This is a genomic window from Rhizobium sp. A37_96, assembly GCF_053521765.1.
The window spans coordinates 1,003,982-1,059,031 of record NZ_JBNWDS010000002.1 but is presented as its reverse complement, the minus strand read 5'-3'; the positions used below and the strand labels follow the sequence as shown (position 1 = coordinate 1,059,031).

Below are 55,050 nucleotides of genomic sequence, written 5' to 3'. Positions count from 1 at the left end.
TGATATTGCGCTCGGCGACCTCGTTTTCGATTTGCCGGCGGACGCCATCTGCTTGTGCTTCGTCGCGGACTTTGGTCGATCGTCTGACCTCAAGTGAATGAGATTGCCCATCTCGCCAGATTGTGACGGTACCGGTGACATAGAAAATTCCGGACTTTTCATCTCGTTTGAGCTTGAGGGGCATTCAACCATCTTCTCAGAAAGCAGACGCAGCTGATCAGGGCGCAACTTAACCGTTCGTCCGCAGCGCACAAAGGGAATTTCGTGGCGGCGAATCAATTCGCGCACTACGCGGGCGGGGTTGCCGACATCGGTGATGCCGAGCATGCCGGCCGCCTCTTCAAGTGGAATGGGTTGTGGAAGGAACATCAAAGCACCTCCTGGCATAAGAAGGCAGCGCGCGCCCGATCCCGGCGGCGCTGGTTTTCCTTGTGGGTGACAAGCTCAAGATGCGCGGGATTGACGCAACGGCGGTTGCGGCATTTGTGGTCGACCTGCTTCCGACCGGGCACATAGCCATGCTCGTTGGTGAACATGACGATGTGAACGGCAACGGTCTGGCCGCTCAAGCTCATGCGAGGGTAATCCTTGCCGCGACCCTTGCTGCCGCTGTCCGGGCCTGTCCATGTCCAGCAGCCGGTATGAGGATCGATCGACGCGCGGGCCATGACCTTTTCGCGGATTTCGTCGCGGCGGCTGACCGGGTTCTGTTTTTCCCAAGCGGCGTTGTGCAGCTTGATCGCCCACGGAATGCTGCTGCCGCAAGGGCCTAGATAAAAACAATCGTCGCATTCGACATGGCGGCCGCCGTTATCGTAGGTGTAGACGCTGAGCCCGTTCGCCGTCCTGCATTCCGGGCAAGGCTTCATCTTCGGGAGGCTCATGGCTCGTCACCCTTCGGGCCGATACCGCACTGCTGCGAGTTGTGGATGAACAGACGCCCGTTCTCGTCGCAGACGATGTAACGCACCGGGCCACCAACACCCTTTGGGAATGAGCAGAGAAGTTGACCTCTATACCGGTAGTCGCCTCCGGTGACTGTGATCGGCTGGTCGATCCAGCTGAACCCACGCGGCGCGATGTTGAGGAATGTGCACTCAACGCAGTCGACGAGATCCCGATAGGATTTCCAGCCGGGGAAGATGGATTCGATCTGCGCGATGATGGCGGTCGCGGCCTTCGCTTCCGTTATCGCCTGGCGATGGCATGCAAGTGATTCTTCAAGCCTGTTGTACAGGTCGCCGACAATCTCGGCCGGGTCATCGGCTGGCGACCAGCCCTCAATGATGCTTGGTTCTTTCGTGTAGGTCTCGATGGCATTCATCAGAGACCGACCGACATTTGCCATGTCGATAAGGTCTTCCTCACTCTCGCAGCCGGTCATTTCCAGCGCGTTCTTGAGGTTGTCGGCTTCAGTCATTTCTTATTCCTCCAAAGGCGAACGATGATGGGCATCAGCACGAAGAGGATCGCGAGCGCTGCCCAGGTGAAGGATGCGATGATGACGTGGGTCCAGATCTCATCCATGGCGTTTCCATGCTTCGAATGATCCCCTGAACTCGATCCAGCGCTGAGCGGCGGCGGGATCGGTGTTGAGGTCGCCGCGCGACTTGATGCGCAGGATGTTGCGGACGGACACGGCAATGCGCTCGGCGTCGGCGACGTCTGGCACATTGTGACGCTCGACGAGGAAGCGGCGGAACATGCGATCGCCGCACTTCATGGCGCATTCGGCCGCATAATCCTTCTTCCGCTCGGCATGCCCCCCGCCGCGCTGCTGGCGTCCATCCTGAGGCTCAAGCCTGCGTATCCGGTCGAAGGCCGCTTCCATGATGACGAGAAGCGCGCGCACCAGCTCGGGCGCCTTGAGCAGAAGGCGGCGGTCATCGTAGGAGCAGTCGGCCGTCAGCAGCGCAATCGGCTCAACCTCGCCCGTCAGACGGTCGACGACGCAGATCTCCGCCTTGTTGGTCGCGGTATTGTAGGACTCGACGAACTGTTCGCTGGCGAGGCCCGCCAGGTCCCGAGCTTCGGGCAGAAGGGTGCGGGCTTGATCGAGGTTCATCACTCGGCACCTCGCGCGACCATCGGCGAGATCACATAAAGCTCGTCAGCGCCGACCGATGGCCGGAATACGGCGTTCGGCAGGGAGCCGCCGAAACGGATGATGGCGTCCTGCGTGTCGATGGTGCCGAGAATGCCGCGCAGGGCCTCGTTGTTGAGGCCGATGGAAAAGCCGGTCTCGCCTTCGTACTGGATCGGCACGTAGTCGACTGCCGATTCGCCCTCCTTGCTGCTCAGCTCGACGCGCATGGCATCGCGCTCAAGGGTGAGCTTGATGCCGTCCTTGTCGACTTCCGTGGCGACAAGGCAGACTCGAGCGACGGCCGCTTTCAGCGATGCGACGGTGACGAAGACTTCGCGCTCGTAGTTCTCGGGGGCCGCCGTGAGATAGTGTTCGGGGAACTTCCCCTCGATCAGCACGGACAGAAGCGTCACGCCGTTGCACCGGATGCGGATGAGGTTTTCTGCAACCTCGATCTGCGCCGGCTCCTTCACCTCGTCGAACAGCTTGCGAATGACCTGCGCCGTCTTGAGGGGAATGATGATGCCGGGAAAATCCAGAAGCCGTTCCGTGCGGATCTGCACGGCGGCAAGGCCAATGCCATCGAGCGCGGCAAAGCCGATGCGCTCATCCTGCATCGGGTGCATGTGAATGCCGGTCATCCACGGCCGGCCGATATCCTTGGTCTGGACGGCATGGGCGACCTTGCCGAATGCGGCCGTTACCTCCGGCATGGCAATCTCGAATGTCTTGCCCTTGATCTTTGTCGCCATCGACGGGAAGTCGCTGGCGGGCAGCGTGAAAATCGAGAAGCTGGATTTGCCGGATCGGATCCGCACCTGGCCGTTATAGGTACCGGGCAGGAATTCGATTTCCGCCGACTCTGGCAGGTTGCGCACGATGTCGCGCAGGTCCGTGCCCTTGATGGTGGTCGGCTCGGCATCGTCGGCCACGTCAAGCAGCTCGCAGCCCGCCTCGATCTCGATATCCATATCCGTCGCGCGCAGCAGGAGCGTATCGGCTTCGGGCTGCAGCAGGATATTGCCGAGTTGCGGGATCTTGGCGCGCCTGTCGACCGCCTCGAAAACCGCGTCGAGCGCCGGCAGCAGCTGGCTGCGATGGATGCGGAAAAGCGCCTGCTGCTTAGCCATGGGCACGCGCTCCCGGCTGGCAGCGGTCGGCAAGGCGCATCTCGTCGACGGGGGCGCGCAGCCCATAATCCCTGCCGAACAGATCGTGCATCATCTGCAAGATCTCGCGGCGAGGCTCGCCGTCTGCCACGGCACGATAAAGCTTCTCCATGTCGTGTCTCGATACGTCACGCATCGTCAGCCTCCTTCAGCCGAAGACGTAGAGGGCCGCCGCGGCGGCCAGCAGGTCGTTGATGACGATGACCAGGAAGAGGCCGGCGAAGCCGTTGCGCTTTGCCTGCTGCACCTTGTCGATTGCCGGAGTGAAGTAATTCATGGGTTGCCTCTCGCATCCGATTGGGAAACCGCCGACGCCAGGGGTGAGACGTGGCGGTCGCCAAACCGGATCTGGTCAGGCAGCCATGCGATTGAGCGACTGCGCGTAGAGAACGGCCGCATCATGGGAATGCCGAGTGATCTGCTCTTCGGTAAAACCGAGACGGAGATATTCGTCCCTGGTCAGGCCCTCGCCGCGCTCGCGGGCGAAGTCGGCCATTTCCTGCGCGATGTTGCGGGCGCGGACGGGATTGTAGGCTGCTGTCTGCATGGTGCTTTCCTCTCAAAACCTCCTGAGACCATGCCGCCGTCGCTCGGGAGGAGAAGGAGCGACGGCGGTCTCTGGTATCCGGGATGGGAGGAGGAGATCACCGGACGCAAAAATAGGTACACTTTGCACCTATCTCACGCAAGCGGAAAATGGGTCTAAATTGCACCTATATCGATATTGGTCCAGCATAAGCGATGGCTATAGGTGCAGATTGCATCAATAAATCAAGGTGATTCGCTGTTGATTGAATGCGATACATCACGCTAACTTACCGCCGGAAAACGTGAGGGGGCGAGCGATGAACAGGCTGGGTGTGGTGACTTTCGGGGCATTTTTAGGCTTTGCAGCGTCCGCGCACGCAGACCAGGCGGCCTGCAAGATCTACGCGCCCGCTCTCGATCCCTTGGGACCCGCCATGAGGGATGTCGCGACGGGCCTCGAAGCGCAGGACACCACAAAGATCAGCGAGAATTTTGATGGCGAGCAGCGCGTGGCGCTGGAGAAAATGGAAGCACTACGCAAGCAACTCTTGCCACTTCTGAAAGCCTACGCCGATCAAATTGAGGATACGGCATATCTCATGAAGAAGTGCGCCCGCGAGTAGGCGCTCCTTCTTGATCGCTACATTTCGATAACGGACCTCTTGACGCGACCTATAACCGTCACCGCTCCCTGAAAATCCGGCGGCTCGATTTCCTTGTAAGAGGCCGGCTGAAAAGGCGGGTTGTCGTTTGGTCGATAACGCTTGTACGTAGCCTTTCCGGCCTCGTCTGCGACAATGTAGCAAGCATTTGGAGCCAATCGGCGATCACTGCGGTCAACAAAAACGACGGAGCCGGGAGGTGAGATCTTGTTCATGGAGTCTCCCTCGACTCGCAATGCGATCCAATCGCCGTCCGGCAGGTTCAGAGCCGGGATCGTCGGGAAATCCGCCAGGTCGGTAATGCCTTCATGCTCGCTTAGAGCGCCTGCGCTGATCCACGATATAAGCGGAACGTCGGTTGCCTTTATCGGCTCCTCGTCAAGATCGCCCGGCTCCCCTGCACCCATGAACAGCCAGTTTAGGGAGACTTTGAACGCCTTGGCATATTTTCGCGCATCGGCGATGCCGAAGCTTCCCCGCAGCTCATGGCCCTTATAGGTGTTTTCGTTCCAACCAAACCGGCTTGCGAGCTTGCGATAGCCGCCATATCCAGCCTGAATGCGCGCTTCAGTAAGCCGCTTGGCGCGCTCTTCCTTTTCAAATTGTTCTATTCTGTCGGTCATGGTGCAAATTGTACCTACGGTTTGAGGTGCAAATCACATCCATCGTCACTTGACATGCGTAGGTGTGTAATGCACCTATAGCGCATGTTTCACGCTCTGCTTATCGACCTATGGCCCTCATTATCTGCGTTCGCCGATGACCTAGGGGTGCCCTATGAAACCGCGAAGGCCATGCGCCGTCGCGGATCAATCCCTGCTGGCTACTGGAAACGCATGGTTGAGGCCGGTGCTGAGCGAGAAATTTGCAGCGTGACGCTGGAGCGCTTAGCGGAACTGGCAGCCGACGCCAGAGAGGCCGCCGAATGACGCCCCTCCTTCCATCCGGTGGCTTTGGCCGCATTGTGGGCCACCGGCCAGCCGCGCCGGTTTTAGCCTTTTCCCGGTGCGGTCAGTTCCCTCCGAGCCGTTTCCTTCATCGCAGCTCCAACTCCCGCCAGAGCACGTCCCCGCGCTCTGGCGGTCTTTTCCCTCATGGAAGGATGACGACATGTTTTCGAAGCTGCTCGACAGGCTGCTTGACCGCATCGCGCTCAACTTCGCTGCGCGCGTTTCCCGCCGCTCTGCGCCCGTCAACGTCGGGCTGCATATCGACGACGAGGGCAAGCTGCGCTCATTCGTCGACGGTCGCATTACGGAGTTTTCAAACCATGCCTTGCGGCATCGGATGCGTGATATCGCTAGGAATCCGGCAGAAAAAAGAAGGTAAGAGCCTCTTTGCCGGCCATCACGAGGACGGATTCGCTCGGGAGATCTTTTTCCCATTGTCCGACGAGGGCGCGCGCGTCCTGCTCGACCTCCGTTGCGCGAGGCGAGTCCTTCAGCAGCGCCGCCAACATGTGTCTGTAAATAGCCACTTGAGCGGAGAGGTAATCCAATCTGCCCAAAACGGTGTCTTCGTCGTCCGTCATGGTTGTGACTCCTTTGTCGTTGAGCAACGCAAACCGAGCACGATCGTGGCGGGAAGTCCAGCAGCGCGGCGTCGGCGGCGTCGTGCTGCTGGATGTTATCGGCTGAAATACGCATGCGGGCCTCCGTGATGTCCTGACCGCATGACTAAGGCGCATCGCCGCGCCGCACATGGAATCCTTTCAGCTTTTTGTTTCCTTGACCACGATCGGGGGTGTCTTCGTGCGTCGTTTTTCCGAGATCGAATATTCGTCGCTCAAGCGCGTTCTTGACGTTGCCTATGAACTGGCCGGCGGCGTCACCGTGTTTCAGTACGTGACGCGCGTCGTCACCTCGCAGCTGTCGAAATACGCATCGACCGATGTGGAGAACGAAAGGAAGTTCATCCCCGTCGATATCGCGCTCGATCTGGATCGCGCCGCCAAGAGGCCGGTCGTCACCGCCCGGATGGCGGAACTGCTGGGCTATCGGCTTGAGCCGCTGCTTCAGCGCATCGTGGTCGACGAGCCGCTTTCGGAATCCGACGCGCTTCTGATCATGGATGAGGCCACCGCCCTCTGGCGCATGGTGCGGCAGGCCTTCGCCGATGGGCGCATAGACGCCCTTGAGCGCAAGCAGCTGCGCCTCAAGCTGCACGAGCTGATCCGCGCCGCCTCGATCATCACCCGCAAACTCGACGATATGGAGATCGTGCCATGAGCGCGCGCCGCGTCCCCTATGCCGGCAAGGTGCCGGCGCCGAATTACCAGACCGTGGCGAACGGCGCGGCCATGGGGCCGCGCGGCATCGCCTTCCTGCGCCGTGTGGCCGGCTCGCCGCAGCCCTACCGCATGCGTCTGAACGCCGACCGTGAGGCTGTCGGCCGCGCCGTGCTTGCCGGCCATGTGCGCCGCGACATTCGCGACGACGAGTGTGTGTGGCTGGTCCGCAAGGGCCGGGAATTCCTCGACCGGCTGATGAGGTGCGAGTGATGGATCGCACCAGGCCGTCACCGGTCGAGGCCATGCGGGTCTTCGACACGCTTCCCAAGCCGCTCCGGCAAGCCATCGCCGGGGCGGCCTTCGTCTATGACCCGAAGGAGATCGCCGCGCGCATCCGGAACGGCAGAAAGCCGGACACGATCCTGCGCGGGATTATCCGCTACGAGCGGAGGGCGGCGCGATGAACACGGCCGTCACCGCACGCGAGCGCGCCGCCGCCGTCATGGACACTGCAATCCGGTCGGGCCATGTGCGCAGCGAGGATCACAATCAGCGCCGGACCTGCATCAAGCTCAACGTCAAGGGCATGTTACGCCGCGACAGCAAGGACGCGGACCTCTGGTATCCGACCGAGATCGCCAAGAAAAAGCATGCGCCGGCAGCACCGCCCGTCGCGGCCGACGCTATGCCGGGCGACGGTCGCATGGCGGTCTGGCGCGACATCGCCAGCATCGACATCGGCACGCGATTGCGCCTCGCCGATCAGGCGAAGGTCGACGCACTCAAGCCTTCCTTCCTTGAAATCGGCCAGAAGACGCCGATTACGGTGCAGGGACAGGAAGGCGACGAGCGCGTCAATCTCTCGGCGGGACTGCACAGGCTGGAAACGGCGCGGCAGCTCGGCTGGGGCAAGGTGCTGTGCTTCCACGAAGCCTTCGACGATCTCGACCGCGAGCTGTGGGAGATCGACGAGAATCTTTGCCGCGCCGAGCTGACGGCGGCGGATCGGGCGCTGTTCATCGCGCGGCGCAAGGAAATCTATCTCGAAAAGCATCCGGAGACGGCGAAGGGGGCCGCACAAGGCAACGGGGAGCGTCGTCGTCACCAACCTGACGGACAAGTTGTCCGTGAGGTGACGCCGTCTTTCGATCAGGCCACGGCGGCAGCCACAGGGGTTGACGCCCGCACTGTTCGCCGTGACGCATCGCGCGGCGAAAAAATCCTCGACATGGCGCTGCATCGCCTTCGCGGCTCGCGTCTCGATAACGGCTCGTTTCTCGACCGCCTGAAACAGGTTCCGCAGGACAAGCAGGTTCTCTACGTCGAGGCCGCGCTCGCGGAAGAGAAGCGGAAGGCGGCGGACGCCAAGGAAAACCGCACGAAGCGGCTGCAGCATTCCCGCATGATCCGCACGGCCGTCATCAACCACATCGCCGAGCAGGGCAAGCGGGTGGCGGGCGAGATGCCGCGGGCCGCCTTCGCTGTGGGGTATTGCGACGTCCCGTGGCAGCAGGAGGCATGGAGCGACGAGACCGGGCAGGACAAGGGCCTGCCCTACCCTTCGATGACGGTCGACGAGTTGATGGCGCTTTGCGCTGGCGACCGAAGCCCCTTCACGCAGGACGCCATCCTCTATTTCTGGACGACGACGAACCGGCTCGACGACGCGCTGCGCATCATAAAGGCGTGGGGTTTCGCTTACGTCAGCATGATCACATGGGACAAGGTGAATATCGGCATGGGCCGCTGGGTGCGCGACCGCACCGAACATCTGCTGATCTGCAAGCGCGGCAATTTCCCAGGCATCGACCTCTACACGGCCAAGCCGGAAAGCCTCTACAGCGAGGTCAAGACCGAGCATAGCCGCAAGCCCGTCTGGTTCGCCGAAGAGATCGAGCGGCTTTACCCCGACATGCGCAAGCTGGAGCTTTTCCAGCGCAAGGAGAGCCTGCAGCCGGGAGATATCCGGCTCAACGGCAAGTGGGAATTCTGGGGCAACCAGGCGGGTTCGCCGGAAGGAGGTGACTCGTGAAAAGGTGGTTCGACCTTGATCGCGTCATTCCGGATCTGCAACTGCCGCAGCAGTTCAATAGCTCGCGGCAATACGTTCAGTGGACAAAGCGCGCGCGGGATATCTTGGTGAAGTACCATAGATATCCTGCCGAACACTTCATCCGCGTTGGGAAAAGCGAGCCGACATTGGGCGGCGGTCCCATGTATCCGGCGCATTGGCATTCCAGCTATTGTCGGAAACATAACCTCGTTTTCGTCAATCATCTGCCGCGCAACGCCATCGTCTATTGGCCGCCCGGCACAGACATATGCGGGGACGGATACGACCCGCAAGACCCATGCTGCCTGCTTGCGGAAGTCCAATATTGGATGAAGTTCAGGTATCCGGACGACGATCAGGAGGTGGCAGAATGACCGCCTTCCTTCTGGATATCGAACAACTTGAAGACGCCGAGACCGACCGGCAGCGGGCGCGCTGGCTGCTCCGCACGTCGTTGGCGCAGCTGCTGCGCGATGAAAGTCAGATCCGCCGCTGCCTGCAGCTCGCGCACTTCCATACCGGCGTCAGCTATCTCGACGCCGAACTTTCCTTCCTTCGCAACTCGCGCCGCGACGACGGCGGTCCCGCCGATCTTCTCGGGATCGTCGTCGCGCGCGGTCGCATGGACAGAATCGCTTGCGGCCTGCCGCCGCGCAACATGGGGGCATGAATGTACATCATAAATCACGAAAACACGGCCATTGCACTCCATGCGGCCAACCATCCCGACGCAGCGCAGGGGGTAGGCATCCCGGCCGCGACCGATGTGATCCGAGCGCTTAGCGACCTGCACGCGCTGCGTCTGCTCTTCGTATCGCCGCCTTGCGAGCACTACGCGAGGCCTGCGCGCTGCAAAGCCATCTCCACTAAAGCGGAGGTCTGAATGTACGCGGGGACACTTTTCGGGGAAACGACCACTTCGCAGATCTTTGCCGCCATGCAGGGCGACAGCGGGCGCTTTCCCCCGATGATCATCGACAGTTTCGCCGGCGGCGGCGGCGCATCGACCGGTATCGAGATGGCCTTGGGACGGTCTCCCGATATCGCCATCAACCACAATGCCGATGCGCTGGCGCTGCATGCCGCCAATCACCCCGATACGCTTCATCTGTCGGAGAACGTCTACAAGGTCGATCCGCTCGACTATCTCAGTGGCCGGCATATCGGGCTGGCGTGGTTCAGTCCGGATTGCAAACACTTCTCGAAAGCCAAGGGCGGCAAGCCTGTCGAGCGCAATATCCGCGATCTGTGCTGGGTCATCCCTGCATGGGTCGAGCGCATCCAGAAGAGCGGCGGCAAGGTCGACGTGATCATCATGGAGAACGTCGAGGAGTTCAAGGATTATGGCCCGCTCGTGCAGACCGATCGCGGCCTGATGCCGGATCCGGAGCGCAGGGGCGAGACATTCCGGAAGTGGTGCAAGGCGATCCGCAGGCGTGGCGGCCACATAGAACATCGCGAGCTGCGCGCCTGCGATTATGGCGCTCCGACGATCCGCAAGCGCCTGTTCGTCATCATCCGGTTCGATGGCCGACCCGTCGTCTGGCCGAAGCCGACGCACGCTGCGCCCGACGATCGCGATGTTGTCGCCGGCCGGAAACTGCCGTGGCGCACGGCGGCGGAGATCATCGACTGGTCGCTGCCTTGCCCGTCGATTTTCGACTCGAGCAGCGAGATCATGGAGCAGCACGGCCTCAAGGCCGTGCGGCCGCTTGCGGACAATACCATGGCCCGCGTGGCGCGCGGGATGAAGCGCTATGTTCTCGATGCGGAGCGGCCGTTCATCGTCAATCTCACGCACGGCGGGCGCTGCGAGGATCTGGCACAGCCGTCCAACACGATCACCGGGGCGCATCGCGGTGAGAAGGCTGTCGTGTCGCCATCGGTGATCCGCTTCAATACAGGCGCGACCGGTCAGGATCTGCGCGAGCCTTTATCGACCATTACCGCGAACGGCTACATCAAGCGGCCTGGTGGCTGCGCGCCGCTTGGCATCGTAGCCCCGCATCTGATGACGATGCGTAATTCCGGAAAGCCGTTCAACGCGGCTGACGAGCCGACCCACACGATCACCGCAGGAGGCGCGGGCCTGACCGTGGTCGCGCCGACTTTGGTTGGTTGTGGCGGCCGCGCTGGGCAGAGTAGGCCGCGAGGTGGCGATGAGCCGACAGCCACGATCACGGCGAAGGCCGATGTCTGCGTTTCCACCGCCTTCCTCGCGCAGCATAACAACGACAGTCGGCGCATCGGAGGCGTTAATCCGGGTAGACCCGTAGACGAGCCTGTATCGACCGTAACGGCCAGCGGCGCACAACAGGGTGTCGTTTCCGCCTTCATCTCGCGTCAGTTCGGAACATCGACGGGGCACGAGGCGGAAAAGCCGCTCGCCACGACCACCGCCGATGGCGGAGGCAAATCGCTGCTGGTTGCCCCATATCTTCAGGCCTACTACGGGACCGGCGATGGTGGCGAGGAAGATCGTCCCTGCCGCACGATCACGACCAAAGATCGCCACGGCCACGTCGAGACCTCAATCAGTGCGCCGCCGTTCACAGAGGCCCAGGTGGCGCGGGCACGGCAGGTTGCTGATTTCCTGCGGTCTCATGGCTTCTGGGACGAACGGGAGTTCGTGACGATCGTCATCGATGGCGAGACTTTCGTCATTGTCGATATCGGCATGCGCATGCTGACGCCGCGCGAGCTGTACAACGCGCAGGGCTTTCCGCCGCTGTACATCATCGACGGCGTCTGGATCGCACCGGAGGCAGGCGACGAGCCTGTCTGGCATGCGTTTCCAAAATCGGTGCAGGTCAGCTGCGTCGGCAACTCCGTGTCGCCCGTCGTGGCGGCCGCGCTCGCCGCCGCCAATGCGGACCATTGCCGCGTCGAGAGGCTGGCGGCATGAGCAGCGAGGCGACCATTCGGCGCGGCGTGCGCAATGCACGCTATGCGGCCATTCCAAACCATGTCTTTGAGGACAGCCGGCTTTCCATGGAGGCGCGTTGGCTGCTGAGCTACCTGCTGTCCAAGCCGGATAACTGGACCGTGGTCATCGGCGATATCATCAAAAAGGGAAATTGCGGGCGTGACAAGGCACGGAAGATGATCGCCGAGCTTGTCGAGTTCGGCTATGCGGAGCGCGAACAGGTGCGCGAAGATGGCAAATTCGGGTCGTCAGTTCTGGTCATTTTCGACGAGCCGCTTTCGGAAAGCGCCCCAGAAGACACCGCCGTTGGCGAAAGTGTTGCATTTTTACCGCAGACGGATTTGCCGGCGACGGCAATGCCGTCGCCGGTTTCGCCGTCGCCGGTAAAATCGGCACCTAGTAATAACTTAGAACTAGCAAATACTGACTCCTACCAAGCGAGCGCTGGCGCGGAAGAGGGTTTGAAACGGTCTGATCGGAAAAGGATCGAAACGGAATTCACGCTCTGGTACGCCACTTGGAAACGAGGCGACATCGATTATGCCCGCAACGCCTGGTTCGCGCTGAGCGACGAGGAGCGGGCAGAATGCATCGAGCGGACGCCGGCCTATCTGCGATGGGCCAAGCCTGAAGACGTCAGGGCGGCGGCTGTCTACCTCAAGAACCGGATGTGGCGCGAGATGCCGGAGGAAGCGACGGCGGCTCCAACCAGGGGCATCGCCAAGGTCTGCGGCAAGCTCTGGATAGGTACGCGTCTTGTGGCGCTGTCGAAGGAGCCGACCGGGCGCTTCGTCTTCACCACGTTCGACGAGGATCAGATTGCTGCCGGCACGAAGACAAGGGAAGCGCTGCTGCGCAGCAAACGACTTGAGCATGGCTGGCCGCTTGTAACCGTCATGCGCGATCTGGCACGCCGCAAGGAGCCGTTCGTCACGTCGTTGGCGCTGCTCCCAGCGGTCGCGGGCTTCCGTCAGGTGAAGAGCGATAGCGCCTTGTTCGCGGCATGGGCCGACCTGCACGAACGCCACGGATGGCCCTTCATCGAACATCCCAACGAGTATGTCTGGTTCCCGCCCGTCGACGAAAACGCCGACGACCTGAACCAGGCCGTCGAGGATGCATTGGCAACTTTCCTTTCCACGATCAGCGAGGCGGGCAATGACGATGCAGCATAAGCGGGATGGCATTTCCGGAAAGCCGATCGAGATCCGAAAGTTTGCCGATGACAAGCAGGACACGGCGATCAGCCTGTATCGCATGCGCATTCGCGAGATCGTCGCAGCGAGTAAACGCGTGGCGGATGAGAACCCGGATCTGGCGGGATGGTACTGCCTGCATGTGCTTACCAGTAGGGAATCATCTGTGGAAAAAGCCCTGACTGATGAGCGGGTAGAATGCCTGGTGCTCCGTGAACCGGAGCGCAAAGTCGTGCGCCGTAAGAGGGAATGGACACTGCCTGGTAAACTCTGGCTACCCGGCTTTGTGCTTGTTCGCTGCGTTCCTTCCAATGAGGCATTTCGCGGCCTCCTAGGTATTCAGCACGTCACCGATATCGTCGGCGGATGGATGCGACCCTATCGAGTGTCAGATGAATCGATCAGCCAATTCAACGTGGTCATGCAGGAGAAAGAGGAAGAGCGTGAACGCCAACGTATGGAACAAGAAGCCAAGAACGCGAGCATAAAGGCAGGCGATAGGGTGCTTATCAAGCTGGGCCCATTCACCGGATTTGAGGCGCGAGTGGTGAAGATGCTGAAAGGTAAGGATAGGCGGTGCAACGTCGAATATAAGCTCATGGGCCGTGCAGGGCAGCTCAATATCCCTCTTGCGAATCTCGAAAAGCTGTGAGTACAAATCACGTCAACGGGATGATCTGCGATCTCAGTGCACCCTTGGGCGATAGCCCTGAATGTCTCGGCAGGACGCGAGGCAAAGAGAGGAAACTCTCAGGTCGGTAGCCGGGCAGACCCCGCCTTGAACGTCTCGGACGGAGACACCGATTCAAGGCCAGTGCGCAAGCTATGACTTACAGATAGGCGGCCGATGGGTCGCCTTTTTCGTATAATGGTTATGGGCAACTATGCCCTGTTCACCAAACATCTAGATATCTGGAGAGTGCCATGACGACGACTGTTGTTGTGAAGGCTAATCATGGTTGGCCGGTTGACGTAGAAGGTCGCGACCCGAAGACCGGCGAGAAGGTACAATCTTATGGCGGCCGTGTGGCTGCTGGCGAGACGCGCGAATTCTACTGCACGTCGTCGATGGATCTCGCCATCCACGAGGTGCAGCCTGACGAGATCGAGCAGACTGCAACGGATACTGCCGAATAATGGCCTCTAAGCCGAAGTCGTTCCGCCTTCGTGGCGCGGCTTCGGCTGAGCAGCGCGAGCGCGAGTATGATCGCGAGCGCGATCAGCGGCCTGGTCGTCAGTGGTATAAGACAGGCCGTTGGCAGCGCGAGCGCGCGGCCTTCCTTGCTCAGCCTGAGAACCAGTTCTGCAGACGATGCGAGCAGGCTGGTCTGCTCAATGCCGGCCACCTGACGATGCACGGCGAGCTACAGACAAACCCACGGCGCATGCATCTGGTCGTCGACCACATCAAGCGCCACCACGGCGACGAACGCCTCTTCTGGGATTGGTCGAACTGGCAGCCCCTATGCCCTGACCACCACGACGTCGTGAAGCAGGCCGAAGAGCGAGCCGCCGGCCCCGACAGGTAGGGGGGGGTCAAAAGTCCAGCACCCTGAGGGGCTAGACCGGTGGGTGTGCACGCGCACGTCGCCGCGAAATTACCGAAATATTTTTTTCTCTCGCCAAGATAGGAGGGCGAACGATGGCACGCGGTCGCAAGCCCGATACGGCAGAGCAACAGGCTGCGAAAGGTGCGCCGGGAAAGCGCATGACTTTGCAGGAAGCGCAGAAGGCTCGCGAGCCGAAGGCAGTCGCGCCCGTCGTCGTCGGCAAGATCCGGCCGCCGAAGTGGCTGAAGCGCAGCCGCAAGGCGACCGAGATCTGGAATGACCTCGCGCCGAAGCTTGAGCGCCTGAACCTTCTGAACGATCTCGATGCAACTCCGCTCGCGCGCTATTGCCGTTACATCGTCGAGTGGATCGCGGCGGACATCACCGTCCAGAAGGAAGGGACGTGGTTCGACGCCATCGACACGAACGGAAACGCCACCAAAAAGCGGCATCCGGCATGGCAAGCCTGCCAGGACATCGAAAAAATGCTGCGTGACCTTGAGGCGACCTTCGGCATGCGTCCGGACGCTCGCTACAAGATCATGCGTGACCAGGCGGCGGCCCACGGTCTCGGCAACTTGCCGCTTTGGGGCGACCAGTCAGCACCGACCGGTGAAAAATCGCCGGCAGCAGAGCCGGCAGCGCAGCAGCAGGACATCATGGGCATCCTCAAATCCTTCGATTCCGCGCCGCCGAACCGCCCGAATTGACCGATGGACGGCGTATCGACGGCCGCAATCGAGGCATCTGCCGGCGCGCAGATCTGGCCGGAACCGGAATGGATCAGGGATGCGGCCGACAATCGCGGCTGGGAATGGGCGCGCATCGCCTGGCGGCGTTGCTGCACGGTTGTCGGCGCCTGGTTCGATTACGCCAAGGCTGACGCTGCGGTAAAGCTGTTTCCGACGATCTTCCGTCTCACGGAGGATCGTTTCGCCGGCAAGCCATTCAGGCTCGGACTTTGGCAGGAAATCATCGTCCGTCTGCTGGTCGGCTGGAAGGCGCCGAACGAGATTATCGACGAGCAGACCGATGAACCGATCATCGTGCATGTGCGGATCTTCCGCCGCCTCATGCTCTGGGTCCCCAGAAAAAACGGGAAATCGGAGTTCCTGGCCGCCCTGTCGCTGCTCTTCTTCATCCTTGACGGTGTTGTCGGCGGTCAGGGATTCGTGTTTGCCCGCACCGAAAAGCAGGCCCGCATCATCTTCAACAAGATGAAGGCCATGATCAGCATGTCGCCATCGCTCGTCGATGCGCAGATGTTCAAGAAGTCGATCTATCTGCCGAAGATTCGAGCGCTCTTCGAGCTGCTGTCGGGAAAGGCGGAAGGCAAGCACGGTCAATCGCCGACTGTCATCACAGGCGACGAGATGCATGAGTGGGAAACGCCTGACCTGGCGAATTTCCTGCGACAGGGCACGGGCGCGCGGCTTGAGCCGATCGAGCTGTATGCATCGACGGCGGGTGTGAAGTCGAACAAGACGGGCTATGCGCTCTGGGAGGAAAGCCAGTCGATCCTCGAAGGACGCACCGACGATCCGACGACCCTTGTCGTCATCTTTGCCCTTGCGGAGGATGACGATTGGGAAACTGAGGCGAACTGGCCGAAGGCAAACCCCTCACTCGGGATTTCGCCGACCCTCCAGTTCCTTCGGCGCGAGGCATCTCTCGCCAAGGACAATCCGCGCGCCGAAGCGCATTTCCGCTGCTACCACGCCAATCAGTGGATTGACGCGGTTGTCCGGTGGCTGAACCTCAAGAAGTGGGATGCCTGCGCAGCTGATGCCACGATGTGGACGAAATGGCGCGACGGCGAAGGGCTTGAGGGCCGGAAGTGCCTGAGCGCCTTCGACGTGTCGGCAAATCAGGATATCACGGCGCGCATTCTCGCGTTTCCGCCAGAAAAGCCGACCGATAAGTGGATTCTCTCGGCGAAATTCTGGGTGCCGGAAGCAATCGCGCCGCTGCGCACCAAGCGCGACCGCATCTCCTACGACCAGTGGGTGAAAATGGGCGCGATCGAGACCACGCCTGGCGACTATGTCGACCAGAGCTTTGTTCAGCATCAGCTGGAAGATGATCTTGAGCGATATGATGTCGAGCTGATGGGCTACGACCCTTGGAATGCCGTCAAGCTTTACACCGATATGGTGAAAGGTGGCGTCGACGAAGAGCGCTTCCTCAAGATGCGGCAGGGCATTCCGACGCTCGGCGAACCGACGAAGTTTTTCGAGCGTCTTGTGATGGCTGGAAAGCTCGACCACGGCGGCCACCCTGTCTTGCGGTGGATGGCGGGCAATGTCGCCGTCAAGTTCGACGATAACCTCAACTACGCGCCGACGAAGAAGAAATCGGCCGAAAAGATCGACGGCATTGTTGCTGCTGTCATGGCGGTTGGTCTTTCCATGGCCGATTCCGACGACGGCGCGGATATTGGCGACTTCCTCAAGAACGCGGTGACGGCATAATGGTATTCTGGGATCGATGGAAGCGTAAGGGGCTGACAGCCAGAGATCCAGATCTCTATACACTTATGGGTGGATCTGAGACTTGGGCCGGCGAGCGCGTCAGCACTGAAGGCGCTTTGAACCTGTCAGCTTTTTGGGCTGCCTCAAGAATTACGGCGCAAACCGTTGCCAGCCTTTCCTTTGATGTGATGGAAAAGGGCGCCGATGGCGTGAAGGTCAGAGCGCCAGACCATTGGCTGCAGCCTATTATTGATAGCAGTCCCAACGCCGATCAGACCGCGATCGAGTTTTGGGAAGGCCGCGTGCTTGGCCTGTGCACGTCAGGAAATGCTTTCGCCGAAAAGGCCTTTCTTGGCAGCAAGCTAACGGCGCTAAATCGCATGCCCGCTGACACCGACGTGTCGCGAAACAGTGATGGAGCGCTGCAATACCGTTTTTCCGATCGCGGCAAAGACGTTGTCCTGCCGGAAGAGAAGGTCTTTCACGTCAGGGCCTTTGGCGATGGGGATGTAGGCTTGTCGCCTGTGGCATATGCGCGGCAGACGCTCAGCCTCACCACGGCGACGGAAAAGGCTGCGGGACACGCATATTCGAAGGGCCTGCGGTCCAAGGGCTTCTTCATAATGCCAGCTGGGGCCAAGCCCCTAAATGACGAGCAGCGGAAAGATGCGAAAAAGTCCCTCGTTGATGCCAACTCAGGCTCGAATGCGCCTTGGGCCGGGATTCTAGAGGGCGGCGTCGACTTCAAAACCGTCAGTTTGTCGATGCGCGATGCTGAGATGATCCTCAATCGGCGGTTCAATGTCGAAGAGGTCTGCCGCTGGCTTGGTGTCCCGCCGATCATCATCGGACATTCTTCTGATGGCCAGACGATGTGGGGAACCGGCGTTGCCTCGATCATGCAGGCCTGGCTGACGTTCGGCTTGCGCTCGTACATCAAGCGTATCGAGCAGGCCATTGAAAAGCGCCTGCTGACGCCGGTCGATCGCCTGCGCTACTCGATCAAGATCAATTACGAGGATTTGCTGCGTGGCGACAGCGCGGCCCGCGCTACCTTCTACAAGATTCTGCTCGATGCCGGCGTGATGACCATCAACGAGGTCCGCAAGATTGAGGGACTTCCTCCCGTTCCTGGCGGCGACATCCCGCGCATCCAGACCCAGAATCAGCCGATTTCCGACGCCACAGGCCACAACGGCGGCCCACCGATTGGAGCAAACGAATGACATTGAGACATCTTCCGGCGCTGGAAAGCCCCGCCAAATCGAATTGCTCTTTCGTCCTGTCTGATCGCGCCGTAAAATCATGGACCAGGATCGAAGCGCCCACAGCGGCGGCGGCTGACGGATCTGAGACAATCAGCATTCTCGATGTCATCGGTTGCGATTGGTGGTCGGATGGCGGCGTGACGGCAAAGGCTGTCGGCGCCACCTTGCGCAATATCGGCCCGAAGCCCGTCACCGTGCAGATCAACTCTCCCGGCGGCGACTTCTTCGAAGGCGTCACGATTTACAACATGCTGCGCGCCCATCCCGCGAAAGTGACCGTGCAGATTCTTGGTATTGCCGCGTCTGCGGCCTCTGTCATCGCCATGGCTGGTGACGAGATCCAGATTGCCAAGCTTGGCTTCATGATGATTCACAATACCCAGTGGATCGCGGCCGGCGACCGTCACGTCATGCAGGAAACGCACGACATCATGGCCGTATTTGATGCGGCGGTCGCGGATATGTTCGCGGAGCGGACCGGCGTCGACGCCGACGCGGTAGCAGGGATGCTCGACGCGGAAACCTGGATGGCAGGGCAAGCGGTCGTCGACAAGGGTTTTGCAGACGTGGCGACCGAATTCCAGACCAGCGAAGCATCTGGCGCGCAAAATGCCGCGCCGGCTCTGTATCGACTGGAAGCCGCATTGACCTCTGGCCGTCCCGTTCCGCGCTCGGAACGTCGGCGGCTGCTCAAGGAACTTTCCGAAGGCATGCCGGGCGCTGCTTCGGAAGACGCCAAGCCGGGCGCTGGCGACGATGCTGCCGACGACGGCAGTGCATACCTTGGCCTCGCCCTGGCGCGGCTGAAGCTCGCAAGAGCCTAACCCTCTCAAAATCAGGAGCCTAAAATGGCAGACGATACGAAGGACCTGCTCAAGCAGGTTTCGAGCGAACTCGTGCGCGTCAGCGACGAATTCACCAAAAAGGCCGAAGAGGCCATGCGCGAAGTCCGCAACGCCGGCAAGCTGTCCGACGAGACAAAGGCGATTGTCGACGAACTGGCCGTCAAGCAGACGGGCCTGAATGGTACCGTCGAAGAGCTGAAAGCGCGCCTTGGCGAGGTCGAGCAGAAGTCTGTTCGCCGCAGCGGCGGCGACGAGACTGCAGCGCGCTCGGTCGGTCAGCAGCTTGTCGCCGACGCCAAGCTGAAGGATTTCGCCAAGAGCGTGCAGGCTGGCCAGCGCATCAGCGTTCCGGTCAAGAACGCGACGACCAGCCCCGATATCGCCCCTGGTGTTGTCGAGCCGCAGCGCCTGCCCGGTATTGACGTCATGCCGAAACAGCGCCTGTTCATCCGTGACCTGATTTCGCCAGGCACGACAACGTCGCCCGCAATCTTCTGGGTTCAGCAGACCGGTTTCGTCAATAACGCCGCTGCGGTCGCCGAAAATACGAAGAAGCCGGAATCGTCGATCAGCTTCGACACGAAGATCACGCCAGTCGCCACGATCGCGCACCTGTTCAAGGCCTCCAAGCAGATCCTCGACGACTTCGCGCAGCTGGCCTCGACCGTCGACGCCGAGCTGCGTTATGGCCTGAAGTATGCGGAAGAGCGCGAATTGCTGTTCGGCTCCGGCGTCGGTGTCCATCTTGAGGGCATCGTGCCGCAGGCGCAGGCCTACGCACCGGCCTTTACGGTCGACATGCAGACGCCCATCGACGATCTGCGTCTTGCCATGCTGCAGACACAGCTTGCTCGCCTGCCGGCGTCCGGCTTCGTCCTTCACTTCATCGACTGGGCCAAGATCGAGCTGACGAAGGATGCAAACGGTCAGTACATCCTTGCCAATCCGCTGCGCCTTGCTTCGCCGACGCTTTGGGGACTGCCGGTTGTCGCGACCGACGTTCCGGAATTCCAGGGTGAATTCCTGACCGGCGCCTTCCAGGCCGGTGCGCAGCTCTTCGACCGTGAAGATGCCAACGTGGTCATCTCCACTGAAAACAACGATGACTTCGAAAAGAACATGGTCACCGTTCGTTGCGAAGAGCGTCTTGCTCTCGCGCTCAAGCGTCCGGAAGCCTTTGTGACCGGGCCTTTCAGCTACTGACCACAACCTCAAGCCAGCCAGCCGCGCCGAGTGCTGCGGCTGGCTTTGGGAGAACACCATGCGCATCCGTACCCTCAAAAACTTTCTCCATGATCGCAACTATCGCCGTGGCGAAGAACTCGACGTGACAGGCACGCTCGCGCGTCAGCTCACTCAAAAAGGTCTGGCTGTTGTCCTGGCTGACGAGATGCCGGACGCCACGGACGCCACGGACGCCACGGACGCCACGGACGCCACGGACGCCACGGACGCCACGGACGCCACGGACGCCACGGACGCCACGGACGAAGGCAAATCCGACGACGATTCAAAGTCCAGCGAAAAGGGGCCTGCCGAAGGCGAGAAACCGGGCAAGCCCGAAAAGACCAAGTAGCCAAACCCGCGCGGAAGCGCTTCCAAAGGAGAGTTCAATGAGACGCATCAAGCTTGTTGTCACGACGGCGGCCGATGGCACCGCGACCGCCTTCATGACGCGCACGTCAGGCAAGATCTGCAGTATCCACTATATCAAGGATGCCCAGACCGCCTTTGCCGATGGTGTCGACTTTACCGTGACGGCCGAAGAGACCGGCGAAACGATCTGGAATGAGGCCAATGTGAATGCGTCGGCCGCCAGATATCCGCGTATCCCGGTGCAGACGCCGCAGGGCGCCGCCGTTCTCTACGCGGCAGGTGGCGCGCCTGTCACAGACAAGATCGCCATTTCCAATGATCGTCTGAAATTCGTCATCGCTCAGGGCGGAAATGCCAAGAGCGGCACCTTTTACGCGGTCGTGGAATAAAGATCACATGAGCACGCGCGTCCTGTCTCCGCCGGAACCCATCCTGTTGCCATCTGACATCCCCGGCAGTCATGCCGAAGATGACCAGATGGTCGCGGCCATGATCGCGGCCGTTACGGCGGAGATAGACGGCCCCGAAGGATGGCTTGGCCGCTGCATTGGCCCGCAAACCATCGAATGGCGACTGTCTTGCTGGGCAGATCTTTGCGCAGGCATTCCATATCCTCCGCTGATCGGTGTCGACAGCATTTCCTATGACGACGAAACCGGCGCTGACGTCGAAGTTGATCAGGATCTTTGGGGCGTAAGTGGCAAATTTGTCTGGTTCAGGTCTGGCTGGTCGTTTCCATGTCTCGCCCACGTTCCCGAGCCGGTGAAAATCGTATTCCGCGCTGGCTATAACGATCAGCCTCCCACGGAAGATGGCGGAACCGGTTTCGTCCCGCCGCAAGTCAAGCAAGCTGTCATCCTCTCCGTTCAGTACCTGAAGACGCTCGGAAAGGATGACCTCTTTATGCGCGTTGATGAGGTCGAAGGCGTCGGCCGTAAGGAATTCACGGTCTCCGAGCAGGCCGGCAACATTATTCGCTCGACGACGGATCGCCTTCTTGCGGGATTGAGGAAATTCGCATGACACCCGCCGCCGCCATCGCCGCCCTCGATAGTCAGCTCGCCGAACACGGCGCGCGCGTCAGCGTCTATCGCTATACCGCCGCCAGCGGCACCCCTCGCCCGAAAGACGAGGTCGCGAATGTCCCGGCCTTCGTCCGCGCGGTCAGCGCCGATCAGCTTGCCGGCAATATTGACCAGACGGCGGTCAACGTCGTGCTTAGCCCTACCCTTCTGGCGTCCCTGCTGCCGCTGAAGAAGGGCGATAAGCTGCTGATCGACGGCCGCGAGCGCAATATCGAACTGGTGAAGCCGATCAGCATGCAGACGACGCTGGTCCGCATCAATCTCGTGGTGCTCGGCTGATGGCCGGTTTCGAAGCCTTCGACCGCGAGATCCGGCTTGCCACGGCGGGACTCGAGGCGAAACAGATCAGCACGGCGCTTGCCGCCTTCGCCCGCCAGCAATTGGCCGATGCGATTTCGGCCGGCGCAAGCCCGGTCTATGATCTCTATGTCAACGGCCGCCCGGCCGGTTCCGAAAACGAGGTCGTGGCGCCCGGTCCGATCGTCTATGAGTTCGCGCTCTGGGAACCGGTCATCACCTTCGCGCTCGACGAGCTGCGCAGCAGGTCGCCGTCAAGGTCCGGCCGCTTCCGCGGTTCGTTCATCGTCATCGCGCAGCAGCGCGTCGTCGAGGATTACGATGCCATCCCGGCCCGCGCCGAAGTGATCATCACGAATTTCCAGCCCTATATCCGCAAGATCGAGGGCGGCTTGGGAAATGAGAAGGGCAAGCGCTACCAGGTCTTTGACGGCACCAAGCGCGCGCTCGCCCGCCGTTTCGGCAATGAGGGCCGCAACACGCAGGCCGCCTTCAGCTTCGAAACGAAGTGGCTGTCCATATCCGGCGGCGTCCATCCCGGCATTCCGTACATCCTCAAGGGTCATCAGCGTCTTGGCGCTGGCGCGAAAGCCTATGGCCGCCGCAAGGATCGCGAGGCCGGCCAGCCGATCACCTATCCCGCCGTTGTCATGAACATGGTGTTCTGATGTCTTCGCCATCCGGCTTCGATGAATTTCACGATTATCTGGTCGCCTCGTGGGCCGAAACCGCTCTCGTTTTCGAGAACGAGGATTACGAGCTGCCCGACGTGCCGACAGAGTTCGTCTATGTCGAGTATGTCAGCGACGGCAGCTCGCAGGACACCTTTGGCGATCCCGGCAACAATGAATGGCTTGAGGGCTTCGGCATCTATCTTCACGTCATGACGCCGAACGGAACCGGCAGTCAGCAGGCCCGCCAGATCGGCGGCCGCCTCGCCATGTTGTTCCGCGAGCAGCCGCTTGGCGCCATGTGGTTTCGCTCGATCTCGATCGGCGCTGGCGAGCCGGGCCGCACGTTCGGCAATTACTTTGCGATGACGGTGTCGATATCGGGCGACCGACGCGACCGAACCTCGCAGCTCAATCCGTAACTGCCTCCCCAATCAACATAGCCCTTAGCGGGCCAAAACTGGAGAAAAGCTATGTCAACAGCTGATAGCTCGCTGACCCGCCTTGCCTATGTCATGGAAGAAGTGCCGGGTGTGATCCCCGATACGCCGGCTTGGAAGACGCTGAATTATGTCAGCGAAACGCTCGACGTTCAAAAGCAGACCGATACGCCGGAGGAAATCAACGGCACCCGCGACGTCACTGATATCGTCGATCTCGGACGTTCTGTCACTGGCGGCGTCAACACCCTGCTTCGATACGCTGCCTATGACGACCTTTTTTCGGCTCTCTTCTGCGCCGATTGGGCCGGAAACGTGCTGAAGAACGGCCGGCTGGTCAAGAGCCTGGCATTCGAGAAGACCTTCGATTTTGGCGGGTCGTCTGGCTACACCCGTTATTATGGCTGCCGGATGAACACTCTCGATCTGCAGCTGAACAGCCGCACCTTTGCGCAGGCCAATTGGGGTGTCATGGGCTTGGGTGCGCCCGATCCTGATGATGATATCATCACTGATGCCACCTATGCCGCCGCCTCTACAGCGCCCGTTCTGAATACCGGGCTGAACATCGGCTCCCTGGTTGTCGGCGGTGTCACGGCGCCGCCGAAGATCCAGCAGGCCAGCCTGAACATCACCAACAATATCTATGCCAACGATGTTCTCGGCAAATACGAGCCTGATAGCCATGGCCTTGGCACCTTCACGGTAACGGGCAGCCTGACGGCGCTTTTTGACAGCATTGAGCTGTATCAGAAGGTTCTGCAGCATGCGGATCTGTCGCTGTCCCTCAAGATCGGCGCTGCTGCGAACTCGAATTATGTGCTCTCGCTCGGCAAGATCAAGGCCAGCGGCGGCCCGCAGGTCGGCGGCAACAATCGCGCCGTCGTCATGCAGATGAGCATTTCCGCCAAGATCGACCCTGCCATCTCGGGCACGATGTCGTTGACCAGAGCCGTCGCCTGACGGCGGCGAACCCAGATCCGCACCCGACGCGGTCAATCTTCAGTGCACTGAACGGCCCGGCATTGTCGGGTGCCGGGCCACCCCTTCCGACAAAGGATTTCCATCATGGCAACCAAGACTGCAGAACTCGAAAACTCCACCAAGGTCGTGTCGCTCGCATCGCTGAAGCGGGACCAGGTGCGCGAGGAAAAGGGCGACTGGATCGAATCCGATAGCATCCCCGGCGTCTCCTACAATGTGTCGTCACTGAACAAGACGGCGTTCGCCAATGCCCGCGACCTCATGTATCAGCGCCTCAACAAGGTCTACCGCAGAAAGCCTATTCCTCAGGATGTGCTGCGGGTGGAGCTTGGCAAACTCTATCACCTCCACATCCTGCACGACTGGAAGGGCCTTGACGTTGCCTACACGCCGGAACTTGGCCTGACGGTCCTGACCGATCCCGCCTATCGAACCGTTCTCGCGGACGTCGAAAGCGCGGCGGCGCGTGTCGCCGACATCGATATCGAATTCGTCGAAAGCGCATTGGGAAACTGATCAAGGCCTTTCGTGCGCGCGAGCAGCGACATGGAACGGCCGCGACAGACGAATGGGTCGCGGAGGTCGCAGCCGAATATCCCGACGAGGACTGGATTGAAACCGCCCTCGACGAGCCGGATGATGAGGTAGAGCCGGAACCTTGGCACGACCTTTACTATCGCGCCTGGGACAGCCTCCGCCATGATCGCTCTTACGGCGCGTTCGGCGGCGAAAGCCCGATCTCTTATTCGGCTCTTAGCCAATATGCCCGCGATCACGATATCGCGGGCAGCGATCACGATATCTTTGTGACCTTCATGTCGGCGATCGACGCCGAATATCTCTCCATTGCTGCGGAACGTCAGAGACAACGGTCGCAAGGCCGCTGAGCGCTCCGCAGCGCCCTCCCCTGAAATCAGGATCATCCCATGGCTGTCGAGCTTCGTAGTCTTCGTATCTCTGCCGATTTCGATGCTGCCGCCTATGTGCGCGGTGCGCAGCAGAAGGTGGCGGCCGACAAAAGCATGGTGGAATCGAGCAACGAGGCCGCCGCAGCGGCGGTTAGGGTTTCGACCTCCAATGATGCCGTCAATATCAAGGTGTCCTCGACCGTCAGCGCTCTGGAGCGCTTGAGCCGTCAATATGTCGACGGTTATGGCGCGGCGCAAAAGTTCAATTCGGAACTGCTGCGGCTTGCCAAGGCGTCCGATACCGGCGTGGTGTCCGCCGAGCAGCTGCAGCGCATCTATACCGGCGTGTCGCAGCGCTTCGGGCTGACGGCCAACGGCGCCGACCTTGCCGCAAGAGGCTTCACCGGCCTTGCCGCCGCCATCGATACGGTCAACGCCAGCCTGCGCGAGCAGCAACAGGCCGCAGCGACGGCATCCCGCATTGCCGAGCTGACGGCGAAATTCGATCCCGCCTCCGCATCGGTGTCTCGTCTCAATGCCGAGTTGTCCGATCTGGCCGAAGCCGAACGTCTCGGCGTCCAGATAGCCGGCGGATATGAATCCGCCCTCGATCAGCTGATCAGCAAGTTTGACGCCGGCTCGGCGGCGATCCGCCGTCAGTCGGAGGAATATGCCGCGCTCGCCAGGGCGGCCCGTCAGGCGGAAGCCGCCGACCGGGTGCAGGGCAGATACAACCAGGTTCTGAGCGTTCGCGATCCCAACGAGTTCAGCGGCTCGGCCCGCCAGTCCGCATCCGTGTTCAGCGAACAGCTCGACCTGGCCGATGAGCAGGCGCGCGTCAATGCCGCCGCCATGCGGCTCGCCGAACAGGAAGCGGAGCGTTACGCCAAGGCCGCAAACGATCTGCGCGGCGAGCTGGATCCGCTTTGGGCGGCACAGCAAAAGCTCAATGATGAGCTGGAGCTTTACAATACGCTTGCGGCCAAGGGGCTGATCAGCGCCGAAGAACTGGCGAAGGCGCAGGAACGCGCGCAGGCTCGCATTGCCGCGAACCAGAACCAGCCCGGCAATGCGCGACCGGTGAACCATTATCAGCCCGTCAATGTCGCATACCAGGCGCAAGATACCATCACGCAGGCCATCGGAGGCAGTGCTCCCGGCACAATCGCATTTCAGCAGGGACCGCAGCTCGCCATGGCTCTTGCCGAAGGCGGGGCCGGTGGCGCAGGTGCCTTGCGCACGTTGGGCGCTGGCCTCGCATCGCTGCTGAGCGTCACCAATCTCGCATCCATTGCGTTCGTTGGCCTTGGCGCGATGGGTATTCAGGCTCTCCTGAAAATCCGTGGCGAGACGAAAAGTCTCAGCGATGCCATGAAAGATCAGGAGGATGTGCTCAAGAGGATCGCCGCGTCCTATGGTGATGTCGCCGAACAGGCCGCTAGGGCGGGAACGGAGAATAGAAACTTCCTGTCTGCTCTTGCGACGAAGAGCAGTTCCGCTCTTTCCGTCGCTGCTCAATCCGAAGCAAAAGACTACTTCGGAAACCCTAAGGTGGGCGGCACCCGCTCCGGCGGCCGCTTTGGCGGACAGGTTCTCGGATATCAGGCGACCGTCCCTGAGTTTCAGGAACCGCTTGCTAAGCTGCGCGCCGATCTCAAGGCTGGCAAGGATGGCTTTGACGAGTTTTACGATGCGATCGCAAAAAAGGTTGAGGTGAATCCTGCTCTCGCCAAGGCTGGCACTGATGTCATCGTCCTTAGCGACAATCTGAAAAAGGCCAATGACGAACTTGAGCGCATGCGCAAGGTGCAGCTTGCCCTGCAAGGCGGCAATCAGCGTGGCTTCATCGTCAACAGCCCCGGTCAGGACGCCTACGATAACTATCGTTCATCCGAGTCGGCAAATCTCACCTATGGTCAAATGGATTTTGAGGCACGAATAGCCTCGATTCGCGCCAGAACGGACACGCAGCGAATTGCCGCCGCTCGGCAAACTGCCATGGCTCAGCGCGTTCAGAATGAAACGGGTCCCGAAAATGATCAGCGAGTTTCGCAGGCTGAATCGCTTGCTCGCGTCCAGTTGGAGCAGGAAGCGAACAACGCTCAGGAGCAGCGGAAGCGTAGTCTCGACGAACTGCTGAAATCCCAGCAACTCGACATCGATCTGATCGGCAAGACGACGGGACAGGTCGCGGCCGCGCGCGAGGAATATCAGCGCATGGCCGCGCTGCGCGAGTATGCCGCGCAGAAGGGTATCGAGGGCGAGGCCAATATTCGGCAAGCCTTCGCCTCCGAGATCGAGGATATTCGGAAAACAGCAGAGGAATACGGCAAGCTGGCCGAAGCCCGCGCCCGCGCCCAACTGTCGGACAATATCAAATTCCAGCAGGACCAGCTGGGCCGCACGCCGCAGCAGCGGACGATTGCCGAGCAGTTGCGTTCGGCGGGCCTGCCGGTCGATTTGCTGTCGCCGCAGGCAAAGCAGATCGCCGACCTCGACAATGCGCAGCGGCAACGCGAGATGGACAGGCAGCGCGCCGCCTATGATGCGCAGATCGCCACGACGAATGCCCGCACGCCTGCGGAGCGGATTGCCGCCGCGCGCAAGACAGCGGAAGCGCAGGCCGGCGAGAACGACACGGATGCACAGAAGGAGCAGAAGGCGGACCAGGCCGAAGGCCTCGCGCGTGCGCAGGAAGCCCGGCAGCTGGCGGATGCGCAGCGCGACCGGCTCTTGTCGCTCAACCAGTCCGTCGCCGCGCAGCAGCAGGAAATCGCGCTGATCGGCAAGACGACGGGCGAGGCAACGGCGCTCCGGACGGCCTACGAGCTGATTTCGCAGATCCGCATGGAGGCCGCGAAGAACGGCACGCAGGTCGACGAGAAGGAAATCGAGCTGATCAGGCAGAAGGCGCAGGAGCTGGGCCGCCTGGCCGATCTCTACGCCAAAGCGAGCCTGCGCAACGATCTTGCATTCGAGCGGGACCAGATCTTCCGCAGCGACGACGATCAGCAGATTGCCTCCCGCCTCCGCTCGTCCGGCCTGCCCGTCGACATGAATTCTGCGGAGGCCAATGCGATCCGCGACAATATGAAGATTCAGGAGTTGCGGGATGGCGTGAAGGGCTTCTTCACCGATTTCCGCGACGGGTTGGAGCAAGGCAAGGGATTCGGCGAGGCCTTGGGGAACGCGATCAAGAATGCCTTGCTCAAGGCTCTGAACAATGTGACGGACTCGCTGATCAACGATCTGACTAATTCCATCCTTGGCACCGGCAAGCCGGGCGGCGGCGGCCTGCTCGGTCTGCTGGGCATCGGCGGAACGTCGACGGCGACAGGCACCACGACGGCCGTGGCGAACACCACGCTCGGCGCGGTGATCGGCATGCCGGCCAGCGCCGCATCGACGGGCGTCACTCGTCTTCTGACGTCAGCAAATGACAACAGCTCCGGTTCGATCGCGTCGTATATCTCGCAGGCCGCCATACAGCGTGGCATCGATCCCAATATCGCGCTCGCGGTCGCCAAGTCCGAAGGTGGTCTGAGCAGCTGGAACATGCAATCCGGTGTTTTCCGCAATGGGGTGCAGGAGCCGTCCTTCGGGCCGTATCAGCTCTACATGAATGGTGGCCTCGGCAACGCCTTCATGCGTCAGACCGGCCTCGATCCTCGCATGGCGTCCAATGGTCCCGCAGGCGTGGATTTCGCGCTCGACTATGCCTCAAAGAATGGCTGGGGTTCATGGTACGGCGCGGGGAAGGCGGGAATCGGCAATTGGGATGGCATTGGCAAGGTCAATACGTCGCTCAATCAGCTGAGCGGATCGGTGAATTCCGCTGCTGGAAACGTCGGTGGGCTTAGCTCCGCAACGAGCACGGCGGCCGATGGCCTGACGAGCTTCGGCGGCGGCCTCAATCAGTTCGGTCAGCAGCTCTCCTCTAGCGTCACTTCGGCATCCGGTGGTGGGGGTGGTATCGGCGGCTTCTTCTCCAGCCTCTTCGGCTTTGGTGGCGGCTCTGGCTTTAACATCGGCTCGAATGCGACGGCGGCCACCGGTTTCGATCCCTTTGCCGCTTACGCGGGTGCCGGGTTCGACGGTGGCGGCTATACCGGTGCGGGCGGAAAATACGAGCCGGCCGGCACGGTCCATCGCGGCGAAGTCGTCTGGAGTCAGGAGGATATCGCGCGTTGGGGCGGCGTCGACACTGTCGAGCGCATGCGTCTCGGTCGGCCGCAATATCGCGGCATGCCGCGCTATGGCTATGCCGACGGCGGCATCGTTGGCGCGCCGCCGCGCCGGTCCACCATCGGCGATGCGACCGAGCGTCACCAGCAGCGCATGGAGCGCGCCTCCTCGAATATCGATGTGGGCGTCGGCGTCTCGGTCGATGACGAGGGCAATCTCAAGGCCTATGTCAAGAACGTCGCGAAGAGCGAGGCAGACCGGGCGAGCGCTGCGGCCGTCACCGATTTCAGCGACAAGCGCCTGCCGTATCGCGTGCAGCAGATCAACCGTGCCCCAAGGAAGATCGGCTGATGACTGTCTCCTATCCCTACTCCCTTGCCTATTTCGCCGATCAGCTGCGCATCACCAGCGTCATCTGGGATATCCAGCGCAACGACGAGCTGTCGGGAACGGGCGACGGCCGCGTCTGGCAAGCGGAGCTGGCCGCTCCGCTCTGGATGGGCACCGTCAGCCTCATCACCATGGAAAACGACGTGGCGAAGCAGATCGCCGCCAAGATCCGCAAGCTTCACGGTGCGCAGGAGACGTTTTTCCTGTGGGATCCGCTGTCGAAGTATCCGCAATCCGATCCGACAGGCAGCATCATCGGAACACGCGTCATCACGGTCAATTCCGTCTCGGCGGATCTCGACGGGTTGAGCCTGAAGGGATTGCCGGCCGGCTATCAGCTGACGGCCGGCGACAAGATGCAGATCGCCTATGGCGCCAACCCGGTGCGCTATGCCTTCCTTGAGGTTTCGGAAAATGCCGTTGCCAGCGGCGCGGGTGTGACGCCGGTCTTCGGCGTCTTTCCGCATGTCTCGTCGGCCATCGCCGTCAATACGCAGGTCGTTCTCGCGAAGCCCGCCTGCAAATGCATCATCATGCCGGGCAGCCATAATCCCGGCACGGCGACGAAGATGCATACCGATGGCGCCGGCTTCAAGGTGATCCAGAAGAAATAGCCATGAAGAATCCGGATCCGAACTTTCTCGCGGCGCTGCAGGGCGCGCGCGACAACGGGCTGTCCATCCGCAGCCTGGTTTATTTCTCGGTCAAGACCTTTGCCGGTGCACCGGTCGAGCTTGGCGTCTGGACCGGCGACGAGGATATCTCGGTATCCGTCCTGTCCGGCGTCACCGGCCAGATGGTCACACGCAATTATTACGGCAACGGCCTGGTGACGGATATCGATCCGATCCCCAGCGTGTCGGACCTGACGATCCAGACCGTCACCATCACGCTCAGCCAGATCGCCGATATCACGCAGCAGCTGGCGCGCGGCTACGATATCAGGCTCGGCAAGGTGGAGATCCATCGCGCCATACTGGACCGGAAGAGCCGCCGGCCGGTGTCCGCTCCCGAACTGGACTGGATGGGCGAAATCGACGGATCGCCGATCGACACGCCGCAGGTCGGCGAAGACGGCGGCATCGAGATCAGGACTGTTTCCGACGCGATCTCGATGCTCACCCGCAAGAACCCTCTGAAATCGTCCTACGAGGGGCAGAAGCGGCGCAGCGGCGACGAGTTCGGCAAGTATGCCAGCACCGTCGCCACATGGGATATCCCCTGGGGGCAGAAGAAATGACCGTCGAACTGAACCGCCTGCCCGATTGGCGCACCCGCATGACGGCCGCGATCAATATCGTCAAGCGTCGGTCGTTCGACTGGCGTCAGTGCGATTGCGTGTCCGGTCTCGCGGCCCCTCACGTCGCGGCGATCACGGGCGTCGATCTCTTTGCCGGGCACGGCGAACGTTATGCCGATGCGGACGGCGCCTACGGGTTGATGAGGCAACTCGGCTTTACCGATCTCGCCGATCTCGTCGCCAGTTTCCTGCCGGAATATGAGCACCCGTCGCGCGCTTCTACCGGCGACATCGCCGCGCTCGCGGTTCCGACACGGTTCGGGCATGCGCTCGGCGTCGTCAGCGGCGACCGCATCTTCGTCCTCTCCGAGACCGGCTTCGGCACGGTCGATCTCCTGACCGCCGCACGAGCCTTCAAGGTCGGATAATCCATGAAACTCCTCATTCTCGCGCTGAACGTCATCGGCTTCTGGCTGATGGCGGATCCGGTCCATGCCGGGCCGCTCGCGGCGATTATCGCCACGGCGATTGCCAAGGGCGGCATTGGCGCCTTCCTCATCAAGGCGGCGCTCGGCGCCGTCCTGAGCTTTGCCACGACGCTGCTGCAGAAGGCTCTGACCAAGAAGCCGAAGCAGGATGCGACCGGCGTCAAGGTCGAGATCCAGATGGGCGACGACGTGTCGGCCACGGTCCTGATGGGCACCTATGCCACGGCCGGCAAGCGCAAATACACCGGCACTTGGGGAGAGCCGCACCAGACGCCGAATGCGTTCCTCGTCGACGTGATCGAGCTGAGCAATATGCCGAGCAATGCCGGCCCGCTCGGTCTCACGAGCGTCTGGATCGATGACCAGAAGTGCGGCGTCTTCTGGGACCAGCCCCATCCGGACGGTCGCGGCTATCCCATCGTCGAGTATCGCGGCTCGGATGGCGACGATCACCTCTGGATCAAGTATCTCGACGGCACCCAGACATCGGCCGATCCCTATCTGCTGTCGAAGTTCGGTGGCGATCCGGATCGCCCGTTCCTGTCGGGCATGATCGGTCGCGGCTGTCAGATCGTCATCCTGACCGCGCTCTATAACACCGACTATTTCTCCGCCATCCCGCAGGGCGTCTATGAGCCGCATCCCATGCCGCTCTACGACCTGAGAAAGGATTCGACCAATGGCGGCTCCGGGTCGCACCGCTGGGGCAACCAGGCCACCTATGAGCCGTCCAACAACAACGCGGTGATGATCTACAATCTCATTCGCGGCGTCTATTACGGCGATCAGTGGATGTGCGGCGGTCAGAATCTCGCCGCCCATCGCCTGCCGGCTTCGAACTGGATTGCTGCCGCCAACGAATGCGACCGCGCGATTGCCCTTGCGGAAGGCGGCACGGAAAAGCAGTTTCGCGCCGGCTACGAGATCCCGGTTGCCGACGACGAACCGCTTGATGTCATCGACGACCTGCGCGATGGCTGCGCCGGCCGTATCGCGGAAAATGGCGGCATCTTCAAGATCCTCGTCGGCGGTCTCGGCGCGCCGGTCTACAGCTTCTCGGATAGTGACGTCGTGGTGACCAAGGGTCAGAGCTTCGATCCGTTTCCGACGCTAAGCGCCACCTATAATGCCATAGAGGCGACCTATCCGGAGCCTGAAGAAAAGTGGGCGATGAAGGATGCGCCCGGTCTCTACAATGACACGCTCGAGGCGGCTGACGGCAATCGCCGTCTACCGGTCGGCCTGAAGTTCCCCTCGACGCCGTTCGCCAATCAGGTTCAGCGGTTGATGCGCGCCATCATTCAGGAAGATCGCCGCTTCCGCACGCATCAGTTCTACCTGCCGCCGGAGGCCTATATCCTTGAGGCAAACGACGTCACCGCATGGTCGTCAGACAGAAACGGCTATGACGACAAGCAGTTTATCGTCGTCACGCGCGAAGGCGAGCAAGGCGCGCTTCAGCTTGTCACGCTGAAGGAGGTCGATTCCTCCGATTACGATTGGAGCAGCGATTTCCAGCTGCCGACGACGATCAGCTGGACCGGCCGTATCACCGCGCCACCGCAGATCATGCAGGGATGGGATGTTCAGCCGGCGGCGATCTACGATGCCAACGGCGTTCCGCGACGGCCGGCGATCAAGGTCATCTGCGCGCCGGATCTCAATGACGTGCTGCAGGTTCAGGTGACGGTGCGCCTGAAGGAAACGGGCGACATCGTTTTCGACAGCAACTCCTATCCCTATGCCGATCCTTTCAACTGGATCGTCTCGGGCGACTGGTGCCTGCCGGCGACCGCCTACCAGGTGCGCGGCCGGCTTATCCCCTACACCAGCCGCACGACGCTGTTTTCGGCGTGGCTCGATGTCACGACGCCGGACACCCGGCTTTCCTTCGTCGACCTTGCGGCCGATATCCTCGCGAGCCTGCAGACGCTGCAGGACTGGATCAATGACGATCTGGCCGACCAGATCAGCGCGAACGCGCAGGCGATCAGCGACCAGGCGCAGGCCATTCTTGCCGAAGCGCAGGCGCGCGCCGCTGCGATCGCGGCGGAAGAATCGGCGCGCGTTGCCGGCGCGCTTGAAGCGTCCAGCCGGTATCGGGATCTCGTCAGGGAAATTGCGGCGATCCGCGACTATGCCGCCGATCTCGCCAATGCCTCCTATACGCAGAAAGAACAGCTTCGCCAGACGCTGACGACGCGCATCGGCGATGTCGTCGCCAGCTTCAACGATCAGATCACGGTCGCGGTATCGGCCAATGCCGCGCTGGCGCTGCGCGTCACCTCGCTTGAGGCTGACACCGGCTCCCTGCATGCGCAGGTCACGCAGGTCGATCAGGCGCGCGCCGATGGCGACCAGGCGCTTGCCGATCGCATGTCGCTGCTGTCGGCCGGCACGGACAACCAGTTCGATCCGGCCGCAAGTGCGCTGTGGACCTTCGATACCACCGTCATGGGCTGGACCGGAAACGGCAATCCAACCGTAGCCGGCGGCTTTCTGCGCCCTGCCAATCAGGCAGCCGATCCTTATGTGCTGTCGCCGACCGGCCTTGCTGTCTCGGGGAACGTCTACCGGCAGGTTCGCGCCCGCGTTCGCCGGACCGGTGCGCCGGCATGGGAGGGCATTGCCTGGTGGAAGGCGGCGAGCGATGGCGGCTGGGATATCGCCCGTCAGCAGATCCTTGCCGAACCGGAATTCGATCTTGACGGCATTGCGCTGCTCACCTTCAACATGGCCTGGTCGGGCACCATCGACCAGATCAGGATGGACCTGTCGCCGGCACAGACCGCGACGGACTATTTCGAGTTTGACTGGATCGCCATCGGCTCGCCGTCGCCCGGTGCCTCGCGTGCCGAGCTGGCGGCCGAACAGCAGGCCCGAGCCTCCGGCGACAGCGCCAACGCCCAATCCATCACGGCGCTCCAGGCGGCCCTCACCAGCACGAACGGGACCGTGCAGGCCAACTCGACCGCCATCGGCAGCCTGCAGGGTTCCGTCACGGCGCTCGGCAACACCGTCACGGCACAGGGGCAGTCGCTGACGGCCCTGTCGCAGACGGTCGACGGCAAAGCGAGCGTTGATAGCGTCGACCAGCTATCGAACAAGATCGACAGCATGGGCGGCCCTGATGGCGTCACCAGCCTTGGGCAGTCGCTGCGGGCGATCCGCAACACGTTGCTGCCGCAGTCCATGGAAGGCGTCGAGCAGGATTTCGCCAACTTCCTCGACAAGATGAACGGGAAGGCAGCGCTTTCGCTTGTCTCGCAGACGCTGACCTCGCAAATCACGCTGACGCAAAACAGCCTCGATATCCTGTCGCAGGCCGTGACACAGGTGCAGGCGACCTTGCCGGGGTTCGCCACCTCGACGGCGCTCACTGCGCTGACCAGCCGCGTCACGGTCACCGAAGGCAGCATCACGGTTATCAGCTCCAACGTCACGGCACTGCAGGCGGCGTTGCCGGGCAAGGCCGATGCGTCGGCGCTGCAATCGCTGTCGCTCACGGTCAGCCAGCAGGGCGATGCCATCACGTCGCAAGGGTCGGCGATCACGAACCTGCAGACCAGCGTTGCCGGCAAGGCGGATGCGTCGGCCCTGTCGTCGCTGCAGACGACCGTCAACGACCAGGCGGCTGAATTGTCCTCGCAGGGGCAGGCGATCACGCAGATCAACACGGCGCTGCCCAACAAGGCGAACACGAACGATGTGAACACGGCCCTTGCGGAAAAGGCGAGCGCCGCCGCCCTGACAGCGCTTGCGGCCACCGTCAGCGAGCAAGGGGACGATATCACCGCCAACGCGGATGCTCTGACCTCAATCAGTGCTTCTGTCGGCGAGGTTTCGGCCGATGCGAAATTCCGGATGGAAGTCGTCGCCGGGCCGGCCGGCTATACGCAGATAGGCGCACAGGCCCGCTTCAACGACGGGTCGGGCTGGAAGGCCGCCGGCTGGTATATCCGTGTCCCGAGCGATCCGAACGCGCCGGCCGGCTTCTATGTGCAGGCCAATCAGTTCGGCTTCATCGATAACGGGTCGGTGCCTTTCGCGGTCAATGGCGGCATCACCTACCTGGTCAATGCCAATATCCAGTATGCCAACATCGGCACGCTGCAGGTCGGCACCTCGAACATTGCCGGCGGTGCCTGCACCGCCATGGGCAACGGCAAATTCACCGGTACGCAGAACGTCGGGCCGAATGTGGTCGTCAATCTGGTGAGCTGCACGGTCAACGTTCAAGGCGAGGGTCGCGTAGCGATCGACGCCATGACGATCGCACAGTTCAACCAGAATGGCAGCACCACGAACGCGCAGGATGTCGGCGTCAATATCCTCCGGGATGGGGTGCTCATCTTTCAGCAGGTCTACTTCCTGCCGAACGTCAAGGTCGAAGTGACGACGACCGGCGGCGGCAATGGGGCGACGTCGCAGAACGCCTACACGGCCGGACATATCACCGTATGCGGCTTCTATGACGAGCCGGGCGTCGGCACGCACACCTACACCATGCAGATCAACAACCCCCGCAACACGATCGGCTGGAACGAATCCCACATCCGAGCCACGGCCTACAAGAGGTGAGACATGACAGACGATCCCTTGCCAGAACAGCAATTCATACCCGTCGATCCGATCGTCAATTGCATCGTCTATGATGCAACCGGCCGCATCCGGCAGAGCGGCGCATGCGCCCGCAGCATCCTTAACGTTCACGCTGCCCATTTCGGTGCGGGCTACATGGTCATGGAGGTTCCGGAAGGCCAGTTCAGCCGGGATATCGATGCTAGCGCCTATGTGCTCGATGGCGTCATCACGCCGAAAGCCGTCGTGCTGTCGGCGACCGAAATCACCATTGCGGCCGATGGCGTCTCGACGGCCGCCTTTCCGGTTCCGGCCGGGACGATGGTCACGCATGAGGGCGAGACCGTCGAGATAGAAGACGGCCTGTTCGAATTCTCCTCCGATGATGTCGGCACCTTCGGTTTCGCCTTCGCCGTGCCGGCCGCCTGGCGGGATTTTCGGGTGACGATCCATGCGGTTTGATCGTCGGGCCAATCTCTCGCAGCTCAAGGCCGACCTGCAGGCGCACGTCGATAGCGAGGCCGGCGCGCTGCGCGCCCGCTTCATCACCGTCACGACCGGTCAGGACATGGTCTACTGGGCAAAGCAGCAGGAAGCCCAGTTGATCGCGGCCGATCCGCAGCAGGGCGCGAGCGTGCCGGATGCCGAGACGCCGCATGTGTCGGCCGAAGCATTGGCGGATGGCGTCAGCCGCTTCGAAAAGGCCGTCGAGATCCTGACCATCTATCAGCTTTGGGCAACCGTCTCGCCGCTGATCGAAGGCCGCCGCCTGGCGGCAAAGCAGGCGATATCGGCCGCAACCACACCCAACGCAGCGCGAACCGCCGCCGTCATCGACTGGCGGGACGTAGACGCCTACGCGCAATCACAGGAGCAATAAGATGGCGCTTCCGACCACCTACAATACCGGCACGGCCACGATCGCCGCCAATGACACGACGGTCACCGGACAGGGCACGACCTGGTCGACATCGGGCGTGCAGGCCGGCGACATGTTCATGGCGGCGGGCTTGAGCGTGCCCATCGCTTCCGTCAACAGCAACACGTCGATCACGCTTGCGGACGCCTGGCCGGGGGCTGCCCGCAATGCCGCCAGCTACCGCATCCAGTTCACGCCGGATGCGACCCGCGTGCTCGCCTCGACGCGCGCCGTTCTCGATGCGCTGACCAATGGTGTGCTCTACGCCATCGCGGGCCTTGCGACGGCGGCCGATAAGATCGCCTATTTCACCGGAGCGGGCACGGCGGCGCTTGCCGACTTTACAGCTTTCGCGCGTTCGCTGTTGGTTGCGGCCAATGCTGCGGCGGCACGCACGACGCTCGGACTTGGTACGGCCGCCGTTTTGAACACCGGCACAAGTGGCACGGTGATCGGGCGTCTCGATACCGGCAATACGTGGTCAACCACTCAGACCATTGGGTTGGGAACGGCAGCCATCAATCTGAATTTCAATACTGCAGCCGGTACAAACGCGCAGCTCATCTCGCAAAAAGGTGGGGTGCTCCGCTGGGTTTGGTCTTTCGGCAACGCGGCTGCCGAAACCGGTGGTAACGTTGGCTCGGATATTACCTTGTCAAGATTTGATGATGCGGGATCCAGCCTCGGTTCGGTACTCACCATCAATCGATCAAGCGGCACCTTTACCTTTGCAAGCGGTGTTTCGGTTACGGGGAACCCGATAACGATCCAGTCGAGTTCCTCGATTGCGTTCGTTGGCGCTGCGGCAGCCGCTACGCGAGCCAATCTCGGCCTCCTGTCGGCGGCGCTTATGAACACCGGCACCTCCGGCGCTGCTGTTCCGCGTCTGGATACGGCGAACATATGGAGCGGGAGTCAGACGTTCTCCGGCTCCAATGCACTCGTCATCGATACGCCGGACACCTCTGCCAAGCAACTGCGCTACTATACTGGCGGTTTAGCGCGATGGGCCGCTCTGGTGATTGGATCGGAGACGGGCAGCAATGTGGGTGCCGATTACCGACTTCAACGATACGGAGACGACGGCGTCTATATCGACAGTCCCGTCGTCATAACGCGCGCGACCGGCATCGCCAGCTTTACGTTCCCGCCTAGAATCCCCTCCTTCACCGTGTCCACCCTCCCGTCCGCCGCCGCCAACCCGCAGGGCCTCGCCTACGTCTCCAATGGCACGGCGAACAAGCGTCTTGCCATCTCGGACGGCACCAGCTGGCGCTTTCCGGATGGCGCAATCGTCTCCTAACCCTCCGACAAAAGGACTTTCATCATGCCCGATATTCAGGACCAGACCTTTCCCTACGAGCTGCTGGTGCGCTTCGGCCCCGATGGTGCGCCGGCCGGCGCGCATGTGCAGTATCTGCGCCGCATCACGCTCGATGGGGAGATCATCAAGGATGACATTCTGCCGGCGCAGCCGATCGACCTTGCTGGCTTCCCGACCAGCGATATCATGTCGGATGCCTGCCGCGATGCGCTCGCCAAGGTCGCTTCGCAGGATGCGCAAATCGCCACGGTCACCAGTCAGCTCGATGCCACCACGTCAAGCCTGACGAAGGCGCAGGGTGATCTTGCCACGGTCAGCGCCGCCGCCGATCAGCTGCGCACCGAGCTGACCAATACGCAGGCACAGGCTGCAACCAACGAAGCTACGCTGCAGGGTCAAATCCTCTCGCTTGGCGACCAGCTCGCGACGGCGAACGCCACTATCGAGCAGCAGGCCGAAACCATCCGCCAGCTGCAGGCCGCAGCGGCGGCACAGCCGGCCGAGTGAACCGAAAAAGAAGGCCCGATTTGAGGTCGGGCCAAGCGTAAGAAGCGGATGGGAGGGATGGCAATCCCACCCGAGTGCGTAACCGGCGAGGCCACAAAAGGTTCCAGCCGTGCACCTAAATTTCAAAACAGGAAGCATCATCATGGATCGCGCGAAATTCTTCGCGGCGGTACGCCCGTCATTGTTTGCCGGGCGGCTGTCGACAAATCAGGTCAACGGTATCGAGGCCATTCTCGACGCCTGGCAGGCCAAGCCCTTCGATACGCGCTGGCTCGCCTACATGCTGGCGACGGCCTATCACGAGACGGACAATACCATGTGCGCCATCTCGGAAAACCTCAACTATTCGGCGGCCGGCCTGCGCGCCACCTTCCCGAAATACTTCACGGCGGCGCAGGCGACCGCCTATGCCCGCCAGCCGGAGCGCATCGCCAATCACGCCTATGCGAACCGCATGGGCAATGGCAGCGAGGCGAGCGGCGACGGCTGGCGCTATCGCGGTCGCGGCCTGGTGCAGATCACCGGCAACGATAATTACGCCAAGTACGGCATATCAGACGATCCGGACAAGGCGCTCGATCCGCAGAAGGCCGTCGAGATCCTGTTTGATGGCATGATCAACGGCCGGTTCACCGGCAAGAAGCTCGCCGACTTCTTCAGCGCCACCGGCACGGATTGGGTCGGCGCGCGCAAGATCATCAACGGCACGGACCGGGCGGCCGACCTCGCCGGCTACGCAAAGAAGTTCCTCGCGGCGCTTGAAGCGGCGCGGTGATGCCTGCCGCCCATAGGCGGTTCTTTCCTCCCTCCCTGACATCGAAGGATATCCATCATGCGCGCATTGCTCTTTGCAATGGCGGCCGGCATTGCCTTGTCCGGCTGCAACACGACTGACCAGAGCGTCACCGACGCGGTGGTCAAGACCAACACGAAAATCGAGAACGGCCTGAACGATGCCTGCCCGCAGCTGCAGGCGGCCCATACCGCCTTCATCCTGTCCAGCATCTTCATCGCCTACCCGCGAAAGGTCATCGACGCCGTGCAGGCCAGCTATGCCGGCGTGCAGACCTTCTGCGCCGATCCCGCTTCCGTCACCCTGCAATCGTCCGTCTCGAAAGTCCTGCAGGCCGTCGACGACATCAAGGCCGCCAAGTCTGGCGGTTGACCCTCCCTCACAATCCACCTTCATCAACCAGGAGCATTCCCATGTTCAATACGAACCTCGTGCACAACATCCTCAACCTGGTCGGTCTTGTTCTCGGCGCGCTGCTGACGGTCGACTGGACCGGCCTTGGCCTGACGGATTCGACGGCCGCCAAGGTCGCGGCCGGCGTCCTGCTGCTGTCGAACCTGATCAAGATGACCATGAACCTGACGCGCGACGGCGCGAGCGGCATCCTGAAGCCGCAGCCGCCCGTCGCCGCCAATGATGCACAGCCGCCGGCTACGCAGGTGAAGGCCGCCGCCTGACCCTACGCGCCAATGCGCTCCCCGATCGCAAGTCGGGGAGTGCTCTTCTCACTTCACATCAAGCTTTCGAGGGGCGGTATGGCAATCAATGACTTTTTCGATGCGATCGGCATCAAGGCTGGCGTCGTGGTGGCGGGCTTCATGGGCGGCGTTCTGCGCGGCCTGTCGCGCCGTCGCTATACCGCAAGGGAAATCTTCCTGACGCCGATCGTCGGCGCGATTGCCGCCGCCTACATGACCGAGCCGGCGCTTTTCTACCTGCGCGCCATCAACTGGCCACTTCCGGACAGGGACATCACCGCCACGAACGTCGCCGCCTTCGTCGTCGGTATCTGCGGCATGTGGGTTTCCGATCTTATATTCGAGATCATTGCCCGCTGGGTGCGCGGCGGCACGCCGGCGCCGTGACGGTTACGCAACGGCCTATTTGCAGCCCTTGGCCTTCATGGTGTTCTGGATCGAAATGACCTTGCCTTTTTCGACCGAAATTTCTCCCTCCTTGTCACCGCCCGTTAGGCTTGACATCGGAACACCCACCAGAAACACGCCAAAGGCGTCTCCGTTGGCCGCGTTGTTCTGTTGCTTGGACAGGGCAGTGAGCTTGCCTTGTTCTGCTGACAATTCGCGCGCGAGACCAGAGCAATCCTGATTGGAGTAGGCAGCCATCGGTATTTCAGTCGGCACAATGGCATCGGGGCGCTTTGCGCAAGCCGCGAGTGGCATCAATGCCAAAACTGCAAAAATCTTAATCTTCATGAAATCACCCCCTCTTCACGCGCTCATTGCTAACAGCAACTCAAACGCACTTGGAGGGGAGTAAAAACTCAACCACAAGATTATTATCGTCGTCGGTATCTGCGGCATGTGGGTTTCCGATCTTATATTCGAGATCATTGCCCGCTGGGTGCGCGGCGGCACGGCGGGATGAGCCGCGGCTATTCGGGCGGGTGGATCCATTCGCGGGTTATCGGATCGTAGACCGGATGCGGTCTGGCATAGTACCCTGGCATGAGCTTTGCGGCCTTCTGGCCGCAAACGCATTTCAGGCGCGCTTCGATGTCCTTCAGGTCCGCATGCGATGCGCCCTTTTCTTCAAGATAGCGGCGGCTGATTTCGCGCATGTCTCCACACGCGGTACAGCGCACCATTAGAACGGCATCGTGGGGGATGATGTTTAGGCTTCCAAAATCGGCATTGGTCGGCACGAATTTTGTCGACACGGTCAGTCTCTCGGTATCTTGCGGGCGGCAAACTCGTTGCGCTCGCGGTTGTTGCATTTCGTGCAGCGAAGATAACGACGCCATTGGACAAGCGGCGTTCGCGTGCCTCGCCGGCTGAGCTTGCGGCGGCTGAGCGGCGCGTTGTGCCGACAATGACTGCAGAGGCCGCGCAGCTCCCACCATTCCGGCAGCTCGGCAAGGCAGATATCCGTCAGCAGGGCGATATCGCCGGATGACACGATGATCATTCCCTTGGTGAAGGTGAGCGGGAACGGATTGGCCTTTGCCTTGACCGGCGGCGGCAGCAGGTCGCCGAGCGACTGGCGGCGCGGCGTCGGCTCGACGCTATCGATATAGGCCGTCCAGTTTCCGCGCATGGCCGGTCACCGCCTTCGCATTATTCATCCTCTTCATCGCCGTAGGTTTCGGTCCAAGGGACCACAAATTCCTCGCACCACCGATCGATGGCTTCGTCTGGCGTTGTTCCGTCGAACCATTGCACCCGCGAAGGGATACCCACGCCATTATAGAGAATGGCCGCTGTGCCGGCCGCCTCGCACCAGGCCACTTCCAGCCAGTTGTTTGACGGCCCGGTGTTCACCACACCGTTGAAGGTCTCTTCCCCCATATAGAAATATTCGAACTTGTTGGCGGACTGCAGCCGGAAGATTTCCTGCCGCAAAAGCGGATGCGCTTCCTCATCCGTTTGCGGGCGCAGGACCGTAAAATAGCCGTCGCGCAGATCGACGGTCGGCCACATCTCGATTTCCTTGAAATATCTCTCTCGCAGATACACGTTCTCATCCTCCAGATGCTGCGCGCATGGCGGTTTTCAGGTGTCAAATTCGGGTTGAATCGAGGCGGCCAACATAAGCAGCCGAAGCCGGCAGCGGGATCGCCTTCGCCTCGTTTGTTCTTATTATGTTCTCATGAAAAAAAGAGTCAAGAGGCTACATAGTCGACCTGTATTGCTTGCTTATCGCGGAAACGATAATACGCAATTATTATCCAAGCTAGGTGGGGATTGAATTGGATCAACGGGCAAAGCGAGACGCTGGGGATTTTCTTCCAAAGTATTTAGATATTTTGACTAAATTTTCTACCTTAGCTGCAACTGTAACTTTTCTATTTGGATCAAGTTTTCTATTTGGAAGATGCCTAGGTATTGGGTATAGATCTTTCCAGTATATGACAATATCAGACGTTATTTCGTCATCATTCGCTTGCACTCCCATTGTGATTTCTTACTTCTCTCTGATTGTGCTTTTAATCATTGTGACGCATCCCGTTGATGGAACTCCTACCGCCAACAATAAAGGTCTATCAGATAGTAGTTTTTCTAAACCAATAGGGTGGCTTACGTCTTGGCCTTTATTGTTTCTATATCTTCTCATAGGCGTAGCAAACATTTTATTCTTTCCGCCGGAGTTCGGAACCGGTTTTGCAGCGCTATTCTTCCTTCTATTCATTTTGTCACTATGCATAAGGGCAGTAATGAAAAGTGAAGAGTTGGGGCTTCCTTCGGCAGTCGCGTACTTTAGTCTTGGATGTGGTACATGCGCGATCCTCTTAGGGGCGGGCTATTTCATTAACTCTGCGATAATCAATAATCCTAAATTCGAGAATATCGGCGAGGAAATGTCGATATGCACGGACATATGCAAGCATGGCCAAGTCGTGACGCGATTTTCCGAGGTAACAGTAGTGAGATGGAGTGGCACTATGGCGGTCTCCTATCTTGCGAATACAAGTATCAAGCAAATTGACGAACTACATGCTCGCGACGATCAGGCACTTATCGACGTGCCTAAGGTGATACGCAATGCCATAGCCTGGCTTGCGGCGGGTTCATGAGATACGCCCTGATTTCGCGGGTATGAGGTTTTACAGGCCTATTGATAGTAAAAGGCTCTTCTGGATGCGGAAGGTCGTGTTTTACAGCTAAGTACTTACGCTATCGGTAGTAAGCCAAGCTTCCCAAGCTGATGCCACTTCGGTAATTCGCAGGAACTGCATGGAGCGTCATCCTCGACAATTGTGCTTCAGTTTCTAGCCTTGGATGCATTATAGATTTCCATCCATCTGCAACCGCGTGAGGAAACAATGGCCGCCCTAGTCAATCCCGCCGATGCGCTACCATCATTTCAGCAAGCCCTTGAAGATGGTGAGATCCACGTTCAGAAGAGCCTTATCGATCCCGAATTCTATGTTGTAGTCGATAATCCTAATGGCGAGATTCGCCTAACATATGCGATGATTGAGGGTGGCATCGCGACTGCAATCGTCATAGCGTTCGCGGTTGAACCGATGGACGGGAAACCGTGTTTCCAACTCGGTTGGGCCGTCCCGGAACACTATCGGAAACATGGTCGGGCAACGAAGGCAGTAAGACTCGCTCTGCTTGATCTTGAGGCAGGCCTTTCAAAGAGAAAGATCATACCAACTTTCTATGTTGAGGCGGTGGTAGGTATCGAGAACGTCGCATCGCAAAAAGTGGCGGCCGCAACCCTCACGGATGCACCCACAGAGGGTAGCGACAAATTTTCCGGGCATGCCGTTCTACACTATACGAAGAAAGTCGGTTAGCCCGCGATAAGTGGAACGCGTCGTCACAAACTTTCCGCAAGGGTGGCTAAAACAGAGATTTCAAAATTTCTTCAAGCTATTGAGAAAAAAAGGAAATTTCTGTGGAAAATAAGCCGCTCTAAAACCCTTAGCAGGGGAGCGCCTTCGACCACTCGGCCACCTCTCCGGTGCGGCCCTGATAGGGCCAAACATTTATCGACGCAAGCGCTTTTTCACCTTCAAACACGTTCTTTCCGAGATTCGGCAACAGGCAGTTGCCGACCGGAGCGCGCTCCGGCCGGCTTGCAAACGCATATCAAGCCAATAGCTGCTTCAAATCGGCGGCCGGATCGGCAAGAATCTCCCTGGACGGATTGGCGCCGGTTTCCAGGAGCTTTTTGCCGGTCACATAGGCCTTCGCGTCATTTACCGCGTCGACGGCGATGAAGCGGCCCTGCTTGAAATACCAGACCGATGCCGCGCCTTCGCGCGCGCCGGGGCGCAGGAGGGTCTCGTCGTAACCCAGGTTGAAGCCGGCGATCTGCAGCTTCACGTCATATTGATCCGACCAGAACCACGGCTTCGGGTCATAGGCCTTTTCGCCGCCGGCAATGATCGCGGCTGCGGCTTCGGCCTGATCGACAGCATTCTGGACCGATTCGAGGCGGATGCGGCCATCTTCCCATGGCAGCTCGACGCAATCGCCCATGGCGAAGATGGCGGGATCCGAGGTGCGGGCAAACGAATCGACGACGATGCCGTTGCCGACCTCCAGTCCGGCTTCCTTGGCGAGCCTGTCATTGGGCGCGACGCCGATGCCGACGATGACGAAATCGACATCGATCGTCGATCCGTCGGAAAGTTCGGCGGCAACGACATGACCATTGTGGCCGATCAGCTGCTTCAATCCGGTCTTCTCGCGAATGACGACATCGTGCTTTTGATGGATGGTCCTGAAAATGTCGGCCGTTTCCTTGGCCGCGACACGCTGCAGGATCCGGTCGCTCATTTCTATAAGAGTAACCTCGAGGCCGCGATGGCGTGCGACGGCGGCAGCCTCGAGCCCGATATAGCCGCCACCGATAATGAGAGCCCGGCGACCCGGGCGCATCTCACCCGCGAGGAGATCGGCATCGCGCTTGTTGCGGGCGAGATAGACGCCTTCGAGCGCACCGCCGACGGAGGGCGGCAAACGGCGCGGCGTCGAGCCCGTCGCAAGCGCCAGCGTCTCGTAATCCAGCCGCGAGCCGTCCTGCATGACGATCTGCCTGGCGGCACGATCGATCTGCTCGACCCAGGTGGAGACGCGGATCTCGACATTATTGTCGGCATACCAATGCTCGGGCCGGAACAGCAGGCGATCGAAGGCCATCTCGCCGAGCAGGTATTTCTTGGTCAATGGCGGCCGCTGGTAGGGAAGGTTTTCCTCGGCGCCGACAATGGTGATCGGCCGCGAATCACCCAGCCCACGCAATTTGGCAGCGAGCGCGAAACCCGCCTGCCCGGCCCCGACAATGACCAATCTGCCCGTCACGATCCGTACTCCATTGTTATTATGGCAACCTGGCCCGCTCGAATGCGGGAGGCCGCCTATGGGCTTCAGGGGTAACGCTTGCGCCTGCAAGCGTCAATCACGACTGACCCTGCACCCCGGATCGGGAGAAAGTTGGGCCGAAAGCCTCAGTTCGGGATTTCGACCCAGCGCCGCTCATGGAAGGACTGTGCCATGGCATGCACCGATTTCTCGATGCGCAGCCCATCTTCGAAAGCCACGACCGACGCAGCCTCGCCGGAAATGGCGCGGATAAGCTCGCGGCATTCGATGATCTTCAGATCGTTGAAGCCGAGGCCATGTCCGGGCGCGGGAATGAATCGGTCATAGGGCTTGTGCGCGGGCGCGGCGAGAACCTTGCGGAAGCCCTGCTCGCTGTCCCTGCCCTCGGCCAGATAGAGCTCGAATTCGTTCATGCGCTCCTGATCGTAGGAGATCGACCCCTTGGAGCCGAAAATCTGCAAGGCTATCCGCCCCTTGCGGCCCCAGGCCGAGCGGTTGGCCATGAGCACGGCGGAAATGCCGCCGCCGAGCCGCATCAGCACATTGGCAAGATCGTGGTTCTCGACGGTGCGGCGACCGCCATCCTTCAGCGGCCGCTCGGCATAGGGCTTCACCATATCGGTGATGACGGCCTCGACATGGCCGAAAAGGAACCAGAGCAGCGAAAGCGGATGGACGGCAAAGTCATCGAGAGCGCCATAGCCGGAAGCAAGCTCGCTCTTCCAATAGAAAAGACCGTTCGGATCGGCCATGAAATCTTCGTCCATCTCGACGCGGACGTGATTGACCGTGCCGATCGCGCCTTCCGCGATCAGCGCCTTGATATGCCGCATCACCGGATTCTGGATGTAATTGTAGCCGAGGGCGGCGACCTTGCCCGAAGCCTTGGCCGCAGCGAGCATGCGCTCGGCGTCGCCATAGGATGGCGCCATCGGCTTTTCGCACCAGACATGCTTGCCGGCTTCAAGGGCGGCAATCGCCATTTCCGGGTGGAACTGATTGGGCGTCGTGACGGAGACGACGTCGACCTCAGGATCCGCGATGAGTTCCCGCCAGTCGGCCGTCGCCTTTTCGAAGCCGAACTCGTCGCCCCGCGCCTTTGCAAGATCGGCATTGGCTTCGGCCAGATGCACCAGGCGCGGCCGCGCGACATCGCCGAATACGGTCTTGACCGCATTCCATGCCAGCGCATGGCATTTGCCCATATAACCGGTGCCGATCAATCCAACGCCCAACGGCTTCATTTGCCCATTCTCCTCAAAATCTCCCGTAGTCTGGCGATTTTTGGAATATTTAGACCGTTTTGACAAGCGCACTTGTGAGCGCCGCATCTCGCCCAGGGTTCACAATCCACATTTATATGTTTAAAATCATAAAGTTAAAATTATTCGTGCCGAACAAATCAAAATCCGGTATCGTTGCAATTATGGAATATTTGTTTCATTATGGGCGATGGGGAAGCTGAGGGACAGCGCATGGACAACACGATCGAGACGCAGACCAGAGTACCCCGCGACTTCGAAAGCCTGCGCAGCACCATCATAGAGCGCAAGAACGCCATGCCGAAACGACTGGCGCAGGTTGCCGCCTTCGCGCTCGGCAATCCGGATGAAGTCGCCTTCGGGACAACGGCCAGCATCGCAGCCGCGGCCGAGGTTCAACCGTCCACTCTGGTCCGCCTTGCCCATCACCTTGGCTATGAAGGATTTTCCGACCTGCAAAGCATCTTTCGCGAAAGGCTTCGCGATCGAACTCTGAGCTACGAAGAGCGGCTCGTGACGCTTGAGCAGTCCGGGATAAAGGACGAAGAGGCCGGTATCCTCTCCGGCTTTCTTTCCGCCGCAAGCCAATCCATCAACAAGCTCGCCGCAACCATCGAGACCGATACGTTTGCCAAGTCCATCGATGTCCTTGCCGCCGCCGAGACGATCTACCTTATCGCCAAGCGTCGCTCCTACCCGCTGACCGCGCATATGAGCTACGCCTTTTCCAAGCTGAACATACGCCATCAGATCGTCGCCTCGCCCAACGGCATCGACGGCGAGATCGCCCGCTTTGCCACCGAAAGGGACGCTGCGATCGCCGCAAGCTTTTCGCCCTATGCCGCCGACAGTCTGGCGCAGGCACAGGACCTCGCCTCCCGCAACGTGCCCGTCATCGCCATCACCGATTCGGCCTTTTCTCCGCTCACCGCCTGCGCGACCCACTGGTTTGAGGTGGCCGAGACCGACTTCGCCGGTTTCCGGTCGCTGTCGGCATCGATGGCGCTCATCATGGCCTTCCCCGTTGCCATCGCCGAGCGTCGGCGAAAAGGAACAACAAAAGCAGACAAAACGAAAATGGAATAAATATTCCGAATTGACAAAATCTCGGAACCGATGTTTCACTACAACCGGGATCGCGACTGTGGGAAATGGCCGCCCGATCCGCCGCAACCGGGACGAAACGAATACCGGCACTTTCAATAACGCATGATCTCGGCGCAAGCTGAAGAGCAAAAGAGGTCATGCATGGACGGGAGGACATCATGGCACACGACAATCCGGGCGCTCGGCCGGAGGCGAAACTCGATGTGATTACCATCGGCCGGTCTTCCGTCGATCTTTACGGTCAGCAGATCGGCTCGCGACTGGAAGACATCGCCTCGTTTGCCAAGTCGGTCGGCGGCTGCCCGGCCAACATTGCCATCGGCACGGCGCGGCTCGGCCTGAAATCCGGCCTCATCACCCGTGTCGGCGACGAGCAGATGGGCCGCTTCATCCGCGAACAATCGGCGCGTGAAGGCGTCGCCGTCGACGGGATCGTCACGGACAAGGCCAGGCTGACGGCGCTGGTGCTGCTCGCCGTCGAAGCCGAAGGCGTCTCGCCGATGATCTTCTATCGTTCCGACTGCGCCGACATGGCGCTCGAGGAAAGCGATATCGACGAGGACTTCATCAAATCCTCCAGCTCCGTTCTCGTTTCCGGCACGCATTTTTCCAAGCCCAACACCGAGGCAGCCCAGCGCAAGGCGATCCGCATCGCCAAGGCGAACGGCCGCAGGGTGATCTTCGATATCGACTATCGGCCGAACCTCTGGGGCCTTGCCGGCCATGCCGAGGGTTTCGAGCGCTATGTGAAGTCTGATCGCGTTTCCGCCAAGATGAAGGAGACGCTGCCGGACTGCGATCTGATCATCGGGACGGAAGAGGAGATCATGATCGCCTCGGGTGCGGACGACGTGCTCGGCGCCCTGAAGGAAATCCGCCGCCTTTCATCCGCGGTCATCGTATTGAAGCGCGGCGCCATGGGCTGCATCGTCTACGAAGGCGCAATCTCCGACGATCTCGAAGCCGGCATTGTCGGCCAGGGGTTCCCGATCGAGGTGTTCAATGTTCTCGGCGCGGGCGACGCGTTCATGTCCGGCTTCCTGCGCGGCTATCTGCGCGGCGAACCGCTGAAGACCTGCGCCACCTGGGCGAATGCCTGCGGTGCCTTTGCCGTCTCCCGCCTGCTCTGCTCGCCGGAATATCCGACCTGGACCGAACTCGACTTCTTCCTGAAGACGGGCAGCCGGCACAAGGCGCTGCGCAAGGACGAGGCGATCAACCATATCCATTGGGCAACGACCCGCCGCAACGACGAGATCCCGTTGCTGATGGCGCTTGCCATCGATCACCGCTCGCAGCTCGTCAGCGTCGCCGACGAGCTGGGCATCGGCCACGACAGGATCGTTGCCTTCAAGCGACTGGCCGTCGAGGCGGCGGCAAGGGTGGCGGACGGTCGGCCTGGCTACGGCATGCTGATCGACGAACGCTTCGGCCGCGATGCCTTCTTCGACGCCGCAACCAAGAATTTCTCCTGGATCGGACGGCCCGTCGAGCTGCCGGGATCGAAGCCGATGAGATTCGAATTCAGCCAGGACATCGGTTCGCAGCTTGTCGAATGGCCGCTCAACCACTGCATCAAATGCCTCTGCTTCTACCATCCGGACGATCCGAAGGAGCTGAAGACGGAGCAGCAGGAGAAGCTGCGGACGCTGTTCGAAGCGGCCCGCAAGGTCGGCCGCGAGCTTCTGATCGAGATCATCGCCGGCAAGAACGGACCGCTGACCGACGACACCATCCCGACGGCGATGGAAGAGCTGTACGCGCTCGGCATCAAGCCGGACTGGTGGAAGCTGGAGCCGCAGGAATCGACCGTCGCTTGGAAAAAAATCGATGCCGTGATCGCCAAAAATGATCCATGGTGCCGGGGTATCGTGCTGCTGGGACTGGAGGCGCCGGCGGAGGAATTGATCCGCAGCTTCGAGGCGACACTGGCGGCACCATCGGTCAAGGGTTTCGCCGTCGGGCGCACCATCTTCTCCGATACGGCCCGCGCATGGCTGTCGGGCGGCATGAACGACGAGGAAGCGATTGCCGACATGGCCGGCCGTTTCCGCCAATTGACGGCGGCGTGGCTTAAAACCCGCGGCCTGTGACATTCTAGCATTTGGGAGGCGCCCGATGGGCAAGACGATTCGATTGACGATGGCACAGGCCGTCGCGCATTTCCTCAAGAAGCAGATGACCATTATCGACGGGCAGAAGCAGCCGATCTTCGGCGGTGTCTGGGCGATCTTCGGTCACGGCAACGTCGCCGGCATCGGCGAGGCGCTCTATCAGGTGCGCGAGGAACTGCCGACCTTCCGCGCTCACAACGAGCAGGGCATGGCCCATGCCGCCGTGGCCTTTGCCAAGGCGAGCTTCCGCCAGCGCTTCATGGCCTGCACGACCTCCATCGGCCCCGGTGCGCTGAATATGGTGACGGCGGCCGGCGTCGCGCATGTCAACCGCATCCCGGTCCTGCTCCTGCCAGGCGACGTCTTCGCCAATCGCGCGCCCGATCCGGTGCTGCAGCAGATCGAGGATTTCGGTGACGGCACCGTCTCGGCCAACGATGCCTTCCGTTCCGTTTCCCGCTATTTCGACCGCATCACCCGCCCCGAGCAGATCATGACGGCGCTGAAGCGCGCCATGCAGGTGCTGACCGATCCGCTCGATTGCGGCCCGGTGACGCTTTCTCTCTGCCAGGACGTGCAGGCTGAGGCGTTCGATTATCCGGAAAGCTTCTTCGAAGAGCATGTCTGGGCGCAGCGTCGCCCGCAGCCGGATGCCGACGAGCTTGCCAACGCCATCGCGCTGATCCGTCGCTCGGAAAAGCCGGTTATCCTCGCCGGCGGCGGCGTGCTCTACTCGCAGGCGACGAAGGAGCTGGCCGCTTTTGCCGAGGCGCACGACATTCCCGTCGTCGTCACGCAGGCCGGCAAGTCGGCCATCGACGAGGCGCATCCGCTGGCGCTCGGCTCTGTCGGCGTGACAGGCACGTCGGCCGCCAATGCCATTGCCGAGGACACCGATCTGGTGATCGCCGTGGGCACACGCTGCCAGGACTTTACCACCGGCTCCTGGGCGCTATTCAAGAACGAGAAGCTGGCCATGATCGGCCTCAACATCGCGGCCTACGACGCCCTCAAGCACAACAGTCACCCGTTGGTGACGGATGCGCGGGTGGGCCTGAAGGCGCTTTCCGCCGGCCTGACGGGCTGGCGCGCGCCGGCCTCGCTCGCCGAGAAGGCCACGCGCGAAAAGAAGATTTGGCTGGAGGCAGCCGCCAAGGCGATGGCGACGACGAATGCCGCCCTGCCCTCCGACGCCCAGGTCATCGGCGCCGTCACGCGCACGCTCGGCGGCGAGAACAGCATTTTGGTTTGCGCGGCCGGCGGCCTGCCCGGCGAGCTGCACAAGCTCTGGCCGGCGACCGTGCCCGGCAGCTACCACATGGAATACGGCTTCTCCTGCATGGGCTACGAGATCGCCGGCGGGCTTGGCGTGAAGATGGCACGGCCGGAGAAGGATGTCGTCGTCATGGTCGGCGACGGCTCCTACATGATGCTGAATTCCGAACTGGCGACGTCTGTCATGCTCGGCTTGAAGCTGACCGTCGTGCTGCTCGACAACCGCGGCTATGGCTGCATCAACCGCCTGCAGATGGCAACCGGCGGCGCGAACTTCAACAATCTGCTGAAGGATTCGCGTTACGAGGTGATGCCGGAGATCGACTTCCGGGCACATGCGGAAAGCATGGGCGCGATTGCCGTGAAGGTTTCCTCCATCACGGAGCTGGAACAGGCCATCGAAGCTTCGAAGCAGAACGACCGCAGCTCGGTCATCGTCATCGACACCGACCCGCTGATCACCACGGACGCAGGCGGCCATTGGTGGGATGTCGCCGTTCCCGAGGTCAGCCCGCGCGCCGAGGTCAACAAGGCCCGCGCCGCGTATGAAAAGGCGCGCGCTTCCCAGCGCATCGGCTGATCGATTTTCGTCATTTGCTGGGGGAGCGTCTCGGCTCCTCCAATACTATTTTCAAGGAGACCATTGATGAAGGCTAAACTCGGCATGTCGCCCATCGCCTGGTGGAACGACGATCTTCCGGAGCTCAGCGACGACGTATCCCTCGAGGAATGCCTGCGGCAATCGCGCGGCGCGGGCTTTACCGGCATGGAACAGGGCCGGCGCTTCCCGAGCAATCCCGAAGAGATGCTGCCGATCCTGCGCGCCGCCGACGTGACGCTCTGCGGCGGCTGGTTTTCGGGCACGCTCGTCAATGAAGAGCTTGCCGCGAACAAGGACCGCATCGCGCCGATGATCGAGCTGTTCAAGGCCGTTAACGCGCCCTGCATCGTCTATGGCGAAGTCGGCCGTTCCATTCAGGGCGACCGCTCCAAGCCGCTGGCGACCAAGCCGCGCCTTTCGGATGACGAGATGAAGGCCTATGCCCGCCGCGTCACCGAGTTCGGCGAATGGTGCGCCTCGCAGGGCATGCCGCTCTCCTACCATCATCACATGGCAGCCGTCGTCGAAACCGAGCCGGAACTCGACGCCTTCATGCGCAATTCCGGCGCCGGCATTCCGCTGCTGCTCGATGCCGGTCACCTGGCCTTTGCAGGCGGCGACGTGCTGCGCGCCATCGACAACCACCACGCCCGCATCAACCACGTCCACGTCAAGGATATCCGCAAGCCTGTCGTCGATGGGCTGGATCGCAGCCGGCAGTCCTTCCTCGATGCCGTCGCGCTCGGCGCGTTCACGGTGCCGGGCGACGGCTCGCTCGATTTCGGCGCCATCGTCAAGCGCTTCGCCGACTACGGCTATGAAGGCTGGTTCGTGGTCGAGGCCGAGCAGGACCCGCGCAAGGCGCCACCGCAGAAGATGGCCGAGATCGGCCATGCCGAATTGATGCGCGTCATGACGGCAGCGGGCTACACGGTTGAAACCGAAGGCTTTCCCAAGGGATAGCGGAAGACGAGTGCCCGTCGCCGCATCGAAGGATGGCGAAGGGCGTTTTCCAAGCAAGGAGGAAGAACATCCATGCCAAATCTCAAGGTCAAACCAGACGGCACCCATGGCCGCGTCACCCATGTCACGCCCGAAAGCGCCGGCTGGACCTATGTCGGCTTCGACCTTTATCGCCTGAAGCCGGGCGAAACGGCCTCGGCTGAAACCGGCGACCGCGAAGTCTGCCTCGTATGGGTCAGCGGCAAGGGAAGCGCCAAGGCGGGCACGAAGGATTTCGGCTTGCTCGGCGGACGCATGAGCCCATTCGAGGGCGCTCCGCACGCGCTCTATATTCCGGCCGGTTCAAGCTGGTCGGTGACGGCAGAAACCGATCTGGAACTCGCCGTCTGCTCGGCACCCGGCGGCGACTCCCATGAGGCGCGCGCCATTCCGCCGGGTACGCATCCGGCACTGACGCGCGGCAAGGGCACGAATGTCCGCTACGTCAACAACATCATGCCGGAAGACGATGGCGCGGCGCATTCGCTGCTGGTCGTGGAGGTCATCACGCCGGGCGGGCACACCTCGTCCTACCCTCCCCACAAGCACGATCAGGACAACCTCCCGAACGAGAGCCTCCTGGAGGAAACCTACTACCATCGCCTCAACCCGCCGCAGGGCTTCGGCTTCCAGCGCGTCTATACGGACGACCGGTCGCTGGACGAGGTCATGGTGCTGGAGGATGGCGATGTGACGCTGGTGCCGAAGGGATATCATCCCTGCGCCGCCTGCCACGGCTACGATCTCTATTATCTCAACGTCATGGCCGGTCCGAAGCGCATCTGGAAATTCCACAATGCCGTGGAGCATGAGTGGCTGCTCAAATCCTGAGGTCGTGTCGCGGTTATTGACCATCCGCCCTCGTGGTTCGAGACGGCCCTTTGGGCCTCCTCACCATGAGGGCTAGTTTCCTACGCAAGGCAGCACACTGAGCCAGCTTCACAGGACAGATGCGCTCTATCCTCACCCTGAGGAGCGAAGCCTCGAAGGGCGAGGATAGTCCCCAAAGCTCCCCAACAACAAAAAGGCCGCGCCCGAAAGCGCGGCCTTTTCCATTTCATACGGGCAGCAGGCCGTAGCGCCAGTTCCGATCCCTGGCATTGCGCGACAGCACCAGCCAGGTGAGCAGGATCATTCCCGCTTCGGCGAAGATCGGCGTCATCCAGATTCCCCGTTCGCCGAAGACGAGCGGCAAAAGGAATGTCAGCGGCAGAGTGAAGAGATAGGGCCGCGACAGGCCGAAGATCGCGCCGCGCTTCGCATCGCCGATCGACTGGAAATAGGACGACAGGATGAGCGCCTGGCCGAAAAGGAAATAGGCGCCGATTGTCCAGGGCAGGATACGGCCGACTTCCTCGACGATCACCGGATCGGCCACGAAGATCGACCCCAAGTGCCCCGCCAGCAGCTCGACGACAAGTTCGACGGCGGCGCAGTAGACCAAGGCAGAGACCAGGGCGATCAGCACGCTATGGCCGACGCGGGCCGGAAGGGCAGCACCATGGTTGTGGCCCGATATGGTCTGCAGCGCGATGCTCAGGCCCAAAAGCGGCAGGTAGGCGAAGGTCATCACGCGCGTCACGATCCCATAGGCGCCGACGGTCGCGACATAGTCCCCCTGGTGCCAGATCGACAGATTGAAAAGGATCGCCGCCGAGCTTAGCGAAATGCCGATGAAGCCGAGGCTCATCGGTGCCCCGAAGGCGAAGATGCCGCGCCACTCGCGCAGATGCAGCCCCCGGCCGATCGAAAGCGCGCCGAGGCGACGCAGACGGTACACGATGACGATCGACAGGCAGATGAATTGCGCCAGGATGGAGCCGCCGGCGGAGCCGACGACGCCCCAGTGCGCCACCGCCATCAACAGCCAGTTTGCCAGAATGTTGAGCAGCGTCGAGGCAAGCGTCACCAGCGTCATGAAGCCGAGCTTTCCCTCGCAGCGCAGCCCATCGAGATGCAGCGAGAGAAAGAAGCTGATGGGCGCGAAGGCGACCATGACGCCCATGAAAGCCTCGGCGCTTCGGGCGACATCGGCGTTTCCCGCCGCCGCGACGGCAATGAGCTGCCGCCCTGCGAGCCAGTAGACGAGATTGACGGCGATCACGACGGCGATCGCCAGCGCGTGGGCGCCGGTAAACACCGCTCGCGCGCCAGCGTGATCGCCGGCCCCGAGACGGCGGGCGAGAATGCTCGCCATGCCGTTCGAAACCAGCGTCTGCAGTGCAATCAGCAGCATGAGCGCGGGGAAGATGAGGCTGACCGCGGACAGCGCATTGGCCC

64 protein-coding genes (2 of these 64 only partly in view) are annotated in these 55,050 nt (G+C 61.1%); 47 read left to right on the top strand and 17 right to left on the bottom strand.

All coding sequences use genetic code 11. From position 1 onward, the window contains the following. The 8 genes from ACQZ6J_RS11670 to ACQZ6J_RS11635 all read right to left on the bottom strand — a co-directional run. On the bottom strand, positions 1–184 hold the 5' portion of the coding sequence (locus ACQZ6J_RS11670) for a tyrosine-type recombinase/integrase (protein WP_449084135.1). The gene continues 926 nt to the left of window position 1, outside the view; the window shows 184 of its 1,110 coding nt (coding positions 1–184); its start codon is at positions 182–184; its stop codon lies beyond the left edge, outside the window. A gap of 184 nt (positions 185–368) precedes the next feature. Beyond that, positions 369–668, bottom strand: coding sequence for an HNH endonuclease signature motif containing protein (locus ACQZ6J_RS11665; protein ID WP_449084175.1), 300 nt, complete (start codon positions 666–668; stop codon positions 369–371). 212 nt (positions 669–880) lie between these two features. Continuing rightward, positions 881–1,420, bottom strand: coding sequence for a hypothetical protein (locus ACQZ6J_RS11660; RefSeq protein WP_449084134.1), 540 nt, complete (start codon positions 1,418–1,420; stop codon positions 881–883). A gap of 99 nt (positions 1,421–1,519) precedes the next feature. Further along, complete coding sequence (locus tag ACQZ6J_RS11655) at positions 1,520–2,065, bottom strand: hypothetical protein (RefSeq protein ID WP_449084133.1); 546 nt, start codon at positions 2,063–2,065, stop codon at positions 1,520–1,522. After that, positions 2,065–3,216, bottom strand: coding sequence for a DNA polymerase III subunit beta (dnaN, locus tag ACQZ6J_RS11650; RefSeq protein WP_449084132.1), 1,152 nt, complete (start codon positions 3,214–3,216; stop codon positions 2,065–2,067). The genes ACQZ6J_RS11655 and dnaN overlap by 1 nt, the downstream gene beginning before the upstream one ends. Then, entirely contained in the window at positions 3,209–3,391 is a 183-nt protein-coding gene (locus tag ACQZ6J_RS11645; RefSeq protein ID WP_449084131.1) for a hypothetical protein, read from the bottom strand. The genes dnaN and ACQZ6J_RS11645 overlap by 8 nt, the downstream gene beginning before the upstream one ends. A gap of 12 nt (positions 3,392–3,403) precedes the next feature. After that, on the bottom strand, positions 3,404–3,532 hold the full coding sequence (locus ACQZ6J_RS11640; protein ID WP_449084130.1) for a hypothetical protein: 129 nt from the start codon (positions 3,530–3,532) through the stop codon (positions 3,404–3,406). A 75-nt stretch (positions 3,533–3,607) separates the two neighbouring features. Next, a complete protein-coding gene (locus tag ACQZ6J_RS11635) occupies positions 3,608–3,802 on the bottom strand; it encodes a hypothetical protein (protein ID WP_449084129.1) in 195 nt (64 codons plus the stop codon). 298 nt (positions 3,803–4,100) lie between these two features. Here ACQZ6J_RS11635 and ACQZ6J_RS11630 point away from each other — a divergent pair, with 298 nt between their 5' ends. After that, on the top strand, positions 4,101–4,406 hold the full coding sequence (locus tag ACQZ6J_RS11630; RefSeq protein ID WP_449084128.1) for a hypothetical protein: 306 nt from the start codon (positions 4,101–4,103) through the stop codon (positions 4,404–4,406). Positions 4,407–4,423: 17 nt separating this feature from the next. Here ACQZ6J_RS11630 and ACQZ6J_RS11625 read toward each other — a convergent pair whose 3' ends face one another. After that, positions 4,424–5,068, bottom strand: a complete 645-nt coding sequence (locus ACQZ6J_RS11625; protein WP_449084127.1) for a LexA family protein — start codon at positions 5,066–5,068, stop codon at positions 4,424–4,426. Between the two features lie 487 nt (positions 5,069–5,555). Here ACQZ6J_RS11625 and ACQZ6J_RS11620 point away from each other — a divergent pair, with 487 nt between their 5' ends. Then, the gene (locus ACQZ6J_RS11620; RefSeq protein WP_449084126.1) at positions 5,556–5,774 is read left to right on the top strand and encodes a hypothetical protein; all 219 of its coding nucleotides are present in this window, start codon (positions 5,556–5,558) and stop codon (positions 5,772–5,774) included. On the opposite strand, the gene ACQZ6J_RS11615 is transcribed toward ACQZ6J_RS11620, so the two are convergent. Beyond that, positions 5,746–5,976: a hypothetical protein gene (locus tag ACQZ6J_RS11615; protein WP_449084125.1), complete on the bottom strand. Its 231-nt coding sequence runs from the start codon at positions 5,974–5,976 to the stop codon at positions 5,746–5,748. The genes ACQZ6J_RS11620 and ACQZ6J_RS11615 overlap by 29 nt on opposite strands. Before the next feature lie 220 nt (positions 5,977–6,196). Between ACQZ6J_RS11615 and ACQZ6J_RS11610 the strand changes: the two genes are divergently transcribed. The 38 genes from ACQZ6J_RS11610 (at position 6,197) to ACQZ6J_RS11425 (ending at position 40,477) form a co-directional block, all read left to right on the top strand. Continuing rightward, positions 6,197–6,673: a hypothetical protein gene (locus ACQZ6J_RS11610; RefSeq protein WP_449084124.1), complete on the top strand. Its 477-nt coding sequence runs from the start codon at positions 6,197–6,199 to the stop codon at positions 6,671–6,673. Then, positions 6,670–6,945 carry a hypothetical protein gene (locus ACQZ6J_RS11605; protein ID WP_449084123.1) on the top strand — a complete coding sequence of 92 codons (276 nt, stop codon included), beginning with the start codon at positions 6,670–6,672 and terminating at the stop codon, positions 6,943–6,945. Before ACQZ6J_RS11610 ends, ACQZ6J_RS11605 begins: the two co-directional genes overlap by 4 nt. Beyond that, complete coding sequence (locus ACQZ6J_RS11600; protein ID WP_449084122.1) at positions 6,945–7,139, top strand: hypothetical protein; 195 nt, start codon at positions 6,945–6,947, stop codon at positions 7,137–7,139. The genes ACQZ6J_RS11605 and ACQZ6J_RS11600 overlap by 1 nt, the downstream gene beginning before the upstream one ends. After that, positions 7,136–8,707 carry an MT-A70 family methyltransferase gene (locus tag ACQZ6J_RS11595; protein WP_449084121.1) on the top strand — a complete coding sequence of 524 codons (1,572 nt, stop codon included), beginning with the start codon at positions 7,136–7,138 and terminating at the stop codon, positions 8,705–8,707. The genes ACQZ6J_RS11600 and ACQZ6J_RS11595 overlap by 4 nt, the downstream gene beginning before the upstream one ends. After that, complete coding sequence (locus ACQZ6J_RS11590) at positions 8,704–9,102, top strand: hypothetical protein (protein WP_449084120.1); 399 nt, start codon at positions 8,704–8,706, stop codon at positions 9,100–9,102. Before ACQZ6J_RS11595 ends, ACQZ6J_RS11590 begins: the two co-directional genes overlap by 4 nt. Next, complete coding sequence (locus tag ACQZ6J_RS11585) at positions 9,099–9,398, top strand: hypothetical protein (RefSeq protein WP_449084119.1); 300 nt, start codon at positions 9,099–9,101, stop codon at positions 9,396–9,398. Before ACQZ6J_RS11590 ends, ACQZ6J_RS11585 begins: the two co-directional genes overlap by 4 nt. 213 nt (positions 9,399–9,611) lie before the next feature. Continuing rightward, positions 9,612–11,633: a DNA cytosine methyltransferase gene (locus tag ACQZ6J_RS11580; RefSeq protein WP_449084118.1), complete on the top strand. Its 2,022-nt coding sequence runs from the start codon at positions 9,612–9,614 to the stop codon at positions 11,631–11,633. A gap of 140 nt (positions 11,634–11,773) precedes the next feature. After that, a complete protein-coding gene (locus tag ACQZ6J_RS11575; RefSeq protein WP_449084117.1) occupies positions 11,774–12,829 on the top strand; it encodes a helix-turn-helix domain-containing protein in 1,056 nt (351 codons plus the stop codon). Beyond that, entirely contained in the window at positions 12,813–13,502 is a 690-nt protein-coding gene (nusG, locus tag ACQZ6J_RS11570) for a transcription termination/antitermination protein NusG (protein WP_449084116.1), read from the top strand. The genes ACQZ6J_RS11575 and nusG overlap by 17 nt, the downstream gene beginning before the upstream one ends. A gap of 272 nt (positions 13,503–13,774) precedes the next feature. Continuing rightward, positions 13,775–13,987 (top strand): hypothetical protein, encoded by a 213-nt coding sequence (locus ACQZ6J_RS11565; protein WP_449084115.1) that lies wholly within the window; start codon positions 13,775–13,777, stop codon positions 13,985–13,987. After that, positions 13,987–14,379: an HNH endonuclease signature motif containing protein gene (locus tag ACQZ6J_RS11560; protein ID WP_449084114.1), complete on the top strand. Its 393-nt coding sequence runs from the start codon at positions 13,987–13,989 to the stop codon at positions 14,377–14,379. The genes ACQZ6J_RS11565 and ACQZ6J_RS11560 overlap by 1 nt, the downstream gene beginning before the upstream one ends. A 113-nt stretch (positions 14,380–14,492) precedes the next feature. Then, complete coding sequence (locus ACQZ6J_RS11555) at positions 14,493–15,110, top strand: phage terminase small subunit P27 family (RefSeq protein WP_449084113.1); 618 nt, start codon at positions 14,493–14,495, stop codon at positions 15,108–15,110. A gap of 3 nt (positions 15,111–15,113) precedes the next feature. Further along, complete coding sequence (locus ACQZ6J_RS11550) at positions 15,114–16,871, top strand: terminase large subunit (protein WP_449084112.1); 1,758 nt, start codon at positions 15,114–15,116, stop codon at positions 16,869–16,871. Further along, complete coding sequence (locus tag ACQZ6J_RS11545) at positions 16,871–18,097, top strand: phage portal protein (protein ID WP_449084111.1); 1,227 nt, start codon at positions 16,871–16,873, stop codon at positions 18,095–18,097. Before ACQZ6J_RS11550 ends, ACQZ6J_RS11545 begins: the two co-directional genes overlap by 1 nt. After that, positions 18,094–18,963, top strand: a complete 870-nt coding sequence (locus ACQZ6J_RS11540) for a head maturation protease, ClpP-related (RefSeq protein ID WP_449084110.1) — start codon at positions 18,094–18,096, stop codon at positions 18,961–18,963. The genes ACQZ6J_RS11545 and ACQZ6J_RS11540 overlap by 4 nt, the downstream gene beginning before the upstream one ends. Before the next feature lie 24 nt (positions 18,964–18,987). After that, a complete protein-coding gene (locus ACQZ6J_RS11535; protein ID WP_449084109.1) occupies positions 18,988–20,187 on the top strand; it encodes a phage major capsid protein in 1,200 nt (399 codons plus the stop codon). A gap of 58 nt (positions 20,188–20,245) precedes the next feature. Further along, entirely contained in the window at positions 20,246–20,560 is a 315-nt protein-coding gene (locus tag ACQZ6J_RS11530; RefSeq protein ID WP_449084108.1) for a hypothetical protein, read from the top strand. A 37-nt stretch (positions 20,561–20,597) separates the two neighbouring features. Further along, positions 20,598–20,969 carry a hypothetical protein gene (locus ACQZ6J_RS11525; RefSeq protein ID WP_174005740.1) on the top strand — a complete coding sequence of 124 codons (372 nt, stop codon included), beginning with the start codon at positions 20,598–20,600 and terminating at the stop codon, positions 20,967–20,969. A 7-nt stretch (positions 20,970–20,976) separates the two neighbouring features. After that, entirely contained in the window at positions 20,977–21,603 is a 627-nt protein-coding gene (locus ACQZ6J_RS11520; protein ID WP_449084107.1) for a hypothetical protein, read from the top strand. Beyond that, entirely contained in the window at positions 21,600–21,944 is a 345-nt protein-coding gene (locus ACQZ6J_RS11515) for a hypothetical protein (protein ID WP_449084106.1), read from the top strand. The genes ACQZ6J_RS11520 and ACQZ6J_RS11515 overlap by 4 nt, the downstream gene beginning before the upstream one ends. Then, entirely contained in the window at positions 21,944–22,630 is a 687-nt protein-coding gene (locus ACQZ6J_RS11510) for a hypothetical protein (protein ID WP_449084105.1), read from the top strand. Before ACQZ6J_RS11515 ends, ACQZ6J_RS11510 begins: the two co-directional genes overlap by 1 nt. Then, positions 22,630–23,055, top strand: a complete 426-nt coding sequence (locus ACQZ6J_RS11505) for a hypothetical protein (protein WP_449084104.1) — start codon at positions 22,630–22,632, stop codon at positions 23,053–23,055. Before ACQZ6J_RS11510 ends, ACQZ6J_RS11505 begins: the two co-directional genes overlap by 1 nt. A gap of 51 nt (positions 23,056–23,106) precedes the next feature. After that, a complete protein-coding gene (locus ACQZ6J_RS11500; protein WP_449084103.1) occupies positions 23,107–24,036 on the top strand; it encodes a phage tail tube protein in 930 nt (309 codons plus the stop codon). Positions 24,037–24,141: 105 nt separating this feature from the next. Further along, on the top strand, positions 24,142–24,573 hold the full coding sequence (locus ACQZ6J_RS11495) for a hypothetical protein (RefSeq protein WP_449084102.1): 432 nt from the start codon (positions 24,142–24,144) through the stop codon (positions 24,571–24,573). Beyond that, on the top strand, positions 24,546–24,944 hold the full coding sequence (locus ACQZ6J_RS11490; RefSeq protein WP_449084174.1) for a phage tail assembly chaperone: 399 nt from the start codon (positions 24,546–24,548) through the stop codon (positions 24,942–24,944). Before ACQZ6J_RS11495 ends, ACQZ6J_RS11490 begins: the two co-directional genes overlap by 28 nt. A gap of 39 nt (positions 24,945–24,983) precedes the next feature. Continuing rightward, positions 24,984–29,501 (top strand): hypothetical protein, encoded by a 4,518-nt coding sequence (locus ACQZ6J_RS11485; protein WP_449084101.1) that lies wholly within the window; start codon positions 24,984–24,986, stop codon positions 29,499–29,501. After that, positions 29,501–30,154, top strand: coding sequence for a hypothetical protein (locus ACQZ6J_RS11480; RefSeq protein WP_449084100.1), 654 nt, complete (start codon positions 29,501–29,503; stop codon positions 30,152–30,154). Before ACQZ6J_RS11485 ends, ACQZ6J_RS11480 begins: the two co-directional genes overlap by 1 nt. A gap of 2 nt (positions 30,155–30,156) precedes the next feature. Beyond that, positions 30,157–30,780, top strand: a complete 624-nt coding sequence (locus ACQZ6J_RS11475) for a hypothetical protein (protein WP_449084099.1) — start codon at positions 30,157–30,159, stop codon at positions 30,778–30,780. Next, entirely contained in the window at positions 30,777–31,208 is a 432-nt protein-coding gene (locus tag ACQZ6J_RS11470) for a DUF6950 family protein (RefSeq protein ID WP_449084098.1), read from the top strand. The genes ACQZ6J_RS11475 and ACQZ6J_RS11470 overlap by 4 nt, the downstream gene beginning before the upstream one ends. A gap of 3 nt (positions 31,209–31,211) precedes the next feature. Further along, positions 31,212–35,849 carry a hypothetical protein gene (locus tag ACQZ6J_RS11465; RefSeq protein WP_449084096.1) on the top strand — a complete coding sequence of 1,546 codons (4,638 nt, stop codon included), beginning with the start codon at positions 31,212–31,214 and terminating at the stop codon, positions 35,847–35,849. 3 nt (positions 35,850–35,852) lie between these two features. Continuing rightward, positions 35,853–36,311 carry a hypothetical protein gene (locus ACQZ6J_RS11460; RefSeq protein WP_449084094.1) on the top strand — a complete coding sequence of 153 codons (459 nt, stop codon included), beginning with the start codon at positions 35,853–35,855 and terminating at the stop codon, positions 36,309–36,311. Next, on the top strand, positions 36,301–36,729 hold the full coding sequence (locus tag ACQZ6J_RS11455) for a hypothetical protein (RefSeq protein WP_449084092.1): 429 nt from the start codon (positions 36,301–36,303) through the stop codon (positions 36,727–36,729). Before ACQZ6J_RS11460 ends, ACQZ6J_RS11455 begins: the two co-directional genes overlap by 11 nt. A gap of 1 nt (position 36,730) precedes the next feature. Next, positions 36,731–38,071: a hypothetical protein gene (locus tag ACQZ6J_RS11450; protein ID WP_449084090.1), complete on the top strand. Its 1,341-nt coding sequence runs from the start codon at positions 36,731–36,733 to the stop codon at positions 38,069–38,071. Positions 38,072–38,095: 24 nt separating this feature from the next. Then, complete coding sequence (locus ACQZ6J_RS11445) at positions 38,096–38,599, top strand: hypothetical protein (protein ID WP_449084088.1); 504 nt, start codon at positions 38,096–38,098, stop codon at positions 38,597–38,599. Between the two features lie 142 nt (positions 38,600–38,741). Next, positions 38,742–39,374: a hypothetical protein gene (locus ACQZ6J_RS11440; protein ID WP_449084086.1), complete on the top strand. Its 633-nt coding sequence runs from the start codon at positions 38,742–38,744 to the stop codon at positions 39,372–39,374. A gap of 57 nt (positions 39,375–39,431) precedes the next feature. After that, positions 39,432–39,764 carry a hypothetical protein gene (locus ACQZ6J_RS11435; protein WP_449084084.1) on the top strand — a complete coding sequence of 111 codons (333 nt, stop codon included), beginning with the start codon at positions 39,432–39,434 and terminating at the stop codon, positions 39,762–39,764. A 41-nt stretch (positions 39,765–39,805) separates the two neighbouring features. After that, on the top strand, positions 39,806–40,069 hold the full coding sequence (locus ACQZ6J_RS11430) for a hypothetical protein (protein ID WP_449084082.1): 264 nt from the start codon (positions 39,806–39,808) through the stop codon (positions 40,067–40,069). Between the two features lie 78 nt (positions 40,070–40,147). After that, positions 40,148–40,477 (top strand): hypothetical protein, encoded by a 330-nt coding sequence (locus tag ACQZ6J_RS11425; RefSeq protein ID WP_449084080.1) that lies wholly within the window; start codon positions 40,148–40,150, stop codon positions 40,475–40,477. Positions 40,478–40,492: 15 nt separating this feature from the next. On the opposite strand, the gene ACQZ6J_RS11420 is transcribed toward ACQZ6J_RS11425, so the two are convergent. The 4 genes from ACQZ6J_RS11420 to ACQZ6J_RS11405 form a co-directional block, all read right to left on the bottom strand. Next, on the bottom strand, positions 40,493–40,825 hold the full coding sequence (locus ACQZ6J_RS11420; protein WP_449084078.1) for a hypothetical protein: 333 nt from the start codon (positions 40,823–40,825) through the stop codon (positions 40,493–40,495). A gap of 179 nt (positions 40,826–41,004) precedes the next feature. After that, positions 41,005–41,289, bottom strand: coding sequence for a hypothetical protein (locus ACQZ6J_RS11415; RefSeq protein WP_449084076.1), 285 nt, complete (start codon positions 41,287–41,289; stop codon positions 41,005–41,007). A 2-nt stretch (positions 41,290–41,291) separates the two neighbouring features. Further along, the gene (locus ACQZ6J_RS11410) at positions 41,292–41,666 is read right to left on the bottom strand and encodes a hypothetical protein (protein ID WP_449084074.1); all 375 of its coding nucleotides are present in this window, start codon (positions 41,664–41,666) and stop codon (positions 41,292–41,294) included. Positions 41,667–41,686: 20 nt separating this feature from the next. After that, entirely contained in the window at positions 41,687–42,049 is a 363-nt protein-coding gene (locus tag ACQZ6J_RS11405; RefSeq protein WP_449084072.1) for a hypothetical protein, read from the bottom strand. 269 nt (positions 42,050–42,318) lie between these two features. Here ACQZ6J_RS11405 and ACQZ6J_RS11400 point away from each other — a divergent pair, with 269 nt between their 5' ends. Then, complete coding sequence (locus ACQZ6J_RS11400) at positions 42,319–43,143, top strand: hypothetical protein (RefSeq protein WP_449084070.1); 825 nt, start codon at positions 42,319–42,321, stop codon at positions 43,141–43,143. 249 nt (positions 43,144–43,392) lie between these two features. After that, complete coding sequence (locus ACQZ6J_RS11395) at positions 43,393–43,875, top strand: hypothetical protein (protein ID WP_449084068.1); 483 nt, start codon at positions 43,393–43,395, stop codon at positions 43,873–43,875. 295 nt (positions 43,876–44,170) lie between these two features. On the opposite strand, the gene ACQZ6J_RS11390 is transcribed toward ACQZ6J_RS11395, so the two are convergent. Further along, positions 44,171–45,388, bottom strand: a complete 1,218-nt coding sequence (locus ACQZ6J_RS11390) for an FAD-dependent oxidoreductase (protein ID WP_163994425.1) — start codon at positions 45,386–45,388, stop codon at positions 44,171–44,173. A gap of 146 nt (positions 45,389–45,534) precedes the next feature. Continuing rightward, positions 45,535–46,653: a Gfo/Idh/MocA family protein gene (locus ACQZ6J_RS11385; RefSeq protein WP_449084066.1), complete on the bottom strand. Its 1,119-nt coding sequence runs from the start codon at positions 46,651–46,653 to the stop codon at positions 45,535–45,537. Positions 46,654–46,884: 231 nt separating this feature from the next. Between ACQZ6J_RS11385 and ACQZ6J_RS11380 the strand changes: the two genes are divergently transcribed. The 5 genes from ACQZ6J_RS11380 (at position 46,885) to iolB (ending at position 53,601) form a co-directional block, all read left to right on the top strand. Further along, on the top strand, positions 46,885–47,757 hold the full coding sequence (locus ACQZ6J_RS11380; RefSeq protein WP_163994421.1) for a MurR/RpiR family transcriptional regulator: 873 nt from the start codon (positions 46,885–46,887) through the stop codon (positions 47,755–47,757). Between the two features lie 179 nt (positions 47,758–47,936). Next, positions 47,937–49,871 carry a bifunctional 5-dehydro-2-deoxygluconokinase/5-dehydro-2-deoxyphosphogluconate aldolase gene (locus tag ACQZ6J_RS11375; protein WP_449084063.1) on the top strand — a complete coding sequence of 645 codons (1,935 nt, stop codon included), beginning with the start codon at positions 47,937–47,939 and terminating at the stop codon, positions 49,869–49,871. Between the two features lie 25 nt (positions 49,872–49,896). Further along, positions 49,897–51,747: a 3D-(3,5/4)-trihydroxycyclohexane-1,2-dione acylhydrolase (decyclizing) gene (gene iolD / locus ACQZ6J_RS11370; RefSeq protein WP_449084061.1), complete on the top strand. Its 1,851-nt coding sequence runs from the start codon at positions 49,897–49,899 to the stop codon at positions 51,745–51,747. Between the two features lie 66 nt (positions 51,748–51,813). Continuing rightward, positions 51,814–52,731: a myo-inosose-2 dehydratase gene (gene iolE, locus ACQZ6J_RS11365; RefSeq protein WP_163994414.1), complete on the top strand. Its 918-nt coding sequence runs from the start codon at positions 51,814–51,816 to the stop codon at positions 52,729–52,731. A 72-nt stretch (positions 52,732–52,803) separates the two neighbouring features. Further along, complete coding sequence (gene iolB / locus ACQZ6J_RS11360; RefSeq protein ID WP_449084059.1) at positions 52,804–53,601, top strand: 5-deoxy-glucuronate isomerase; 798 nt, start codon at positions 52,804–52,806, stop codon at positions 53,599–53,601. Between the two features lie 226 nt (positions 53,602–53,827). Here the strand turns inward: iolB and ACQZ6J_RS11355 are convergent, their stop codons facing one another. Further along, a protein-coding gene (locus ACQZ6J_RS11355) for an MATE family efflux transporter (RefSeq protein ID WP_449084057.1) crosses the window boundary here: on the bottom strand, positions 53,828–55,050 show its 3' portion. 145 nt of this gene lie beyond the right edge of the window; only the last 1,223 of its 1,368 coding nucleotides appear in the window; the start codon falls outside the window, past its right edge; the stop codon is at positions 53,828–53,830.

Coding starts and splice junctions, on each gene's coding strand:
- ACQZ6J_RS11550 (WP_449084112.1), top strand. CDS start 15,114: ATGGACGGCGTATCGACGGCCGCAATCGAGGCATCTGCCGGCGCGCAG.
- ACQZ6J_RS11505 (WP_449084104.1), top strand. CDS start 22,630: ATGTCTTCGCCATCCGGCTTCGATGAATTTCACGATTATCTGGTCGCC.
- iolD (WP_449084061.1), top strand. CDS start 49,897: ATGGGCAAGACGATTCGATTGACGATGGCACAGGCCGTCGCGCATTTC.
- ACQZ6J_RS11615 (WP_449084125.1), bottom strand. CDS start 5,976: ATGACGGACGACGAAGACACCGTTTTGGGCAGATTGGATTACCTCTCC.
- ACQZ6J_RS11630 (WP_449084128.1), top strand. CDS start 4,101: ATGAACAGGCTGGGTGTGGTGACTTTCGGGGCATTTTTAGGCTTTGCA.
- ACQZ6J_RS11580 (WP_449084118.1), top strand. CDS start 9,612: ATGTACGCGGGGACACTTTTCGGGGAAACGACCACTTCGCAGATCTTT.
- ACQZ6J_RS11405 (WP_449084072.1), bottom strand. CDS start 42,049: ATGTGGCCGACCGTCGATCTGCGCGACGGCTATTTTACGGTCCTGCGC.
- ACQZ6J_RS11515 (WP_449084106.1), top strand. CDS start 21,600: ATGACACCCGCCGCCGCCATCGCCGCCCTCGATAGTCAGCTCGCCGAA.
- nusG (WP_449084116.1), top strand. CDS start 12,813: ATGACGATGCAGCATAAGCGGGATGGCATTTCCGGAAAGCCGATCGAG.
- iolE (WP_163994414.1), top strand. CDS start 51,814: ATGAAGGCTAAACTCGGCATGTCGCCCATCGCCTGGTGGAACGACGAT.
- ACQZ6J_RS11565 (WP_449084115.1), top strand. CDS start 13,775: ATGACGACGACTGTTGTTGTGAAGGCTAATCATGGTTGGCCGGTTGAC.
- ACQZ6J_RS11525 (WP_174005740.1), top strand. CDS start 20,598: ATGAGACGCATCAAGCTTGTTGTCACGACGGCGGCCGATGGCACCGCG.
- iolB (WP_449084059.1), top strand. CDS start 52,804: ATGCCAAATCTCAAGGTCAAACCAGACGGCACCCATGGCCGCGTCACC.
- ACQZ6J_RS11420 (WP_449084078.1), bottom strand. CDS start 40,825: ATGAAGATTAAGATTTTTGCAGTTTTGGCATTGATGCCACTCGCGGCT.
- ACQZ6J_RS11495 (WP_449084102.1), top strand. CDS start 24,142: ATGGCAACCAAGACTGCAGAACTCGAAAACTCCACCAAGGTCGTGTCG.
- ACQZ6J_RS11470 (WP_449084098.1), top strand. CDS start 30,777: ATGACCGTCGAACTGAACCGCCTGCCCGATTGGCGCACCCGCATGACG.
- ACQZ6J_RS11540 (WP_449084110.1), top strand. CDS start 18,094: ATGACATTGAGACATCTTCCGGCGCTGGAAAGCCCCGCCAAATCGAAT.
- ACQZ6J_RS11620 (WP_449084126.1), top strand. CDS start 5,556: ATGTTTTCGAAGCTGCTCGACAGGCTGCTTGACCGCATCGCGCTCAAC.
- ACQZ6J_RS11660 (WP_449084134.1), bottom strand. CDS start 1,420: ATGACTGAAGCCGACAACCTCAAGAACGCGCTGGAAATGACCGGCTGC.
- ACQZ6J_RS11560 (WP_449084114.1), top strand. CDS start 13,987: ATGGCCTCTAAGCCGAAGTCGTTCCGCCTTCGTGGCGCGGCTTCGGCT.
- ACQZ6J_RS11435 (WP_449084084.1), top strand. CDS start 39,432: ATGCGCGCATTGCTCTTTGCAATGGCGGCCGGCATTGCCTTGTCCGGC.
- ACQZ6J_RS11480 (WP_449084100.1), top strand. CDS start 29,501: ATGACTGTCTCCTATCCCTACTCCCTTGCCTATTTCGCCGATCAGCTG.
- dnaN (WP_449084132.1), bottom strand. CDS start 3,216: ATGGCTAAGCAGCAGGCGCTTTTCCGCATCCATCGCAGCCAGCTGCTG.
- ACQZ6J_RS11635 (WP_449084129.1), bottom strand. CDS start 3,802: ATGCAGACAGCAGCCTACAATCCCGTCCGCGCCCGCAACATCGCGCAG.
- ACQZ6J_RS11475 (WP_449084099.1), top strand. CDS start 30,157: ATGAAGAATCCGGATCCGAACTTTCTCGCGGCGCTGCAGGGCGCGCGC.
- ACQZ6J_RS11520 (WP_449084107.1), top strand. CDS start 20,977: ATGAGCACGCGCGTCCTGTCTCCGCCGGAACCCATCCTGTTGCCATCT.
- ACQZ6J_RS11440 (WP_449084086.1), top strand. CDS start 38,742: ATGGATCGCGCGAAATTCTTCGCGGCGGTACGCCCGTCATTGTTTGCC.
- ACQZ6J_RS11410 (WP_449084074.1), bottom strand. CDS start 41,666: ATGCGCGGAAACTGGACGGCCTATATCGATAGCGTCGAGCCGACGCCG.
- ACQZ6J_RS11430 (WP_449084082.1), top strand. CDS start 39,806: ATGTTCAATACGAACCTCGTGCACAACATCCTCAACCTGGTCGGTCTT.
- ACQZ6J_RS11460 (WP_449084094.1), top strand. CDS start 35,853: ATGACAGACGATCCCTTGCCAGAACAGCAATTCATACCCGTCGATCCG.
- ACQZ6J_RS11395 (WP_449084068.1), top strand. CDS start 43,393: ATGGCCGCCCTAGTCAATCCCGCCGATGCGCTACCATCATTTCAGCAA.
- ACQZ6J_RS11530 (WP_449084108.1), top strand. CDS start 20,246: ATGCGCATCCGTACCCTCAAAAACTTTCTCCATGATCGCAACTATCGC.
- ACQZ6J_RS11655 (WP_449084133.1), bottom strand. CDS start 2,065: ATGAACCTCGATCAAGCCCGCACCCTTCTGCCCGAAGCTCGGGACCTG.
- ACQZ6J_RS11665 (WP_449084175.1), bottom strand. CDS start 668: ATGGCCCGCGCGTCGATCGATCCTCATACCGGCTGCTGGACATGGACA.
- ACQZ6J_RS11510 (WP_449084105.1), top strand. CDS start 21,944: ATGGCCGGTTTCGAAGCCTTCGACCGCGAGATCCGGCTTGCCACGGCG.
- ACQZ6J_RS11605 (WP_449084123.1), top strand. CDS start 6,670: ATGAGCGCGCGCCGCGTCCCCTATGCCGGCAAGGTGCCGGCGCCGAAT.
- ACQZ6J_RS11545 (WP_449084111.1), top strand. CDS start 16,871: ATGGTATTCTGGGATCGATGGAAGCGTAAGGGGCTGACAGCCAGAGAT.
- ACQZ6J_RS11535 (WP_449084109.1), top strand. CDS start 18,988: ATGGCAGACGATACGAAGGACCTGCTCAAGCAGGTTTCGAGCGAACTC.
- ACQZ6J_RS11485 (WP_449084101.1), top strand. CDS start 24,984: ATGGCTGTCGAGCTTCGTAGTCTTCGTATCTCTGCCGATTTCGATGCT.
- ACQZ6J_RS11455 (WP_449084092.1), top strand. CDS start 36,301: ATGCGGTTTGATCGTCGGGCCAATCTCTCGCAGCTCAAGGCCGACCTG.
- ACQZ6J_RS11500 (WP_449084103.1), top strand. CDS start 23,107: ATGTCAACAGCTGATAGCTCGCTGACCCGCCTTGCCTATGTCATGGAA.
- ACQZ6J_RS11385 (WP_449084066.1), bottom strand. CDS start 46,653: ATGAAGCCGTTGGGCGTTGGATTGATCGGCACCGGTTATATGGGCAAA.
- ACQZ6J_RS11555 (WP_449084113.1), top strand. CDS start 14,493: ATGGCACGCGGTCGCAAGCCCGATACGGCAGAGCAACAGGCTGCGAAA.
- ACQZ6J_RS11595 (WP_449084121.1), top strand. CDS start 7,136: ATGAACACGGCCGTCACCGCACGCGAGCGCGCCGCCGCCGTCATGGAC.
- ACQZ6J_RS11380 (WP_163994421.1), top strand. CDS start 46,885: ATGGACAACACGATCGAGACGCAGACCAGAGTACCCCGCGACTTCGAA.
- ACQZ6J_RS11425 (WP_449084080.1), top strand. CDS start 40,148: ATGGCAATCAATGACTTTTTCGATGCGATCGGCATCAAGGCTGGCGTC.
- ACQZ6J_RS11465 (WP_449084096.1), top strand. CDS start 31,212: ATGAAACTCCTCATTCTCGCGCTGAACGTCATCGGCTTCTGGCTGATG.
- ACQZ6J_RS11640 (WP_449084130.1), bottom strand. CDS start 3,532: ATGAATTACTTCACTCCGGCAATCGACAAGGTGCAGCAGGCAAAGCGC.
- ACQZ6J_RS11445 (WP_449084088.1), top strand. CDS start 38,096: ATGCCCGATATTCAGGACCAGACCTTTCCCTACGAGCTGCTGGTGCGC.
- ACQZ6J_RS11450 (WP_449084090.1), top strand. CDS start 36,731: ATGGCGCTTCCGACCACCTACAATACCGGCACGGCCACGATCGCCGCC.
- ACQZ6J_RS11645 (WP_449084131.1), bottom strand. CDS start 3,391: ATGCGTGACGTATCGAGACACGACATGGAGAAGCTTTATCGTGCCGTG.
- ACQZ6J_RS11585 (WP_449084119.1), top strand. CDS start 9,099: ATGACCGCCTTCCTTCTGGATATCGAACAACTTGAAGACGCCGAGACC.
- ACQZ6J_RS11600 (WP_449084122.1), top strand. CDS start 6,945: ATGGATCGCACCAGGCCGTCACCGGTCGAGGCCATGCGGGTCTTCGAC.
- ACQZ6J_RS11375 (WP_449084063.1), top strand. CDS start 47,937: ATGGCACACGACAATCCGGGCGCTCGGCCGGAGGCGAAACTCGATGTG.
- ACQZ6J_RS11625 (WP_449084127.1), bottom strand. CDS start 5,068: ATGACCGACAGAATAGAACAATTTGAAAAGGAAGAGCGCGCCAAGCGG.